The organism is Mesorhizobium sp. 10J20-29, from assembly GCF_054130485.1.
In genome coordinates, this window is sequence record NZ_CP199156.1 from 3,022,009 (window position 1) to 3,077,654 (window position 55,646).

55 protein-coding genes (1 of these 55 running past the window's edge) are annotated in these 55,646 nt (G+C 65.7%); 22 read left to right on the forward strand and 33 right to left on the reverse strand.

From position 1 onward, the window contains the following. From ACT2BZ_RS14435 to ACT2BZ_RS14485, 11 genes are all read left to right on the forward strand, one after another. Window positions 1-3, forward strand: partial view of a hypothetical protein gene (locus ACT2BZ_RS14435; RefSeq protein WP_457935829.1) — the final stretch only. The gene continues 426 nt to the left of window position 1, outside the view; the window shows 3 of its 429 coding nt (coding positions 427-429); the start codon falls outside the window, past its left edge; the stop codon is at window positions 1-3. A gap of 100 nt (window positions 4-103) precedes the next feature. Continuing rightward, window positions 104-1,246, forward strand: coding sequence for a c-type cytochrome biogenesis protein CcmI (gene ccmI, locus ACT2BZ_RS14440; RefSeq protein WP_457935830.1), 1,143 nt, complete (start codon window positions 104-106; stop codon window positions 1,244-1,246). Between the two features lie 7 nt (window positions 1,247-1,253). Beyond that, complete coding sequence (gene ccmE, locus ACT2BZ_RS14445) at window positions 1,254-1,694, forward strand: cytochrome c maturation protein CcmE (RefSeq protein ID WP_457935831.1); 441 nt, start codon at window positions 1,254-1,256, stop codon at window positions 1,692-1,694. An 18-nt stretch (window positions 1,695-1,712) separates the two neighbouring features. Beyond that, window positions 1,713-3,704, forward strand: coding sequence for a heme lyase CcmF/NrfE family subunit (locus ACT2BZ_RS14450; RefSeq protein WP_457935832.1), 1,992 nt, complete (start codon window positions 1,713-1,715; stop codon window positions 3,702-3,704). Next, window positions 3,701-4,171, forward strand: coding sequence for a cytochrome c-type biogenesis protein (locus ACT2BZ_RS14455; protein WP_457935833.1), 471 nt, complete (start codon window positions 3,701-3,703; stop codon window positions 4,169-4,171). The genes ACT2BZ_RS14450 and ACT2BZ_RS14455 overlap by 4 nt, the downstream gene beginning before the upstream one ends. Before the next feature lie 272 nt (window positions 4,172-4,443). Further along, complete coding sequence (locus tag ACT2BZ_RS14460; RefSeq protein ID WP_457935834.1) at window positions 4,444-4,707, forward strand: DUF1488 domain-containing protein; 264 nt, start codon at window positions 4,444-4,446, stop codon at window positions 4,705-4,707. A gap of 25 nt (window positions 4,708-4,732) precedes the next feature. Continuing rightward, window positions 4,733-4,960: a hypothetical protein gene (locus tag ACT2BZ_RS14465; protein WP_457935835.1), complete on the forward strand. Its 228-nt coding sequence runs from the start codon at window positions 4,733-4,735 to the stop codon at window positions 4,958-4,960. Window positions 4,961-5,089: 129 nt separating this feature from the next. After that, the gene (locus tag ACT2BZ_RS14470; RefSeq protein WP_457935836.1) at window positions 5,090-6,634 is read left to right on the forward strand and encodes a Do family serine endopeptidase; all 1,545 of its coding nucleotides are present in this window, start codon (window positions 5,090-5,092) and stop codon (window positions 6,632-6,634) included. Window positions 6,635-6,827: 193 nt separating this feature from the next. After that, window positions 6,828-7,502, forward strand: coding sequence for a response regulator transcription factor (locus ACT2BZ_RS14475; protein ID WP_457935837.1), 675 nt, complete (start codon window positions 6,828-6,830; stop codon window positions 7,500-7,502). Window positions 7,503-7,507: 5 nt separating this feature from the next. Further along, window positions 7,508-8,962 (forward strand): ATP-binding protein, encoded by a 1,455-nt coding sequence (locus ACT2BZ_RS14480; RefSeq protein WP_457935838.1) that lies wholly within the window; start codon window positions 7,508-7,510, stop codon window positions 8,960-8,962. A gap of 1 nt (window position 8,963) precedes the next feature. After that, on the forward strand, window positions 8,964-11,936 hold the full coding sequence (locus ACT2BZ_RS14485; protein ID WP_457935839.1) for a bifunctional [glutamine synthetase] adenylyltransferase/[glutamine synthetase]-adenylyl-L-tyrosine phosphorylase: 2,973 nt from the start codon (window positions 8,964-8,966) through the stop codon (window positions 11,934-11,936). A 3-nt stretch (window positions 11,937-11,939) separates the two neighbouring features. Here ACT2BZ_RS14485 and ACT2BZ_RS14490 read toward each other — a convergent pair whose 3' ends face one another. After that, window positions 11,940-14,267, reverse strand: coding sequence for a PAS domain-containing sensor histidine kinase (locus tag ACT2BZ_RS14490; RefSeq protein ID WP_457935840.1), 2,328 nt, complete (start codon window positions 14,265-14,267; stop codon window positions 11,940-11,942). Window positions 14,268-14,409: 142 nt separating this feature from the next. Then, entirely contained in the window at window positions 14,410-17,055 is a 2,646-nt protein-coding gene (gene pepN, locus ACT2BZ_RS14495) for an aminopeptidase N (protein ID WP_457935841.1), read from the reverse strand. Between the two features lie 162 nt (window positions 17,056-17,217). Between pepN and ACT2BZ_RS14500 the strand changes: the two genes are divergently transcribed. From ACT2BZ_RS14500 to ACT2BZ_RS14510, 3 genes are all read left to right on the forward strand, one after another. Then, window positions 17,218-19,524 carry a xanthine dehydrogenase family protein molybdopterin-binding subunit gene (locus ACT2BZ_RS14500; RefSeq protein ID WP_457935842.1) on the forward strand — a complete coding sequence of 769 codons (2,307 nt, stop codon included), beginning with the start codon at window positions 17,218-17,220 and terminating at the stop codon, window positions 19,522-19,524. Continuing rightward, a complete protein-coding gene (locus tag ACT2BZ_RS14505) occupies window positions 19,491-20,465 on the forward strand; it encodes a DMT family transporter (protein WP_457941326.1) in 975 nt (324 codons plus the stop codon). Before ACT2BZ_RS14500 ends, ACT2BZ_RS14505 begins: the two co-directional genes overlap by 34 nt. A gap of 121 nt (window positions 20,466-20,586) precedes the next feature. Then, window positions 20,587-20,733, forward strand: a complete 147-nt coding sequence (locus tag ACT2BZ_RS14510) for a hypothetical protein (RefSeq protein ID WP_457935843.1) — start codon at window positions 20,587-20,589, stop codon at window positions 20,731-20,733. Between the two features lie 50 nt (window positions 20,734-20,783). Here the strand turns inward: ACT2BZ_RS14510 and ACT2BZ_RS14515 are convergent, their stop codons facing one another. Together ACT2BZ_RS14515 and ACT2BZ_RS14520 are read right to left on the reverse strand one after the other, a co-directional pair. Next, window positions 20,784-21,638 (reverse strand): uracil-DNA glycosylase, encoded by an 855-nt coding sequence (locus ACT2BZ_RS14515; RefSeq protein ID WP_457935844.1) that lies wholly within the window; start codon window positions 21,636-21,638, stop codon window positions 20,784-20,786. A gap of 36 nt (window positions 21,639-21,674) precedes the next feature. Continuing rightward, window positions 21,675-22,331, reverse strand: a complete 657-nt coding sequence (locus ACT2BZ_RS14520; protein WP_457935845.1) for a hypothetical protein — start codon at window positions 22,329-22,331, stop codon at window positions 21,675-21,677. A gap of 216 nt (window positions 22,332-22,547) precedes the next feature. On the opposite strand from ACT2BZ_RS14520, the gene ACT2BZ_RS14525 reads away from it, so the two are divergent. Further along, window positions 22,548-24,227 carry an electron transfer flavoprotein-ubiquinone oxidoreductase gene (locus tag ACT2BZ_RS14525; RefSeq protein WP_457935846.1) on the forward strand — a complete coding sequence of 560 codons (1,680 nt, stop codon included), beginning with the start codon at window positions 22,548-22,550 and terminating at the stop codon, window positions 24,225-24,227. A 69-nt stretch (window positions 24,228-24,296) separates the two neighbouring features. Then, a complete protein-coding gene (locus ACT2BZ_RS14530) occupies window positions 24,297-24,905 on the forward strand; it encodes a DUF922 domain-containing protein (protein WP_457935847.1) in 609 nt (202 codons plus the stop codon). 21 nt (window positions 24,906-24,926) lie between these two features. On the opposite strand, the gene ACT2BZ_RS14535 is transcribed toward ACT2BZ_RS14530, so the two are convergent. The 4 genes from ACT2BZ_RS14535 to ACT2BZ_RS14550 form a co-directional block, all read right to left on the reverse strand. Then, window positions 24,927-25,919, reverse strand: coding sequence for an endonuclease/exonuclease/phosphatase family protein (locus ACT2BZ_RS14535; protein WP_457935848.1), 993 nt, complete (start codon window positions 25,917-25,919; stop codon window positions 24,927-24,929). 89 nt (window positions 25,920-26,008) lie between these two features. Continuing rightward, window positions 26,009-27,511 carry an AMP nucleosidase gene (locus ACT2BZ_RS14540; protein WP_457935849.1) on the reverse strand — a complete coding sequence of 501 codons (1,503 nt, stop codon included), beginning with the start codon at window positions 27,509-27,511 and terminating at the stop codon, window positions 26,009-26,011. A gap of 73 nt (window positions 27,512-27,584) precedes the next feature. Continuing rightward, complete coding sequence (locus ACT2BZ_RS14545) at window positions 27,585-27,767, reverse strand: hypothetical protein (RefSeq protein ID WP_457935850.1); 183 nt, start codon at window positions 27,765-27,767, stop codon at window positions 27,585-27,587. A 30-nt stretch (window positions 27,768-27,797) separates the two neighbouring features. Then, entirely contained in the window at window positions 27,798-27,968 is a 171-nt protein-coding gene (locus ACT2BZ_RS14550) for a hypothetical protein (RefSeq protein ID WP_457935851.1), read from the reverse strand. 171 nt (window positions 27,969-28,139) lie between these two features. Here ACT2BZ_RS14550 and ACT2BZ_RS14555 point away from each other — a divergent pair, with 171 nt between their 5' ends. Beyond that, a complete protein-coding gene (locus ACT2BZ_RS14555) occupies window positions 28,140-28,844 on the forward strand; it encodes a glutathione S-transferase family protein (RefSeq protein ID WP_457935852.1) in 705 nt (234 codons plus the stop codon). Window positions 28,845-28,911: 67 nt separating this feature from the next. On the opposite strand, the gene ACT2BZ_RS14560 is transcribed toward ACT2BZ_RS14555, so the two are convergent. Further along, a complete protein-coding gene (locus ACT2BZ_RS14560) occupies window positions 28,912-29,253 on the reverse strand; it encodes a DUF2147 domain-containing protein (protein ID WP_457935853.1) in 342 nt (113 codons plus the stop codon). Between the two features lie 422 nt (window positions 29,254-29,675). Between ACT2BZ_RS14560 and ACT2BZ_RS14565 the strand changes: the two genes are divergently transcribed. Further along, window positions 29,676-29,942, forward strand: a complete 267-nt coding sequence (locus ACT2BZ_RS14565) for a sel1 repeat family protein (protein ID WP_457935854.1) — start codon at window positions 29,676-29,678, stop codon at window positions 29,940-29,942. Window positions 29,943-30,128: 186 nt separating this feature from the next. On the opposite strand, the gene ACT2BZ_RS14570 is transcribed toward ACT2BZ_RS14565, so the two are convergent. From ACT2BZ_RS14570 to ACT2BZ_RS14635, 14 genes are all read right to left on the reverse strand, one after another. After that, entirely contained in the window at window positions 30,129-30,743 is a 615-nt protein-coding gene (locus ACT2BZ_RS14570) for a YitT family protein (protein ID WP_457935855.1), read from the reverse strand. 77 nt (window positions 30,744-30,820) lie between these two features. Further along, entirely contained in the window at window positions 30,821-32,806 is a 1,986-nt protein-coding gene (locus ACT2BZ_RS14575) for an ATP-binding protein (protein ID WP_457935856.1), read from the reverse strand. Window positions 32,807-32,912: 106 nt separating this feature from the next. Further along, window positions 32,913-33,437 (reverse strand): GNAT family acetyltransferase, encoded by a 525-nt coding sequence (locus ACT2BZ_RS14580; RefSeq protein WP_457935857.1) that lies wholly within the window; start codon window positions 33,435-33,437, stop codon window positions 32,913-32,915. 83 nt (window positions 33,438-33,520) lie between these two features. After that, the gene (locus ACT2BZ_RS14585; RefSeq protein ID WP_457935858.1) at window positions 33,521-34,147 is read right to left on the reverse strand and encodes a glutathione S-transferase family protein; all 627 of its coding nucleotides are present in this window, start codon (window positions 34,145-34,147) and stop codon (window positions 33,521-33,523) included. 101 nt (window positions 34,148-34,248) lie between these two features. Then, the gene (locus tag ACT2BZ_RS14590; protein WP_457935859.1) at window positions 34,249-35,460 is read right to left on the reverse strand and encodes an ABC transporter permease; all 1,212 of its coding nucleotides are present in this window, start codon (window positions 35,458-35,460) and stop codon (window positions 34,249-34,251) included. Between the two features lies 1 nt (window position 35,461). After that, complete coding sequence (locus ACT2BZ_RS14595) at window positions 35,462-36,172, reverse strand: ABC transporter ATP-binding protein (RefSeq protein WP_457935860.1); 711 nt, start codon at window positions 36,170-36,172, stop codon at window positions 35,462-35,464. Then, on the reverse strand, window positions 36,169-37,428 hold the full coding sequence (locus ACT2BZ_RS14600; protein ID WP_457935861.1) for an efflux RND transporter periplasmic adaptor subunit: 1,260 nt from the start codon (window positions 37,426-37,428) through the stop codon (window positions 36,169-36,171). Before ACT2BZ_RS14600 ends, ACT2BZ_RS14595 begins: the two co-directional genes overlap by 4 nt. A 119-nt stretch (window positions 37,429-37,547) precedes the next feature. Beyond that, entirely contained in the window at window positions 37,548-37,901 is a 354-nt protein-coding gene (locus tag ACT2BZ_RS14605) for a DUF2200 domain-containing protein (RefSeq protein ID WP_457935862.1), read from the reverse strand. Window positions 37,902-37,947: 46 nt separating this feature from the next. Beyond that, complete coding sequence (locus ACT2BZ_RS14610) at window positions 37,948-39,555, reverse strand: carboxyl transferase domain-containing protein (protein ID WP_457935863.1); 1,608 nt, start codon at window positions 39,553-39,555, stop codon at window positions 37,948-37,950. Window positions 39,556-39,559: 4 nt separating this feature from the next. Then, window positions 39,560-39,940 carry a type II toxin-antitoxin system VapC family toxin gene (locus ACT2BZ_RS14615; RefSeq protein WP_457935864.1) on the reverse strand — a complete coding sequence of 127 codons (381 nt, stop codon included), beginning with the start codon at window positions 39,938-39,940 and terminating at the stop codon, window positions 39,560-39,562. Further along, window positions 39,940-40,251 (reverse strand): AbrB/MazE/SpoVT family DNA-binding domain-containing protein, encoded by a 312-nt coding sequence (locus ACT2BZ_RS14620; protein WP_457935865.1) that lies wholly within the window; start codon window positions 40,249-40,251, stop codon window positions 39,940-39,942. The genes ACT2BZ_RS14615 and ACT2BZ_RS14620 overlap by 1 nt, the downstream gene beginning before the upstream one ends. Before the next feature lie 112 nt (window positions 40,252-40,363). After that, on the reverse strand, window positions 40,364-41,527 hold the full coding sequence (locus ACT2BZ_RS14625; RefSeq protein WP_457935866.1) for an isovaleryl-CoA dehydrogenase: 1,164 nt from the start codon (window positions 41,525-41,527) through the stop codon (window positions 40,364-40,366). Further along, the gene (locus tag ACT2BZ_RS14630; protein WP_457935867.1) at window positions 41,508-42,134 is read right to left on the reverse strand and encodes a TetR family transcriptional regulator; all 627 of its coding nucleotides are present in this window, start codon (window positions 42,132-42,134) and stop codon (window positions 41,508-41,510) included. Before ACT2BZ_RS14630 ends, ACT2BZ_RS14625 begins: the two co-directional genes overlap by 20 nt. Before the next feature lie 65 nt (window positions 42,135-42,199). Further along, window positions 42,200-43,204, reverse strand: a complete 1,005-nt coding sequence (locus tag ACT2BZ_RS14635) for an AI-2E family transporter (protein WP_457941327.1) — start codon at window positions 43,202-43,204, stop codon at window positions 42,200-42,202. Between the two features lie 150 nt (window positions 43,205-43,354). On the opposite strand from ACT2BZ_RS14635, the gene ACT2BZ_RS14640 reads away from it, so the two are divergent. Together ACT2BZ_RS14640 and ACT2BZ_RS14645 are read left to right on the forward strand one after the other, a co-directional pair. Next, entirely contained in the window at window positions 43,355-43,993 is a 639-nt protein-coding gene (locus tag ACT2BZ_RS14640) for a MarR family winged helix-turn-helix transcriptional regulator (RefSeq protein WP_457935868.1), read from the forward strand. Continuing rightward, window positions 43,927-44,349: a GNAT family N-acetyltransferase gene (locus tag ACT2BZ_RS14645; RefSeq protein ID WP_457935869.1), complete on the forward strand. Its 423-nt coding sequence runs from the start codon at window positions 43,927-43,929 to the stop codon at window positions 44,347-44,349. Before ACT2BZ_RS14640 ends, ACT2BZ_RS14645 begins: the two co-directional genes overlap by 67 nt. A gap of 6 nt (window positions 44,350-44,355) precedes the next feature. On the opposite strand, the gene ACT2BZ_RS14650 is transcribed toward ACT2BZ_RS14645, so the two are convergent. Together ACT2BZ_RS14650 and ACT2BZ_RS14655 are read right to left on the reverse strand one after the other, a co-directional pair. Then, window positions 44,356-45,468, reverse strand: coding sequence for a pyridoxal phosphate-dependent aminotransferase (locus ACT2BZ_RS14650; protein WP_457935871.1), 1,113 nt, complete (start codon window positions 45,466-45,468; stop codon window positions 44,356-44,358). A 173-nt stretch (window positions 45,469-45,641) separates the two neighbouring features. After that, window positions 45,642-46,040 (reverse strand): c-type cytochrome, encoded by a 399-nt coding sequence (locus ACT2BZ_RS14655; RefSeq protein ID WP_457935872.1) that lies wholly within the window; start codon window positions 46,038-46,040, stop codon window positions 45,642-45,644. Between the two features lie 227 nt (window positions 46,041-46,267). Between ACT2BZ_RS14655 and ACT2BZ_RS14660 the strand changes: the two genes are divergently transcribed. Further along, window positions 46,268-47,155, forward strand: coding sequence for a DUF2189 domain-containing protein (locus ACT2BZ_RS14660; protein WP_457935873.1), 888 nt, complete (start codon window positions 46,268-46,270; stop codon window positions 47,153-47,155). A 72-nt stretch (window positions 47,156-47,227) separates the two neighbouring features. On the opposite strand, the gene ACT2BZ_RS14665 is transcribed toward ACT2BZ_RS14660, so the two are convergent. The 8 genes from ACT2BZ_RS14665 to ACT2BZ_RS14700 all read right to left on the reverse strand — a co-directional run bounded on the left by ACT2BZ_RS14665 (window position 47,228) and on the right by ACT2BZ_RS14700 (window position 54,551). Beyond that, a complete protein-coding gene (locus tag ACT2BZ_RS14665; RefSeq protein ID WP_457935874.1) occupies window positions 47,228-47,614 on the reverse strand; it encodes a YkvA family protein in 387 nt (128 codons plus the stop codon). Window positions 47,615-47,657: 43 nt separating this feature from the next. Continuing rightward, the gene (locus tag ACT2BZ_RS14670; protein ID WP_457935875.1) at window positions 47,658-48,035 is read right to left on the reverse strand and encodes a cytochrome C oxidase subunit IV family protein; all 378 of its coding nucleotides are present in this window, start codon (window positions 48,033-48,035) and stop codon (window positions 47,658-47,660) included. A 9-nt stretch (window positions 48,036-48,044) separates the two neighbouring features. Then, complete coding sequence (locus ACT2BZ_RS14675) at window positions 48,045-48,758, reverse strand: heme-copper oxidase subunit III family protein (RefSeq protein ID WP_457935876.1); 714 nt, start codon at window positions 48,756-48,758, stop codon at window positions 48,045-48,047. 13 nt (window positions 48,759-48,771) lie between these two features. Then, complete coding sequence (locus ACT2BZ_RS14680) at window positions 48,772-49,479, reverse strand: cytochrome c oxidase subunit 3 (RefSeq protein WP_457935877.1); 708 nt, start codon at window positions 49,477-49,479, stop codon at window positions 48,772-48,774. Next, complete coding sequence (gene ctaD / locus ACT2BZ_RS14685; RefSeq protein WP_457935878.1) at window positions 49,476-51,251, reverse strand: cytochrome c oxidase subunit I; 1,776 nt, start codon at window positions 51,249-51,251, stop codon at window positions 49,476-49,478. The genes ACT2BZ_RS14680 and ctaD overlap by 4 nt, the downstream gene beginning before the upstream one ends. A 105-nt stretch (window positions 51,252-51,356) precedes the next feature. Then, window positions 51,357-52,172, reverse strand: coding sequence for a cytochrome c oxidase subunit II (gene coxB / locus ACT2BZ_RS14690; RefSeq protein ID WP_457935879.1), 816 nt, complete (start codon window positions 52,170-52,172; stop codon window positions 51,357-51,359). Window positions 52,173-52,461: 289 nt separating this feature from the next. Next, window positions 52,462-53,664 (reverse strand): UDP-galactopyranose mutase, encoded by a 1,203-nt coding sequence (glf, locus tag ACT2BZ_RS14695; protein ID WP_457935880.1) that lies wholly within the window; start codon window positions 53,662-53,664, stop codon window positions 52,462-52,464. Next, a complete protein-coding gene (locus ACT2BZ_RS14700) occupies window positions 53,661-54,551 on the reverse strand; it encodes a hypothetical protein (RefSeq protein ID WP_457935881.1) in 891 nt (296 codons plus the stop codon). The genes glf and ACT2BZ_RS14700 overlap by 4 nt, the downstream gene beginning before the upstream one ends. A gap of 111 nt (window positions 54,552-54,662) precedes the next feature. Between ACT2BZ_RS14700 and ACT2BZ_RS14705 the strand changes: the two genes are divergently transcribed. Then, window positions 54,663-55,637: a hypothetical protein gene (locus ACT2BZ_RS14705; protein WP_457935882.1), complete on the forward strand. Its 975-nt coding sequence runs from the start codon at window positions 54,663-54,665 to the stop codon at window positions 55,635-55,637. The last annotated feature ends 9 nt before the right edge of the window (window positions 55,638-55,646 follow it).

The window sequence follows — 55,646 nt, forward strand, 5'->3', positions numbered from 1 at the left end:
TGACCGGTGAGCCGCCGCGGGCCATGACAGGCAGCCGCCGGCCCGACAATCAGCCGCAGGTGCGAAACATTGGCAGTCGGCCCGTCGGGGGCTATTGAACGCCATGCTGTTCTGGTTCGTAGCTGCCTTGCTCACCGTGGGCGCCAGTCTTGCCGTCCTCCTGCCCCTCGCGCGCCGGGGGGATGACGAGCGGGCAGCTGAATCCAACGATCTCGAAGTCTATCGCGACCAGCTTGCCGAGCTCGACCGCGACGCCGCGCGCGGCCTGATCCAGCCTGCCGAGGCCGAACAGGCGCGCGCCGAGATCGCCCGGCGCATCCTGCAGGCCGACGGCCGCATTGCGGAAAGCGCACCGAAAGCGCCTGCCGGGCGCATGCTGCCGCGCATTGCCGCCACAGTGGCGATCCTCGCCGTGCCGCTGGTCAGCTGGGGCATCTATGCCGGCATCGGCTCGCCCGGCCTGCCGTCGCAGCCGCTGGCCGAGAGGCTGGCCAAGAACCCGGCCGATTCAACCGTTGACGAACTGGTCGCGCGCGCCGAGGCGCATCTTGCCGCCAACCCTTCCGACGGACGCGGCTGGGACGTGCTGGCGCCGATCTACCTGCGGCTTGGCCGCTACGGCGAGGCGGTCAACGCCTACCGCAACGCCATCCGCCTGGACGGCGCCTCGGCACTGCGCGAATCCGGCCTCGGCGAGGCGACAGCCGGCGCCGCCGGCGGGCTGGTGACGGAGGAGGCCCGCGCCGCCTTCGCCCGCGCGCTCGAACTCGAACCCGAACAGCCAAAGGCGCGCTACTACCTGGCGACCGCGCTGGCCCAGGAGGGCAGGACGGCCGAGGCCAAGGCGGCCTGGCAGGCCATGCTTGCTGCATTGCCGGCGGACTCGCCCTGGCACGCCGCGACCGCCCAGGCGATCGAGCAGGCAAACAGCGAACTTGCCGCGGCCGAGACGCCGCCGGCGCCGGGTCCGACCAGCGAACAGGTCGAGGCGGCGGCCGACATGTCGGAAGAAGACCGCAACGCCATGATCCAGACAATGGTGGCCGGCCTCGATGCAAGGCTGCGCGAAAATCCGCAGGATCCGGAAGGCTGGGCGCGGCTGCTGCGTTCCTATGTCATGCTGGGCGACAAGCAGGCCGCCAGCGATGCGCTGGCGCGCGGCCGCCAGGCGCTGGGCCAGGACAGCGACGCGGCGCGCAATCTCGTCGCATTGGCCGGGTCGCTCGGCCTGCCGGCAACGGAGTGACGTGAAGATGACGCGCAAGCAGAAGAGACTGTCGGTAATCGCGGGCGCCATGGCCTTTCTCGGCGCCGCCGTGGCGCTGACCTTCTACGCGCTCGGCCAGAAGGCGTCCTATTTCTACATGCCGGGCGATTTGCAGGCAGCGACGCTGCAGCCTGGCCAGCGCATCCGGCTCGGCGGTCTGGTCGAGGAGGGCACCATCGTGCGCGACCAGGGCACCGAGGTCGAGTTCTCGGTGACCGATGGCGACAGCTCGGTGAAGGTCCATTATTCCGGTATCCTGCCCGACCTCTTCCGCGAGAAGCAGGGTGTCATCACCGAAGGCACGTTCGGTCCGGACGGAAACTTCGTCGCCGACAGCGTGCTGGCCAAGCACGACGAGAACTACATGCCCAAGGAAGTCGCCGACAGCCTGAAGGAAAAGGGCGTCTGGCAGGAGACGACGCAATGACGGGAGGAAAGCGCCGCCATGGTTGAGATCGGGCACTTCGCGCTGGTCCTCGCCTTCGCGCTGGCGCTGGTTCAGTCGGTCTTGCCGCTGGCCGGCGCGCGCAGCGGCAACGCGCGCATGATGGCGACCGGCGGACCGGTGGCGATCACCGGCTTCGTGATGGTGGCGCTCGCCTTCGCCGTGCTGACGCTGTCCTATGCGCGCTCGGACTTCTCGGTCGTCAATGTCTGGGAGAACTCCCACTCGCTGAAGCCGATGCTCTACAAGATCACCGGAACCTGGGGCAACCACGAGGGCTCGATGCTGCTCTGGGTGCTCATCCTGACCTTCTTCGGCGCGCTGGTCGCTCTGTTCGGCGCCAACCTGCCCGCGACCCTGCGCGCCGGCGTGATCTCGGTGCAGGGCTGGATCGGCGCGGCCTTCCTGCTGTTCATCCTTGCCACCTCCAATCCCTTCACGCGCCTGACGCCGGCGCCGATCGAGGGCCGCGACCTCAACCCGGTGCTGCAGGATATCGGCCTCGCCATCCATCCGCCGCTGCTATACCTCGGCTATGTCGGCTTCTCGGTCTGCTTCTCCTTTGCCGTCGCGGCGCTGATCGACGGTCGCATCGACGCCGCCTGGGCGCGCTGGGTCAGGCCCTGGACGCTCGCCGCCTGGTCGTTCCTCACCGGCGGCATCGCCATGGGCTCCTACTGGGCCTATTACGAACTCGGTTGGGGCGGCTTCTGGTTCTGGGATCCGGTCGAGAACGCCTCCTTCATGCCTTGGCTTGCCGGCACGGCGCTGCTGCATTCGGCGATCGTCATGGAGAAGCGCTCGGCGCTGAAGATCTGGACGCTGCTGCTCGCCATCCTGACCTTCTCGCTGTCGCTGCTCGGCACCTTCCTCGTCCGCTCCGGCGTGCTGACATCGGTGCATGCCTTCGCCACCGACCCCAGCCGCGGCATCTTCATCCTGTGCATCCTGACAATCTTCATCGGCGGCTCGCTGGCGCTGTTTGCGTTGCGCGCGCCGACGCTGACCGCCGGCGGCATCTTTCACCCGGTGTCGCGCGAGGGCGCACTGGTGCTGAACAATCTCTTCCTGACGACGGCGACGGCCACCGTGCTCATCGGCACGCTCTACCCGCTCATCGTTGAGGCGCTGTCGGGCGACAAGATTTCCGTCGGCGCGCCCTTCTTCAACCTGACCTTCGGCCCGCTGATGGTGCCGCTGCTGGCGCTGGTGCCCTTCGGGCCGCTGCTCGCCTGGAAACGCGGCGACCTTCTGGCGGTCGGCCAACGCCTGATGGCGGCCTTTGCCGGCGCGCTGCTTGTCGTCCTGGTGACGGCTCTCTTCATCGACGGCGCCTCGGTGCTTGCGGCCCTCGGCGTCGGGCTTGCCGCCTGGCTGGTGTTCGGCGCTCTGACCGATCTGGCGCTCAAGGCCGGCGTCGGTTCGGTGCCGGCGGGCACGATGCTGCGCCGGCTCGCCGGCCTGCCGCTGTCGATGTTCGGCACAACCCTTGCCCATCTCGGCCTCGGCCTGACGACGCTCGGCGTGGTGGGCGTGCTTTCCTTCGAGAGCGAGAACATCCTGTCCATGCGCCCGGGCGACACGGCCGAGATAGCCGGTCGCGCCCTGCGCTTCGAATCGATCGATCCGGTGAAGGGGCCGAACTACACCGAGGACCGCGCCACATTCGCGCTGCTCGACGAGGCCGGCCAGCCCTATGCCAGCGTCGTCTCTGCCAAGCGCTTCTATCCGGTACGCCAGATGCCGACGACCGAAGCCGGCATCAGGACGATCGGCTTCAGCCAGCTCTATATCTCTATCGGCGACCAGACGACCGACGGCGCGCTTGTCGTGCGCATCTGGTGGAAGCCGATGGTGACGCTGATCTGGCTCGGCGCTCTGGTCATGATGGGCGGCGGCGCCGTCTCGCTGTTCGACCGCAGGCTGCGCGTCGGCGCCCCGGCGCGCCGGCGCAAGGCGGCAAGCGGCAGGCCCGGCGAGGCGGCGGCGTGAGGCGGCCGTTCTTCATCGCGCTCTGCGTCGCTCTGTTTTCGCTGTGGCAACCGGGCGCAGTCCTGGCCGTCCAGCCCGGCGAGGCGCTGTCGGATCCGGCGCTCGAGGCGAGGGCGCGCGCGCTGTCGACGGAGTTGCGCTGCATGGTCTGCCAGAACCAGTCGATCGACGTTTCCGACGCAGACCTGGCGCGCGACCTGCGCATGCTGGTGCGCGAGCGGCTCAGCGCCGGCGACAGCGATGCCGAGGTGCTCGACTACATCGTCTCGCGCTATGGCGAATTCGTGCTGCTGAAACCGCAGCTCAACATCCGCAACGCGCTGTTGTGGGGTACGCCGCTGATCCTGCTGCTTGTCGGAGGCGGCGTCATGCTTGCGGCCGGAAGGTCACGCAGGAAGGCCGAGCCCAAGGCCCTGAGCGCCGAGGAATCGGCGGCGCTGCACGAGATCCTGACACGCAGGCAGTGACGTCCCTGCCGTCATGGCGATGTATCCGCCGCAGCGGGGATTGATCCGACCGAGGCAGCGCTCGCGTCCCTCTGCTGTTCTGTCGACGATTCGGCTTCGCCAAAATACTTCATACGTCAAATATTTTATGTGCTATGATTGGGCATCTCCAAAAAAATGAGGTCCGATTGGCAGTATCTTACTTTCAGTTTTATATGAGGTTTTCGGTCGCCGCTTTTGTAGGCGTGTCGGTATATTCGATCTATAATTGGCAATAGTGGAAGATTGAGACGGTGAGTATTACGTTTCCCAATCCAAGTCGTAGCTATGATGACAGGAACGATTGGGTCCGGTTTGTCGGCCACGATGGCATGTTCCAGATATCATTCTCCATTGCCACGGCAGCGCTGTCGAAGAAGAACGCCAGGAAACTCAGCACCGAGGAGGATTTCCTCAGTGCCTTCGACGCGGAACGCAAGAGCATAGAGACCATTGCCAGCAAGGCCTATTCGCAGACTCGAAAGAGTTCCTACGCATTCACAGCCGACGACATCTGAACCCTACCTTGTCAGGAACCACCGAGTGACGACGCGCCGCAACACGCCAGCAATCCGGGCCTTTGCAATCGGCCAGCAGGTGCGATTCAAGACCTGGCTGAAAAGCCCCAGCGAAGAGCGGCAGGTTTTTGTCGTCCTGGCACATCTGCCGCCGGTCGAGGGCGCGGTCCAGTACAGGCTGCGGGCCGAGACTGAGGCGTTTGAACGCGTGGCGCGCGAGGACGCTCTGGCCGAGGTGCCGACGCAGGCCTAGGTCTCGATCCGGCCGGCGATCGCTAGATTACAAAGAATTCATCTACCGGAAATGGCACGGTAATGTCGCCGGCTCTATCTCCTTTGCGAGGATGACGGATTAGCGCATCCAAGCAAGAGGAATGATATTATGACGACCTCCCCAAGCCCCCTTAATCGTGGCCGCAACAGGCTTCTCGCCGCAGCGGCATCCATTGCAATTGCCGGCGCCATCGGTTTGGGCGCCGTGACCAGCGGCACCGCGCCCGTGCAGGCTGAGGCGGTTCGCGTCACCGCGCCCCAGGCTCCCGGCTTCGCCGACGTGGTCGAGAAGGTCTCTCCCGCGGTCATCAGCGTCCGCGTCAAGGCCAAGGTCCAGCCGGCCTCCGACGACGGCGGTTTCTTCCAGGCCCCCGGTTTCGACGACCTGCCCGACGATCACCCGATGAAGCGCTTCTTCAAGGAGTTCCGCGGCTTTGGCGACGGCCAGAAGGACCGCCAGCAGCGCCGCCGCGACCGCCGCGACAACGGCCCGAGGCCGGTCGCACAGGGTTCCGGCTTCTTCATCTCCGAGGACGGCTATCTGGTCACCAACAACCACGTCGTCGACGGCGGTGCGGAATTCACCGTGGTGATGGATGACGGACGCGAACTCGACGCCAAGCTCATTGGTACCGATCCGCGCACCGACTTGGCGGTCCTCAAGGTAGACGCCGACAGCTCGAGCAAGTTCACCTACGTCGACTTCGCTGACGATTCCAAGGTCCGCGTCGGCGACTGGGTCGTCGCCGTCGGCAACCCGTTCGGCCTCGGCGGCACCGTCACGGCCGGTATCGTCTCGGCCCGCGGCCGCGACATCGGCGCCGGCCCCTATGACGATTTCCTGCAGATCGACGCTGCGGTGAACCGCGGCAACTCCGGCGGCCCGGCTTTCAACCTCAACGGCGAGGTTGTCGGCATCAACACCGCGATCTTCTCGCCCTCGGGCGGCAATGTCGGCATCGCCTTTGCGATCCCCGCCTCGACGGCCAGGGAGATCGTGCAGGACCTGATCAAGGACGGCTCGGTGCAGCGTGGCTGGCTCGGCGTCGAGATTCAGCCGGTGACGCCGGAAATCGCCGACTCGCTTGGCATCAAGAAGGACACCGGCGTGCTGGTCTCCAATGCGCAGGACGACAGCCCGGCCAAGGCGGCTGGCCTGACCGCCGGCGACGTCATCACCGGTGTCGACGGCAAGGACGTCTCCTCGCCGAAGGAACTGGCCCGCATGATCGGCAATATCGCACCCGGCAAGTCGGTCGAGGTGACGGTCCTGCGCGACGGCAGCTCGAAGGACTTCACGGTCAAGCTCGGCGAATTGCCGGATGCCAAGCAGCAGGCTTCGGTCGCACCGGATGAAGCCCAGCCGCAGCAGTCCGACTCCGAGACGCTTGCCGATCTCGGCCTGACGGTCACCCCTGCCGATGACGGCAAGGGCCTGGTCGTCACCGATGTCGAGCCCGGCAGCGACGCCGCCGACCGCGGCCTGCAGGCCGGCGACGTCATTACCAGCGTCAACACCATGGACGTGTCGGGCGCTGGCGACGTCACTAAGGCCATCGACGAGGCAGCCAAGGCCGGCCGCAAGGCCGTGCTGGTGCAGATCACGCGCCAGGACGCCAGCCGCTTCGTGACGCTGCCCGTCGACAAGGGCTGATCGCTCTGCGGTTCCCGGGCATGAGGCTTCCTTGCTGAGCCTGCCCCGGAGGACCCGCAGCGGTTACGCGTAACCGAGTCATCCGTGGGCGGGTCCGGCGGCGGCAGGTTCCATCGCCTGCTGCCGCCATCGTCCACCAAAGGGTTCGCGATCGGCTACCGCTTCGCGGACCTTTTTCGCGTATAGAGGGCACATGAAGATTCTCGTTATCGAAGATGACCGCGAGGCTGCCGAGTATCTCGAGAAGGCCTTTGCAGAAGCCGGTCATACCGTGCATGTCGCCGGCGACGGCGAGACGGGCTTCGCACTCGCCGATTCCGGCGACTACGACACGATGGTGGTCGACCGCATGCTGCCGCGACGCGACGGGCTGTCGCTGATCGCCGCGCTGCGCTCGCGCGGCAACGCGACGCCGGTCCTGATCCTCTCGGCGCTCGGCGAGGTCGATGACCGCGTCACCGGCCTGCGCGCCGGCGGCGACGACTACCTTACCAAACCCTATGCCTTTTCCGAGCTGCTCGCCCGCGTCGAGGTGCTGAGCCGCCGTGCCAGTTCGCGCGAGGCCGAGACGGTCTACCGCGCTGGCGATCTGGAGCTCGACCGGCTGTCGCACACGGTGCGGCGTGCCGGCCGGGACATCACGCTGCAGCCGCGCGAATTCCGACTGCTGGAATACCTGATGCGCCATGCCGGTCAGGTGGTGACCCGCACCATGCTTCTCGAGAATGTCTGGGACTACCACTTCGACCCGCAGACCAACGTGATCGACGTCCATATCTCGCGGCTAAGGGGCAAGATCGAGAAGAACTTCGACAGTCCGATCCTTCACACGATCCGCGGCGCCGGCTATATGCTCAAGGCCGGATGACAAGCATGAGAAACGCCCTTCGCCTGCCCGCCATCATGCGGACGACGGCGGCGAGGCTGTCGGCGCTTTACTTTATCCTGTTCGCTCTCTGCGCGACGCTGCTCGTGGTCTACATGACCTCGCTGTCGGCGCGCATGCTGACAGCGCAGTCACAGGAAACCATCAACGAGGAGGTGCAGGGCCTCGACCGTGCCTACCGCCAGGGAGGCCTGCCGGTCCTGGTGCGGGTGATCGAACAGCGTTCGCGCCAGCCGGGCGCCAATCTCTACCTTATCGCAGACCCCAACGGCCGCATCCTGACCGGCAACGTCGAGAGCCTCGAGCCGGGGGTGCTGGAGACCGACGGCTGGACCGAGGTGCCCTTTTCCTACCAGCGCTACGGCGAAGGTGCCGACCGCCGCGGCGGCGACGCGCGCCCGGCGGAGGCGCCGCCGCTCAGCGAGACGCGCCACAACGCCATTGCGCTGGTCTCGCGCCTGCCCAACCAGATGATCGTGCTGGTCGGTCGCGACCTCGGCGAGCCGGAGCGCTTCAGGGGAGTGGTGCGTCGCGCCCTGATGTTCGCGCTCGGCATGATGGCGCTCGGCGGCCTCCTGATCTGGTATTTCGTCGGCCGGCGGGCGCTCAGGCGCATCGACAGCGTGTCGGAGGCCAGCCGCCGCATCATGGGCGGCGACCTGTCGGGCCGGTTGCCGATCACGGGCGCCGGCGACGAGTTCGACCGCCTGTCGGAAAACCTCAACACCATGCTGACCCGCATCGCCGGACTGAACGAGGGCCTGAAGCAGGTCTCGGACAACATCGCCCATGACCTCAAGACGCCGCTGACCAGGCTCCGCAACCGCGCCGAGGCAGCGCTGGCCGGCGATCCCGAAACAGCCGGCTACCGCGAAGCGCTGGAAGCGACGATCGCCGAGTCGGACCGACTGATAAAGACCTTCAACGCGATCCTGATGATCTCGCGGCTGGAGGCCGGCTATTCCACCGAGGCCTTCGTCAAGGTCGACCTTGCCGCGACCATCCGCGACGTGGTCGAGCTCTACGAGCCGGCTGCCGAGGAGCGCAACGTCATCCTCGAGGCGCCTGAGAGCGAATCCGCGGTGATCGACGGCAACCGCGAGCTGATCGGCCAGGCGCTGTCCAACATCGTCGACAACGCGATAAAATACTCCGCCGACGCCACCGGCCAGGCGAAAGTCAGCGTCGTCATCGAGCGTTCGGGCGGCGAGGTGCGGCTCAGCGTGTCCGACAATGGCCCCGGCATTCCCGACGAGGTCGACCGCAATCGCGCCACCGAGCGCTTCGTTCGGCTGGAGAAAAGCCGCTCGCAGCCGGGCTCCGGTCTTGGCCTCAGCCTTGCCAAGGCGATCATGAAATTTCATGGTGGTCGCATTGAACTCCTGCCGGGCAGTCCCGGGCTGACCGCGGTCATGGCCTTCCCCGCAGCCAAGGGCGGATAGAATGAACAGCAGACCGGCAACGCAAACCGGCGGGCCGGACCTGCGCCTGCAACCCCTCCTGTCCCTGTCACCGCTCGACCGGGATGCTGCCGCCGAAGAAATCGCCGAGATCGCGGCGTCGGCGGCCGAGGCGGAACTCCCGAGGCTTGCCGCCCTGCTTTCCGGCAAGGGCAAGCAGCGCGACTTTCTCGCCGCCGTCTTCGACCTGTCGCCCTTCCTGCGCGACTGCGTGCGCCGTCGGCCCGAGATCCTGGACGCACTCTTCGACAACACCGTCGCCGAACGGCTCGACGCCATCCTGTCGGAAATCGGCGCCGCCGCGCGCGCCGAAGACGCGTCCGAAAGCGGTGTGATGAAGGCCCTGCGACGCCTGAAGCTCGAGGCGCATTTCCTGATCGCGCTGGCCGAACTGGCCGGCGAGGCGGAGACGGAACTGACGGTGCGCCGCCTGAGCGATCTGGCCGACGCCTGCATCTGCGCCGCCATCGACTTCCTGCTCATCGACGCCGATGGCCAGGGCAAGCTGAAGCTTGTCGACCGACAGCAACCGGGCAGGGGATCGGGCTGGATCGTGCTCGGCATGGGCAAGCTCGGCGCCCACGAGCTCAACTTCTCTTCCGACATCGACCTCGTGGTCTTCTTCGACCCGGAGGCGCCGGCGGTCACCGATCCCATGGACGCCACCGATCTTTTCGCGCGGCTCACCCGGCGGCTGGTGCGCATGCTGCACGACCGCACCGAGCACGGCTACGTCTTCCGCACCGATCTTCGCCTGCGGCCCGATCCGGGCTCGACGCCGCTCGCCATACCGGTCGAGGCAGCGCTCAACTACTATGAAAGCCGCGGCCAGAACTGGGAACGCGCCGCCATGATCAAGGCGCGCCCGGTCGCCGGCGACATCAAGGCCGGCGACGCCTTCCTCAAGGAAATGCAGCCCTATGTCTGGCGCAAATATCTCGATTTCGCGGCGATCGCCGACGTCCATTCGATCAAGCGTCAGATCCACGCCCACAAGGGCCATGGCGAGATCGCCGTGCTCGGCCACAACATTAAGCTCGGCCGCGGTGGCATCCGCGAGATCGAGTTCTTCGTCCAGACCCAGCAACTGATTGCCGGCGGACGCTTTCCGGAACTGCGCCTGCGCGAAACCGTACCCATGCTCGGCCAGCTTGCAGCGCGCGGCTGGATCACCGGGGAGGTGCGCGACGAACTCGCCGCGCAATACTGGTTCCTGCGCCGCGTCGAGCATGCCGTGCAGATGGTGGCCGACGAGCAGACCCATGTCCTGCCCGACACCGACGAGGAGTTGCTGCGCATCGCCCGCATGCTGGCCTTTGCCGAAGCAGACGACTTCTCCGAGGCCTTCCGTGCTGCGCTGAATGCGGTGGAGAGCCACTACGCCGCGCTGTTCGAGACGGCGCCGGAACTGTCGTCGGGCATCGGCAACCTCGTCTTCACCGGCGACCTCGACGATCCTGACACGCTCAAGACACTGGCGCAGCTGGGTTTCGAGCGGACAAGCGACATCTGCCGCGTGATCCGCGGCTGGCATTTCGGGCGATACCGCGCGACGCAGTCGGCTGAAGCGCGCGAAAGGCTGACCGAGCTTACGCCGGCCCTGCTCGACGCTTTCGGCAAGACGCGGCGCGCCGACGAGGCTCTGATCCGGTTCGACGAGTTCCTTGCCGGTCTTCCGGCCGGTATCCAGCTCTTCTCGCTTCTGCAGAACAATCCGGCACTGCTGAAGCTCGTCGCCACCATCATGGGCGCCGCCCCCCGGCTCGCCGGCATCATCACGCGCCGTCCGCACGTCTTCGACGGGCTTCTCGATCCGGCGCTGCTCTCCGAGCTTCCCAATCGCGCCTATCTGTCGGCCCGGCTTGCCGCCTTTCTCGAAAATTCGGTTCTCTATGAGGACATCCTCGATCGGCTTCGTATCTTTGCGTCGGAACAGAAATTCCTGATCGGCGTACGCCTGCTCGCAGGCTCCATCGACCCGGCGCGCGCCAGCAAGGCGTTTTCCGACCTTGCCGACCTGACGATCGGCGCCGCACTGGAGGCGGTTCAGGCCGAGGTGGCCGAGCGCCACGGCGTGATTGCCGGCGGCCGCGCCGTCATCCTCGGCATGGGCAAGCTCGGCAGCCGCGAACTCACCGCCGGCTCGGACGTCGACCTGATCCTGCTCTACGACCACGACCCGGATGCCGAGGAGTCGGACGGGGACAAGCCGCTCTACCCGTCCCAGTACTACGCCCGGCTGACGCAGCGGCTGATAGCGGCGGTTTCGGCGCCAACCGCCGAAGGCGTTCTCTACGAGCTCGACCTCAGGCTGCGGCCCTCCGGCAACAAGGGCCCGGTCGCCACACACTTCGACGCATTCACGAAATACCAGCGCAGCGAGGCCTGGGTCTGGGAGCACATGGCGCTGACGCGCGCACGCGTCGTCGCCGGCGACCCTGAACTCGCCGAGGCGACGGAAGTCGAGGTCGAGGCCATTCTCGCCCTGCCGCGCGACCGTGCAAAGACGGTAGCCGAAGCCGTCAAGATGCGGGCCCTGATCGAGGAGGAGAAGCCGCCGCGCGACCTATGGGACATCAAGCTCGTCCCCGGCGGGCTTATCGACCTCGAGTTCATCGCGCAGGTGGCGGTGCTGACGCATCAGCTCGAAGGCGAGGGCAAGGCAACCGGCACCGCGACGGTGTTGTCGCGGCTGGCGCCGGGCTTCGCCGACGCGCAGATGAAGCAGGAACTCAGCGACGCCTTCGGGCTCTATCTGACGCTGACGCAGATCATCAGGCTCTGCCTGACCGGGCATTTCGAACGGGACGACATTCCTCCCGGCCTGTCTGATCTGCTGCTGACGGCCACCGACCTGCCGGATATCGGCGTGCTGGAAGCGCATCTGACGGAGACGGCGGACCGGGTTCGCGGCCATTTCGAGCGGCTGCTGGGCGGCAAGGCCGAAAGGGCCTGATCCTCAGGCCGCCTCTGCCTGCGCCTCGCGCTGGCGGATCGGGATGCGCACGGAGACGATGGTGCCCGTGCCTTCGGTCGAGCGGATCTTCAGCGCGCCGCCATGCAATTCGGCGAGCGACCGAGAGATCGCCAGCCCGAGCCCCGAGCCGGTGTGGTTCTTCGAGAACTGGTTCTGCACCTGCTCGAAGGGGCGCCCGAGCTTTCCAAGCGCATTCTTCGGGATGCCGCAGCCATTGTCCTCGATGCTCAGCATCATGGCGCCCGCAACCTTGCGCGCGCGCACCGTTATGTGGCCGCCCTGGCCGGTGAACTTGATCGCGTTGGACAGGAGATTGATGGCGATCTGCTTGATGGCGCGCCGGTCGGCGAAGAGCCGCATGGACTCGCCGATCTTCGTCTCGACCGAGATGTTCTTCTCCGCTGCCTGCAGCGAGATGACGCGCACCGTCTCATGGATGAGCGGACACAGGTCGATTTCCTCGCGGTCCATCGAGAACTGGCCGGCCTCGATCTTAGACATGTCGAGGATGTCGTTGATGACGCCGAGCAGGTAATTGCCGCTCGACTGGATGTCGTGGACATATTCCTCGTAGCGGTCCGAGCCGAGCGGTCCGAACAGCGCCGATTCCATGACCTCCGAGAAGCCGATGATGGCGTTGAGCGGCGTGCGCAGCTCGTGCGACATGTTGGCGAGGAATTCCGACTTCGCGCGGTTGGCCGCCTCTGCGCGTTCGGTCTCGCGCATGCATTTGCGGTTGAGTTCGACGAGCTCTGCCGCGCGCTCCTGCTCGGCGCGACGCGCCAGGCTGAGATCGTGGATGGTCGCCATGAGCCGCCGCTCGCTGTCGACGAGCTTCTCCTGGTGCTGCTTGATCTGCGTGATGTCGGAGCCGACCGAGACGATGCCGCCGTCGCGCGTCGTCAGTTCGTTGACCTGCAGCCACCGGCCATCGCCGAGCTGGCGTTCGTAGGTTGCCGCGTTCGGCCCGCTGGAATTGGCAAGCCGCCGCTCGGCCGCGAAGGGCAGCGTCTTCTGCTCGAGCGTGTCGCGCGGCGTGCCCGGCACCACGTCGCGGTCCGACAGGCCGTGATACTGCTGGTACTTGGTGTTGCACATCACCAGTCGCTGCGCGGAGTCCCACAGCACGAAGGATTCGTTGATGTTCTCGATGGCGGTGCGCAGCCTGAGGTCGGCGGTCTCGGATCGTTGCGCCAGGTGGCGCTGCTCCGTGACGTCGACGGCAATGCCAATCAGCTGGATTTCCGGCGCCTCCGGGTCGATGACCTGTGCCCTGGCGCGCATCCACACCCACTGGCCGCTGGCGTGGCGCATGCGGAACACCTGGTCGATGTGGTCGATTTCGCGCGATACGATCCGGTTGGCGAGCTCGAACAGGTCGCCGTCGTCCTCGTGGATGATCTCGGACACCTCGCCGAAGGACAGCATGCTGTCGCAGGGCCGGTAGCCGAGCATGTCGTACATCGAGCGCGACCAGTACATCTTGCCGCGCACCATGTCCCAGTCCCACAGGCCGCAGCGGCCGCGCACCAGGGCGAGGTCGATGCGCTGGTGCGCCTCGAGATAGATGCGGTCGGCTGCCTGCGCCCGCGCAGCCTGGCTGAAATAGGCATAGAGGATGATCAGCAGCACGCCCGCCGTCAGCACGAACAGCGTGACGTTCATCGACACCGTGCGCCGCCATTCGGCGAAAACAGCGGCCTGCGGGATCATCACCAGCGAGGCGCCGGATCGCTGCTCGGTCACGTCGACGGCGGCGAACCATTTCTCGCCGTCCAGGCTCACTTCCATGGCGCCGGCCCGGTCGCCGAACAGGAAGAGGGGCTGGCCGCCGGTGACGATCCGGTCGATATTGCTGCCCTCGAGATGGCGGCCCGGGGCGTTTGCCGCGATCACCTTGTAGTCGCCGTCGGTGATCGCCAGCACATGGCTGCGGCTGATCGAACCGAGCAGGTTCGCCTCGCGCAGCAGGTCACGCGCATATGGCTGCGGGCCGACAGCATCAGCCTGCGGCAGCATCAGCGCGTTGGTCAGTTCGCCGGCTGCCAGCGTCAGGATCGCCTTGGCATCATGCTCGACATCGTCGCGCAGCGTCATCAGCGACAGGAAGCGCACCGAGGCGACGACGATCAGGAAGATCAGGATCAGGATCGGGATCGAGCGCTTGAGCATGGGTTCGGCGGCGAGCAGGCGCAGGTAGGCCGGCGCGGCAATGATGCGCGCATTGCCTGCAACGACACTTTCCCGGCGGTCCCCGCGCCGGGCAAATGTCATCTCATCGGGCGCGTTCAACGCGTCCGCTCCGGCCATTAGCCGTCCCCCTTGAATTCCCTATTGACGACCCGGCAACGCCGCACGACCCGAATCGTCCATAAGGAATCAAAGGTGATTCGCCTTGTCCAGTGGCAGGCGACAAAAAGATTAAGAATTTCGATAAATCGACGCGAAAAGCCTAGTTCAGCGTCCGCTCGACGATATCGCGCAGGTCGGCCGACAGGCTTTCGGCGCCGGCAATCGACAGCAGCGCCTCGCGCGCCCTGGCCTGGCGGTTGGGTTCGAGCGAGCGCCACGACCTCAGCGCCGTCGCCAGCCGAGCCGCCAGTTGCGGGTTGCCGCGCTCGATCTCGAGCACGATACCGGCGAAATAGGCATAGCCCGCGCCGTCGACGCGGTTGAAGCCGGTCTGGTTGGCGCTGGCGAAGGTGCCGATGAGCGCGCGCACCCGGTTGGGGTTGGTCAGCGAGAAGCCGGGATGGCCGGTCAACCTGCGCACCGTGTCGAGCGTGCCGGCACCCGGCACCGTGGCCTGGATCTGCAGCCACTTGTCGAGCACCAGCGCGTCGCCGCGATACTTCTTCTCGAAGTCTGCCAGCGCCTGTTCGGCCTGTTGCGTCCCCGGATGGCGGTGCGCCAGCACGGTGAGGGCCGCAACGCGGTCCGTCATGTTGCTGGCCGTCTTGAAGTGCCGCACGGCCCGCTCCAGTCCCTCCGGCTGGACAGCGAGATAGTCGAGAAGCGTGTTCCGCAGGGCCCGGCGTCCGGCGCTCGCCGCATCGGGGCTGAAGGCACCCTTCCAGTCGAGGCTGGCATAGAGGTCTCCGAAGGCCTCGCCATTCGCCCCGGCGATGGCGTCGACCAGCGCATTGCGGCTTGCCAGAATGGCTTCGGGATCGATGTTCTTGCCGATCTCGCGCGCCACGTCGGCCTCGCCGGGAAGTGCCAGTGTCAGCGCGCGGTAGGCGTGCTCCAGCGTGTCGTCGGCGGCGATCACACCGGCAAGTTCCACAAGCTGCCTTGTAAAGCTGGGCTGTCTCCCGCCAAGCACCTTGCGGTAGGCGCCGATCAGCGCCTCGGTCAGAAGCGTGTTGTAGGCCTGCCAGCGTGAGAACGGGTCGCTGTCGTGCCGGGCGAGGAAAAGCTGGTCTTCGCGCCGTTGTTCTACCGACAGCGTGACTGGTGCGGAGAAGCCGCGGTTGAGCGACAGGACCGGCCGCTCCGGGACGCCGGAAAACGTCACCACGTGGCGCCGTTTTCGGACATGGATGACGCCGCCTTCCACAACCGCGCCGTCGACTGCCGCGGGCTGGATGTCCTCGCCGTCGCGGCCGACCAGGCCGAAGGCGAGGGGAATGTGCATCAGGCGCTTGCGGCTCTCAGACGGCGTCGGCGGCACCGACTGCTCGATCTCGACGGTGAAGGTCTTTGCGGCGGCGTCGTGGCTCGTCGTCACTGCGAGGTTGGGCGTGCCGGCCTGGTGGTACCAGAGCGCGAACTGCGACAGGTCGCGGCCCGAGGCGTCCTCGAACACTTTCAGGAAATCCTCGACCGTCGCGGCCTCGCCGTCATGGCGTTCGAAGTAGAGATCCATGCCGCGCCGGAAATCGTCACGCCCGAGGATGGTGCGGATCATGCGCACGACCTCGGAGCCCTTTTCGTAGACGGTCGTCGTGTAGAAATTGTTGATCTCGCGGTAGCGGCGCGGCCGCACCGGATGCGCCAGCGGCCCTTGGTCCTCGGGGAACTGGTGGGCGCGCAGCGTGCGCACCTCGGCGATGCGCTTGACGGCGCGCGAGCGCTGGTCGGCCGAGAACTCGTGGTCGCGAAAGACGGTCAGGCCTTCCTTGAGGCAGAGCTGGAACCAGTCGCGGCAAGTGATTCTGTTGCCGGTCCAATTGTGGAAGTACTCATGCGCGATGATCGCCTCGATATTGGCGAAGTCCGCGTCGGTCGCCGTCTCGTCATTGGCCAGCACATACTTGTCGTTGAAGATGTTGAGACCCTTGTTCTCCATCGCGCCCATGTTGAAGTCGGACACGGCGACGACGTTGAAGACGTCGAGGTCGTATTCGCGCCCGAACACCTCTTCGTCCCAGCGCATGGAGCGCTTCAGCGCGTCCATGGCGTAGCCGGCCAGATGCTCCTTGCCGTGCTCGACATAGATGCCGAGCCGTACCGTGCGGCCTGACCCGGTGACGAAGCTGTCATGGATCGAGCCGAGGTCGCCGGCCACCAGCGCGAAGAGATAGGACGGCTTCGGGAAGGGATCGTGCCAGACCGCGAAGTGGCGGCCATCCGCGAGCTTGCCCTCTTCGACGAGGTTGCCGTTCGACAGGAGCAGCGGCGCCTCCGACGCAGCAGCCTCGATACGAACCGTATAGACCGACAGGACGTCCGGCCGATCGAGGAAATAGGTGATGCGGCGAAAGCCCTCGGCCTCGCATTGCGTGCAGTAGACGCCGGAAGTGCGGAAAAGGCCCATCAGCGCGAGGTTGGCCGAGGGATCGATCTCGGTCTCGATCGACAGTTCGAACGCGGCGGCGCGCGGCGGCGCCGGGATGATCAGCTGGTCGGGTGTCGCCTGGTAGTCGCTGTTGCCAAGCTCGACCCCGTCAATGGCGACGCGCAGGAGCTTGAGGCCGTCGCCGTCGAGGATCAGCGGCCGGCCCGGCTCGACGCCCTGGCGCCTGGTCACGGCGAGGCTGGAAGCTACATGGGTCCGTTGCGGCGACAGCCGGAACGTCAGGTCGGTGCGCGCAATCAGGTAGTCGCTCGGGTGGTAGTCTTCCAGGCGAAATACCTGGCCTGTGTCGGTACGCATGCACGGACTTCCTGTCGAAATGCCGGATATCGGCCGCCTGCCATTGCCGCAGGCGTGCACGATATGTGAAAGGAGGTGCTGTACACGAAACGGCCCCTCGACAAAACCGGGACAGGGCTTATTTCAGACAGGCATTTCACTTCGAACCAAAGAGGCAGCCCCATGACCGTCGCAACTCCGAAATTCGGCATGGGCGCGTCGGTCCTGCGTCTCGAGGACCAGGCCTTCATCACCGGCCAGGGACGCTATACGGACGACATCGCGCCGGAGGGCCTGCTGCACGGCTACGTGCTGCGCTCGCCGGTCGCAAAGGCCAGCTTCAAGATCGGTTCGCTGGATGACGCCAGGGCCGCGCCCGGCGTGCACCTTGTGCTTGCCGGCGAGGACGTCGCCGCTCTCGGCGCGCTCAAGTCGGGCGTCATGCAGCGCCAGCCGGATGGTTCGCGCGCCCCCACCCGCGACATTCCGATCCTCTGCCGCGAGCGGGTCAACCACGTCGGCGACGCCGTCGCCTTCATCGTCGCCGAATCGCGCGAACTGGCGCAGGACGCCTCCGAACTGATCGAAGTGGATTACGACAGCGAGGAGGCTGCCTCTGCCACCGCGACCGCTCTCGATCCCGGGACGCCGCTTGTCTGGCCCGAGCTTGGCAGCAACCGCGCCTTCACCTACCGCTTCGGCGACCGCGAGAAATCCGACGCCGCCTTTGCCGGGGCCGACAGGGTCACGCGTATCGAGTTCCACAACAACCGGCTGGTCTGCAACTACATGGAGCCGCGCTCGGCCATCGCCGAGTGGCGTGCCGACGAGGACCGCTTCGTGCTGACCACCGGCTCGCAGGGCGTGCATTCCATGCAGACCGTGCTGGCGGCGATGTTCAAGATCGACAAGCAGAAGCTGCGCGTCGTGACGCCGGACGTCGGCGGCGGCTTCGGCACCAAGGGCTTCGTCTACCGCGAGCACGCGCTGGTCATGGAGGCCGCGCGGCTGCTCGACAGGCCCGTCAAATGGGCGAGCGACCGCACAGAGCATTTCCTGACCGACGCGCACGGCCGCGACAATGTCGTGGCGGCGGAAATGGCGATGGACAAGGACGGCCGCTTCCTGTCGCTCAAGGTCGACATGAAGGCCAATCTGGGCGCCTACATCTCGCAATACGGCCCCTTCATCCCCTATGTCGGCGCCACCATGTCGACTGGCGTCTACGACATCCAGGCGCTCGATGTCGAAATCGCCGGCGTCTACACCAACACGACGCCCGTCGACGCCTATCGCGGCGCCGGCCGGCCCGAGGCGGCTCTGCTGCTGGAAAAGCTGGTCGACGCCTGCGCCCGCGACATCGGCATCGGCCGTGAGGAAATCCGCCGCCGCAATTTCATCAAGCCCGAGCAGTTCCCCTACCGCACCCAGACCAACAGGCTCTACGACGTCGGTGAGTTCGACGGCCACATGACGCTGGCTCTCGAGCGCTCCGACTGGAACGGCTTCGAGGCGCGGCTGGCCGCTGCGAAGGCCGAGGGAAAGATCCGCGGCATCGGCATGGCGACCTATATCGAGGCCTGCGCCTTCCCCGGCTCGGAGCCTGCCCATGTCGAGTTGAACGGCGACGGCACGGTGACGCTGAAGATCGGCACCCAGACCAACGGCCAAGGCCACGCGACGGCCTACGCCCAGTTCATCGCAGAGAAGCTCAACATCGGCATTGACCGCATCAACATGCTGCAGGGCGACACCGACGACCTGCCGTCGGGCGGCGGCACCGGCGGCTCGCGCTCGATCCCGCTCGGCGGTGTCTCCGCGTCGCGGGCGGGTGAGGCGCTCGCCGAAAAGATCCGCAAGATCGCTGCCGACGAACTCGAGGCCTCGGCCGCCGACATCGAGCTCGAAGACAGCTCGGCGCGCATCGTCGGCACTGACCGGACGATGACCTTCTCCGACATCGCCAAGGCGGCCAAGCAGCCCGACGATCTCAAGGGCTTTGGCGAATTCGTGCAGGAGGAGGCAACCTATCCGAACGGCACCCATGTCTGCGAGGTCGAGATCGACCCCGAGACTGGCCTGACGAAGATCGTTCGCTACACCATCGTCGACGATTTCGGCGTCACGGTGAACCCGATCCTGCTCGCCGGCCAGATGCATGGCGGCGTGGTCCAGGGCATCGGCCAGGCGCTGGTCGAGGACACCGTCTATGGCGAGGATGGCCAGCTCCTGACGGCCAGCTTCATGGACTACGCCATGCCGCGCGCCGACGACGTGCCCTTCTTCAGCTTCGAGACGCGCAACGTGCCCTCGACCACCAACGCCATGGGCATCAAGGGCGCGGGCGAGGCCGGCACGATCGGCGCCGGGCCTGCCGTGCTCAATGCGGTGACGGATGCGCTCTACAGGGAATACGGCATCGGCCATATAGAGATGCCGGCAACGCCCGCCCGCATCTGGTCTGCGATCCAGGCAGCCGGCCGGAAGTGACGCCGGGCGGCCATCACGTCTCCAACCCGCTGGTCGGCATTGGCCTGAAGATCGTTTCAGTCGCCTTCTTCGTCGGCATGCAGACCTGCATCAAGGCTTCGGGGCAATTGCCGGCCGGGCAGATCGTCTTCTTTCGCTCCTTCTTCGCGATCATCCCGATCATCGCCTATCTCGCCTACAGGCGCGAACTGCGGACGGCGATGCACACAGCCCGGCCGCTCGGCCAGATCTTTCGCGGGCTGGTCGGCGTCTCGTCCATGGGGCTCGGCTTCTTCGCGCTGACGCGGCTGCCGCTGCCAGAGGCCGTCACGCTCGGTTACGCGCAGCCGCTGCTCGTGGTGGTGTTCAGCGCGCTTTTCCTCGGCGAGGTGATCCGCGTCTACCGCTGGAGCGCCGTCTGCGTCGGCCTCGTCGGCATTGCCGTCATTTCCTGGCCGACCCTGACGCTTTTCCGCTCGGGCGGCGCCCTCGGCAACGAGGAATTCGTCGGCATGATCGCCGTTCTCGCCGCTGCCGCCATTGCGGCCGTCGCAGTGCTCCTGGTGCGCGACCTCGTGCGCACCGAGAGGGCGACGACCATCGTGCTCTGGTTCTCGTTGACGGCGAGCTGCATGGCGTTGCTGTCGATTCCCTTCGGCTGGCAGGCCGTGTCGACGCAGCAGGTGCTGCTGCTGATCCTGTCCGGCATCTTCGGTGGCCTTGGCCAGATCCTGATGACAACGGCTTACCGTCATGCCGAAGCTTCGACGGTAGCGCCCTTCGAATACACCTCGATGCTGCTCGCCATCGCCATCGGCTATCTCGCCTTCGGCAATATCCCGACGCTCTATACGCTGGTCGGCGGCACCATCGTCATCGGTGCCGGCATCTTCATCGTCTGGCGCGAGCGCCAGCTCGGCATCGAGCGCAAGGCGGCGATCAGGGTGACGCCGCCCGAATAGCTGTCGGCGGACCTCGACCGGTACTCAACCAGTGAGGGTATTAAGTTAATGATGTTACTTCAGGTTGATCGTCTGACTGCAGTGTGAGACCATTCTGCAGGGATGGTTGCGGGAGAATCAAATGAAGTCGTTTCTGGCGTCGCTTGCCATCTTCACTCTTGTGCTGACCGGCGTTGCCGGAGCCCACGGAGGTGGCTGCCGCAAGAGTTCGCCGCCAGGCCAGTGCTGCCACATGGACAACAGCAAGGGTCGGGTCCACTGCCACTGACGCTTTCCGACCGGAAGTAACGTCGGCATCTTGCTGTCCGTTTCGGCAGTTCAGGAAAGCGACCGGAGCTTCGCCTTCACCTCGAGAAAATCCCGCCAGGCGAGTTTCTTGTGGGCCGGGTTCCTGAGCAGGTAGGCCGGGTGAAGAGTCGGCATGGTGGGGATCGCCACCTGCGCGGCCGTGGTGTGGACGCTCCACTTGCCGCGCAGCCGCAAAATTCCCTCTGATGTCCTGAGCAGCAGCTTGGCCGAGGGCCCGCCGAGGGTCACCAGCACCTTGGGATTGGCGAGCTCGATCTGCCGCTCGATGAAGGGCCGGCAGATTTCCGTCTCCTGCGGCGTTGGCGTGCGGTTGCCTGGCGGCCGCCAGGGAATGACGTTGGCGATATAGGCCGATTGCCGGTCGAGCCCGATGGCCGCGAGGATGCGATCGAGCAACTGACCCGAGCGTCCGACGAAGGGCAGCCCCTCGAGATCCTCGTCGCGGCCCGGCGCTTCACCCACCAGCATGACGTCGGCCTCGGGATTGCCGTCGGAGAAGACCAGGTTCTTGGCGGTTGTCTTGAGATTGCAGCCGTCGAAATCGGCAAGCTGCTGGCGAAGCTCCTCGAGCGTTCGCGCCTCGCTGGCCCGCTGGCGCGCCAGCGCGATCTGCGTCTCGTCGGGCACGGCAGCGGTCGCTGCGGGCCGTGGCGGTGCCGCCATGGCCGGCTGGCGCTGCGTCGCGCTTCTGTCCTCGGCCACTGGAGGCGCAACCGCGGCTGCCGCGGCCTGCTGTGCGGCGCGCTCGGCTTCGGCGAAGCGGTCGGGGGCTTCCTCGACCAGCGCATCGTCGACGCCGGCCTCGGCATAGAAGGCAAGCAGCTCGCGCAGGCCGGGAGCGCTATCGTCGGGTTCGAGAGTCATGCCGGACAGTCTACCGCAAATGGCGCTTTTGCAAGGTCACGAAGACGGAATGCGCGGGTCCTGCGCCAGAAAAAACTCCCAGCGCGGCGTGAAGTCGGTGATCATGAAGCGGAAGGTCCCACTTTCCAGGTGATCGATCTTGCCGTTCCTGAACAGCAGCCTGTCGTAGGGCTCGAAGTCGCGGCTGTATTCCCGGAAATTGGGCGACGAGATGTTCTCGCTCTCGGTGCGCCGCTGGTCGAAGGACAGGCCGTCGCCGAAGATGCTTGCCTCGTGCAGGCGTTCCTGCAGTTCGAACTCGAACTCGATCCACGGCAGCTTGCTGTTGTTGAGCATCTCGATCTGCACATGCAGGAAGCCGCTCGCATAGAGGCCGCTCTGGTCGAAGGGACGGATCGGCTTGATCGTGCGGATGACCATGGTCACCGGCGTCGCCGAGTTCAACTCCTGGTGGATCACGATCGGATCTTCCCGCGTACCGACGCCCGACGCGCCGGTGATGCGAAAGCCGCCGAGTTCGTCGGAAAAGCTGTAGGCGCCGGTCTCCCAGCGCCCTGCCGCATCCTGCGCCCTTGCCGCGCCCGGAACGGCAAGGCTGAGCGCGGTTGCTGCCCAGAAGGCAGCGCAGACCGTCGCGCGGCGACGGCCAGTCGGGAAAATTGCCTTGTTGCGGAAGGTCTCAGCATGCCGCATTGCACCAGTATGGACGACAAGCGCCGTTCCGAACAAACAAATAAACGTTCGCTGGCGCAGCCTCGCCGGGCAGGGCCGCTTCAGCAACAGCGCGTCAGCCTTTCAGATCGTATCGATTGAATGAAAATGCGGGCAGTTTCGCGCCGCGTCCGGATGCGCTAAGGAGCCACTGAGCCAGCGAAGCGCCAGACAGGCAGAGCCAGTGCGGAGAAGTTGATGAGTGAGATTGAACGCGAGAGCATGGAATTCGACGTTGTCGTGGTAGGCGCCGGGCCGGCCGGCCTGGCCGCCGCGATCCGGCTGAAACAGGTCAATCCCGAGCTCTCCGTCGTGGTGCTTGAAAAGGGCGCCGAGGTAGGCGCGCATATCCTGTCGGGTGCCGTCGTCGATCCGGTCGGCATCGACCGCCTGCTTCCCGGCTGGCGCGACGAGGCGGACCATCCCTTCAAGACACCGGTGACAGACGATCATTTCCTGCTGCTCGGGCAGAAGAGCTCGCTGCGCATCCCCAATTTCCTGATGCCGCCGCTGATGAACAACCACGGCAACTTCACCGTCTCGCTCGGCAATGTCTGCCGCTGGCTGGCCGGCAAGGCCGAGGCGCTGGGCGTCGAGGTCTATCCGGGCTTTGCCGCGCGCGAGGTTCTCTACAATGACGAGGGTGCCGCCATCGGCGTCGTCACCGGCGACATGGGCGTGCAGCGCGACGGCACGCCGGGGCCGGGCTTTGCCCCGGGCATGGCGCTGCTCGGCAAGTACGTCCTGATCGGCGAGGGCGCGCGCGGTTCGCTGGCCAAGCAGCTGATTTCAAAGTTCAACCTCTCGGAGGGCCGCGAGCCCGGAAAATACGGCATCGGCCTCAAGGAGCTCTGGCAGGTCAAGCCGGAGAACCACAAGCCGGGCCTCGTGCAGCATTCCTTCGGCTGGCCGCTCGACATGCAGACAGGCGGCGGCTCCTTCCTCTACCATCTGGAGGACAACCAGGTGGCGGTCGGCTTCGTCATCCACCTCAACTACAAGAACCCCTGGCTGTCGCCCTTCGACGAGTTCCAGCGCTTCAAGACGCATCCGGCGATCCGCGGCACGTTCGACGGTGCCAAGCGCATTTCCTACGGCGCGCGCGCCATCACCGAGGGCGGCTACCAGTCGGTGCCGAAGCTCTGCTTCCCGGGTGGCGCGCTGATCGGCTGCTCGGCCGGCTTCGTCAACGTGCCGCGCATCAAGGGTTCGCACAACGCGGTGCTGTCGGGCATGCTGGCGGCAGAACATGTTGCCGACGCAATTGCGGGCGGCCGTGCCAATGATGAGCTGGCAAGCTACGAGGCGGCGTGGCGCGACACCGACATCGGCAAGGACCTCAAGAAGGTGCGCAACGTGAAGCCGCTCTGGTCGCGCTTCGGCACCATCATCGGCGTCGGCCTCGGCGGCCTCGACATGTGGCTGAACACGCTGTTCGGCGTCTCGCCCTTCGGCACGATGAAACACGGCAAGGCCGACTTCCAGTCGCTCGAACCCGCCTCGCAGCATGAGAGGATCGTCTATCCCAAGGCCGACGGCGTGCTGACTTTCGACAAGCTGTCCTCTGTCTTCCTGTCGAACACCAACCACGAGGAAGACCAGCCGGTTCACCTGCAGGTCGCCGACATGGAGCTTCAGAAGCGCTCCGAGCACGACGTCTTCGGCGGGCCCTCCACGCGCTATTGCCCGGCGGCGGTCTACGAGTGGGTGGATGCCGACGGCAACGCCGCGGCCGACCCGTCGGCCAAGGATGTGACCTTCGTCATCAACGCCCAGAACTGCGTCCACTGCAAGACCTGCGACATCAAGGATCCCAACCAGAACATCAACTGGGTGCCGCCGCAGGGCGGCGAAGGGCCGGTCTATCCGAACATGTGACGGCGGGGCCAAACCGCGATTGATCCTGTCGCCGCGATGTGCTGTCCTAGCGCATCCGGAGACATCCCGATGCGGCTTTTCGCATGGACCTTGGCAGCTCTGCTTGCCGTCTGCGTCGGGGTCCCCGGCCAGGCGTCGGCATCCGTCACGGTCAAGGAAAAGACCGTCCACTACCGGATCAGCGGGGTTACCGGCGTCGCGCTGCTCAAGGCCATGGACCGCCGCGGCCCCAAGCATGGCTTCCGGACGCGCGCCATCGCGCAGACCAGCTACTCCCCAGCCTGGACCATCGAGTGGAGGGAGACGGCCAAGGACTGCCGCGTCGAGCGCGTCTCGGGCGTGGTCTCGGTCACCTACACCTTTCCTCAGGCTGCCGATACGCTCTCGCCGGGGATGAACCGGCGCTGGCGGACGTTTCTGGCCGGCGTGACGAAGCACGAGCGGATGCATGGCAAGATCGCTACCCAGATGGCCAGGGCGGTGGAAAAGTCCATCTCACGCCTGAAGATCAGCAATGACCCCGGCTGCCGCAAGGCGCGCCGCGAGACCAAGCGCCGGATGGCCGAGATCTATGCCGACTACGAGCGGAAGCAGTACCGTTTCGACGCCCTGGAGCATCGCGAAGGCGGCAAGGTCGAGCGGCTGATTGATGCGCTGGTCCTGGCACCCGGCGTCTGACACCGCCGGTCGGTCAGAAGGTCAGGTGCCGCCCGGCGCCAGCGCTGCGGTGATCGACTGGGCGGGATCCACCGGCTTGCGCCTTGGCGGATCGAGCGAGAACTCGACCAGCACGGGCAGGTGGTCGGATCCCACAGGCTCCAACCTCCGGGCCGAGTGCACGCGCACGTTGCCCTTGGCGAACACCTGGTCGATCGGCAACCCGGTGAAGCGCAGGAATTCCGGCAACAGGCGGTAGTGCCACGTGGCGCCGATCGGACCGACCTGCCGCAGCCCGCCGGCTTCCGCGATCTGCTGGGCCGCGGCACTCCAGGGCGTTGCGTTGAGGTCGCCGGCAAGCAGCACCGACTCCGGCAGGCCGGCGAGGTCGGCGGTCATCCCGGCGACCTGCTCCGCCTGGTCGAAGGGCCATGGCCAGTGCAGGTGCATGGCGGCGATGTCGAGCGGCCGGCCGCCGAAGTCGATTGTTGCGGTGGCGAAGGTGCCGCCGTCGATGCAGCGACCCTCGGCGCCTTGCGCGAAGGGCCGGAGCGACAGGATCGTCACCCCGCCGGCATAATTGTCCATCGTGCAGACCAGCCTGTAGGGATAGGCGGCCTCCAGCAGCGCGATCTTCTTTGCCCACATGGCGGAGACCTCGTTGAGGGTCACCACGTCGGGCCGCTCCCGCGCGATCAGCGACAGCACCTTTTCCGGCTCGCGATTGTCGAAGCGCAGGTTGATCTGCAGCAGCCGGTAGACCGGCTCGTCGCCGTCGCGCGGCGCGAACGCCGCATGCACCGGACGCAGCCCCGGCAGGAAGGCGGCGCCGGTTACCGTCGTGATGGCGGCCAGGCCGAAGGCAATCGCCATCAGCGCCTCGCGCCGGAAGGCGCCGAGAAGAAGCGGCACCGCGCAGGCAACCAGCAATATGGCGAGATGAATCCTGAAATGGGCGAAGGAATCGAAAGCCGGATGCAGCCGGCCGAAAAAACCGGCGACCAGCGGCAGCGAAATGAGCACGACGAGCGCCAAGGCGGTCGCTCCGAGAACAGGCCTACGATCCATGGCGCTGTTTAGCGGCAGGAATGCGGTTCATTCAAGACACCACGACTTTCCGGCACCTACTGGAAGGCAGTCTCCGAAAAGCTCCTGAGCTTGCGCGAATGCAGCCTTTCGGTCGGCATCTCGGCGAGCTTCTCCATCGCGCGGATGCCGATGGTCAGGTGCTGTGCGACCTGCCGCTTGTAGAATTCGGTCGCCATGCCCGGCAGCTTGAGCTCGCCATGCAGTGGCTTGTCGGAGACGCAGAGCAGCGTGCCGTAGGGCACCCGGAAGCGGAAGCCGTTGGCCGCGATCGTCGCCGATTCCATGTCGAGCGCGATGGCGCGCGACTGCGACAGGCGCTGCACCGGCCCGCGCTGGTCGCGCAGTTCCCAGTTGCGGTTGTCGATGGTGGCGACGGTTCCGGTGCGCATGATCCGCTTTAGGTCGTAGCCGGCGAGCCCGGTCACCTCGGCGACCGCCTCCTGCAGCGCCACCTGGATCTCGGCGAGCGGCGGGATGGGCACCCAGACCGGCAGGTCGTCGTCCAGCACGTGGTCCTCGCGCACATAGGCATGCGCCAGCACGTAGTCGCCGAGCGCCTGGGTGTTGCGCAGGCCCGCGCAGTGGCCGAGCATCAGCCAGGCATGCGGCCTCAGCACCGCGACATGGTCGGTGATCGTCTTGGCGTTGGACGGGCCGACGCCGATATTGACCATGGTGATGCCGCCATGGTTCGGCTTGGTCAGGTGGTAGGTCGGCATCTGCGGCAGCCGCGACGGCACCGGACAGTCTGCCGGCTTTTCCTCGCCCGCCGGCGTGACGACGTTGCCGGGCTCGATGAAGGAGGAGTAGCCGGCGCCGCCCTTCGACATCAGTTCGCGGGCATAGAGGCAGAACTCGTCGATGTAGAACTGGTAGTTGGTGAACAGCACGAAGTTCTGGAAATGCTGCGGGCTGGTGGCGGTGTAGTGCGACAGCCGGTGCAGCGAATAGTCGATGCGCTGTGCCGTGAAGGGTGCCAGCGGCCGGTCCTCGCCGGGAACCGCCTCGAAGGTGCCGTTGGCGATATGATCGTCCGTCCCGTCGAGATCTGGCACGTCGAACAGGTCGCGGATCGGCCGCTTGATCCGCTCGGCGATCGAGCCGTCGACATGGGTGCCTTCCAGGAAGGCGAAATGCAGCGGGATCGGCGTACGGGACTCGGCCACCGTGACGGGCACGCCGTGGTTGCGCATGATCAGCTTGAGCTGTTCGAGCAGGTAGCTCTCGAAAAGGGCGGGCTGGGTGATCGTCGTCGAGAAGGTGCCGGGCGTCGGCATGTGGCCATAGGCCTGTCGCGAGTCGACCTGGCTGTAGGACGACGTCGTGACGCCGACTTCAGGATAGAAGGCGCGGTACCGCTTGGCCGGGTCGGCGCCGTCGCCGAGCGCTTCGAAGCAGTCGCGCAGGAACTGGGTGTTGCGGGCGTAGAGCTGCTTCAGCGCCTCGACAGCCGACTCGGCGTCGGTGAAGCTTTGCCGCTTGTAGGGCTCGGGCGAGACGACCGATTCGATGGGTTCAGGGTAGATTCGCTTTTCCATGGCCCCTTATAAGGAAGAGCGTGCCCGAACGGGAGGGGCAGAACGGCCAAAAGCGCCGTCCACGCGCGGGGGCTCAGGAACGCTGCAGGCTGACCATCAGCACCAGGCCGGCGCCGCGGTTCTTCATGGTCGGCGCTTCGATCGTTGTCGTGTCGGCTGCCCGAACGCCATGAATGGCCATTACCGGCGTGGCGACGACCAGCGTCACCAGCAGTGCGCGGCGGATCAGTTTCAGGCTGTCATTCATGCGGTTCATTTTCTTGCTCTTTCCTTGGGCGCTGGGCGCCTATTCCTCGTATGCGTACTTGCAGGCGTTGATGCCGTCGGTGAGGCAGGGCACCACCTCGGCGAAGCGGCGGGGATGCTGCGTCCTGCTGACCTCGGCGACGAGAACTGCGAAGAACATCCCGAACAGGGTGGTCAACAGACAGACGATGGTGAACCGGCGCGCTAGCATGCTTGTCTCCCTCAATGCGGGGACAATGCCCGAGCGCGACTGAACCGCCTCTGAGACAGCCGTTCATCTTCGGTTCAATTTTATTGACAGCACCGCGCGGCCGCTCCGCTTGCGCTTTGGTCGCGGGGGCTTATCTGCAGGGTTCAATCATCGAAGCGGAGAATTGACGCAATGACGACCCAGACCAAGCCGATCGAACTCTACTACTGGCCGACGCCGAATGGCTGGAAGATCACGATCATGCTGGAGGAGCTGGGCGTTCCCTACGAGATCAAATACATCAACATCGGCGCGGGCGAGCAGTTCGAGCCGTCATTCCTGAAGATCGCGCCGAACAACCGCATGCCGGCGATCGTCGATCCCGAGGGCCCGGACGGCCAGCCGATCTCGATCTTCGAGTCCGGCGCCATCCTGCAGTATCTCGGCCGCAAGTTCGCAAGGTTCTCTCCGGCCGACGAGCGCCAGCGGGTCGAGGTCGAACAGTGGCTGTTCTGGCAGGTCGGCGGCCTCGGGCCCATGGCCGGCCAGGCACATCACTTCCGGCAATATGCGCCCGAGAAAATCCCCTATGGCATCGACCGCTACACCAACGAGGTCAATCGGCTCTACGGCGTCATGAACAAGCGCCTGGCCGATCGCGACTTCCTGGCTGGCGACTATTCGATCGCCGACATGGCCGCCATCGGCTGGGTCAAGCCCTACAAGAACCAGGGCCAGGAGCTTGAGGACTTTCCCCATCTCAAGCGCTGGTTCGAGACGCTGACGGCAAGGCCCGCCGTGCAGCGCGGCCTCGAGGTCGGCCAGGAGCACCGGCGCAACCTCGCCGATGACAAGGAAGCCCAGAAGGTCCTTTTCGGCCAGCGCGCGCGCGGCTGAGCGCCGGACCTTCGTCTCCAGAACGATCCGGGCGGCGGCTTCGCGCCGCCCGGATCGGATTATCGGATTAGAGCTTCGACCAGGTCTGCGACTTGCAGAAGATCGCGGCCACGCAGCCCTTCATCTTCAGCGAGTTGCCGGAAAGCTGGCCTGACCCGCTATAGGTCTTGTCGTCGGCAGGGTCCGTGATCGAGCCCTTGTAGCTGTTTGCGCCGTTGGCCGTCATCTTGCCGATCTGCTTTCCGGCGTGCTTTCCGGTCTTCAGCTTGATGCAGAACTGGCCGCCGCAGGGCGCGATTCCGGCCGTCTCGCCGGATGCCGTCTTCCAGTTGCCTTCGATCGGGTCGGCAAGCGCTGCTCCCGTCACCATCAATGCGGCCGCCAAGACAATCGTGAACCTGCCGAACATCCCGTTTCCTCCCTGGGTTGTCTGAACGCGCACCGGCGCGCGGATGTCACGCTATGACAAACCGGATCGCAGCGGAAGCGGTGCCGCAGCGGCAGTCGGCATATGATTCTTGGCGACCCCCAATCGTCCGAAATCGCCCGTCGGACCCCCCAAATAAAATCGTCGAGTCGTTTGCGTGGTTATCAAAGCCTTGCCGGGAAAGGCCGGCATTTTCATCAGTTTTTCGGCGATTCCGCGTCATGCCGGGCTTCGCATCCTTAATGATTTCCGACATTTACCTCTTGTTTGAACTTTATTCGCAGCAAATTAAGCACGCCATTTAACGACGGATTCAAGCCTCGCCGCCATGCTTCGAAGCATCGGAAGGGCAGCCCCGGGGACAACACGGGAAGCCGCTCTCGGAGCTGACAGGGGACTGAAAAATGGCACGTTTTGAAATACTTGAGCAGGGCGTCGGCGTCATGGGGGCAAGTGCCCAGGCTGACATTCTCTTCGAACTGGGCCTGATGTATGCCACCGGCCGCGATTGCGAGGTCGATGTGATTGCCGCCCACAAATGGTTCAACATCGCGGCGATCAAGGGTTCGGCCCGCGCTGCCGAACTGCGCTCGGAACTCTCGGTCTCGATGAGCAAGTCCGACATTGCGCAGGCCCTTCGCGAAGCCCGCGAATGGATGACCATGCACTGAATTTTTGCTCCTCCAGGCAAAATAGGGCCAAGCCGCAGCAAGACGGCAGGCTCCAAGACAAGAGCGCGATCGATCGCGCCGGGTACAGGTGAAGGCGATGTTCGGGCGTGGGGACGCCTGGGACGGACTGTCGAAAAGCCGCGACCGGTTGGCACAAACCGGCGCGGTTTTTCCGTTTTGGGGCAATCAGCTCATGCCGAGATAGCGGCCCGGGCGGTGGTTGATCGCCAGGATCAGGTTGATCACCAGCGCGCCGAGGATCGACAGGGCAACCTTGTCGAGAGGCAGGGTGAAGAAGGCTGCGACCAGGATCAGGAAATCGACGATCAGCTGGAAATAGCCAGCGCGAATGATGTTCCTGTCCTGCAGGTAGACCGACAGGATGTTGAGGCCGCCGAGGCCCGCGCGATGCCTGAACAGGATCAGCAGGCCGATGCCGACCAGCCCGCCGCCGGCCACCGCCGCGTAGACCGGTTCGACATGCGCGACGGAAATCCACGTCGGCGTCAGCCGCGAGAACAGCGACACCAGCGCCACGGCAGCGAAGGTGCGCAGCGTGAAGGGCCAGCCCATGCGACTGATGGCGAGCGCGTAGAAGGGCAGGTTGACGATGAAGAAGATCGTCCCGAAGCCGTAGCCCGTCGCGTAGTGGGCGAGCAGCGAGACGCCGGCCACGCCGCCGACCGTCAGCGTCGCCTGGGCGTAGAGCGTGAGCCCCAGCGCCGTCAGCAGCGTGCCGAGCAGCAGCGCCAGCATGTCCTCGTAGAGCTTGTGGCGTTGCGGGAGCTGAACGTCTGTCATGTCGGGTTTCTGCAGCAGAGGTAGGGGGCTTATAGTGCGGTAGGGCAGGCCGGCGCGGCCGGCAATCGGCTATGCGGTCAGTCCGTTTCGACGAACCGCACAAGCACCGTGCCGTCGGTGATCTGAGCGCCTTCGGTGGCGATCTCGGCGATCACGCCGTCATGCGGTGCGGCGATCGTGTGCTCCATCTTCATCGCCTCCAGCACCAGCAGCGCCTGACCCTTGATGACGCTGTCTCCGGCCGCCGCACGCACTAGCTTGACCAGTCCCGGCATCGGCGCGCGCAGGCTTGCCGGGCCCGCCTCCGCCTCGGCGGCGCGTTCGAAGGGGTCGTCGACGGCGAAGCTGAAGGCTGCGCCGTCCGAAAACACCGTGACATGACCGGGCCAGCTTGCCGCGCGCGGCGGGCGCACGCCGCCCGCGCGGGGCTGGCCCTCGTGGTCTTCGCCGGGCCGGATCGTCACCGTCGTGCCGTCGGCAGCAATCCGGAAGCCGCCCTTCGCGTCGGCAGCCACCAGCGCCTCGATCTCGCGCTCGCCCCGCCGCAGCACGACACGGCGCGCCATCGGGTGGAAATGCGCATAGCCGGCAAGGCTCGACCACGGATCGGCGGAACCCCCCGCCTCGCCGGCACCGCTTGCCGCGAGCGCTGCCCGCGCGACCGTTTCGGCGGTCGGCTCCGCGCTGGCGGTCAGTGCTTCCTGCCGGCGTCCAATCAGCCCGGTATCGACTTCGCCGGCGGCAAACTCGGCGTCGCGCGCCAGCGCCACGAGGAAGGCGGCATTGGTCACCGACCCGGCGATCTCGGTCGCCTCCAGCGCACCGGCCAGCCCGGCAAGCGCGCTCGCCCGGTCCGGACCGTGCACCACCAGCTTGGCGATCATCGGGTCGTAGAAGGGCGAGATGGCATCGCCGGCCCGCACCCCTGTCTCGACGCGCAGCAGGCAGCCGGGAAGCACTTCCGAGGGAAAATCGAGATGGTGCAGCGTGCCGATGGCCGGCAGGAAGTTGCGCGACGGGTCCTCGGCATAGAGCCGGGCCTCGAAGGCATGGCCGCAGAGTTCGATCTCGGCCTGCGTTTTCGGCAGGTTTTCGCCCGCCGCCACGCGCAACTGCCATTCGACGAGGTCGACGCCGGTCACCATCTCGGTCACCGGATGCTCGACCTGCAGGCGGGTATTCATCTCCATGAACCAGAAGCGGTCCGGTTTCAGGCCCTCACTGGCATCCGCGATGAATTCGATCGTGCCGGCGCCCGAATAGCCGATCGCCTTGGCGGCCTTTACCGCCGCGTCCGTCATCGCCTTGCGCATGGCCGCCGTCATGCCGGGGGCAGGGGCCTCCTCGATAACCTTCTGGTGGCGGCGCTGCGCCGAGCAGTCGCGCTCGAACAGATGCACCGCGCCGCCATGATTGTCGCCGAACACCTGCACTTCGATGTGGCGCGGCTTCTCGACATATTTCTCGACCAGCACCGCGTCGTCGCCGAAGGCGGCCTTGGCCTCGCGCCGCGCGCCCGACAGCGCCTCGGCGAAATCGTCGGGACTGTCGACGCGCCGCATGCCCTTGCCGCCGCCACCGGCGCGCGCCTTGATAAGCACCGGATAGCCGATCTCGCGCGCCTTGCCGGCGAGCAGCACCAGCCCTTGGTCCTCGCCGTGATAGCCGGGCACCACCGGCACGCCGGCCTTCTCCATCAGCCGCTTGGCGGCGTCCTTCAGCCCCATGGCGCGGATCGACGCCGCCGACGGGCCGATGAAGACCAGACCGGCCAGGGTCACCTGGTCGACGAAGTCGGGATTTTCCGACAGGAAGCCGTAGCCGGGATGGATCGCCTCGGCGCCGCTCGCCTCGGCCGCGGCGATGATCGCCTCGCCACGCAGGTAGCTCTCGCCGACCGGCGCCGGCCCGATCCGCACGGCCTCGTCGGCCATCTGGACATGCAGCGCGCCGGCATCCGCGTCGGAGTAGACGGCCACCGTGGCGACGCCCAGCCTGCGCGCCGTGCGGATGACGCGGCAGGCGATTTCGCCGCGGTTGGCGATCAGGATCTTGGAAAACATGCTTCCTCCGGCAGGAAAGGCGGCCAAGGGGTCATCTCCGCCGCCTTATAGACCGGTTGTCGGACCCGCGTCACCAGAGCCGGACCGGCAATGCGGGCAATACCGCCTATTTCTTGCGCACCGAACTCGTCTTCGCCTTGCTCCGCGCCGGCACGTCTTCGGTCTGCGGATCGGGGCCCTCGTCCATCTCGACCTCGACGCTGAGGCGCTGGTAGACGCCGAGGCCGACCACCAGCGCGACGCCCGACAGCAGGAGAAAGGTCGGATAGATCATGTTGCTGACGTCGTCCTTGCTCGCGGCGAACACGGCGACCAGCGATTCGAGGAAAACCGCGATGGCGATGGTCGACATGAACTTGGTCATGCTCCGCCGCGCCTCGCCGGCCTTGCGCATCTCGCGGCCGCGTATGGCCTCCTCCTCCAGCAGGTACTTGCCGACGTCGAAGACGGCGATGGCGATGACCGTGTAGCCGACGGCCTCGAGCAGCGCCCCGCCGACCGCCGATTCCGGTATCCAGAAGGCGTGTCCGACCTGGAAGGCGGCATAGACGATGAGCGCGCCGGCCAGCAGCATCAGCGCCGTGCTGGCGATGCCGAAGGCGATGCGGGCGATCAGGTCGAACAGTTGCATGGCGCTCCCCTTTCCGGACCTTTGCCGGCATTGCGCAATCTAGCGCCCGGCGCGCGCGAGGCAACCGCTGGAGGGCGCTCGGCCTATGCCGGCGGGATGAAGGGCTGGCTGATCTCCTTGAACACCGGCATCGCCTCCAGCCGCTCGCAATGCGCCAAGAGCGCGGGATAGTCCTGCATCGCCACGAGATCAGGCAGCGATTCGGTGACATGGCGGATGGCGCAGGCCACGGCGATGTCGGCATGGCCGAAATCCTCGCCGAACCAGTAGGTAATCTGCCGCTCGGCGCGGTCTTCCTCGAGCACCGACAGCGCGCCGGCAATCTGCGACTTGCAGCGCTCGACCCAGATCGGCGAGACATGTTCGTGCAGCCGGTATTCGTAGAACAGGCTGACGGGCTTGTCGGCCAGCCCGGTGGCGAGGCCCGAGACTTTCAGCGCGCGGTGCCGGTCGGGTTCCTCCGCCGGCCAGAGCGATTTCTTGCCCGGCGCCTGCCTGTCGAGATGGTCGAGCATCAGGTTGCAGTCGACAAGCACGTCCTCGTCGTCGAGCACCAGAACCGGCACCCGCATCAGAGGATTGTACGGGCGGATCTTGTCCTTGTCGGAGAACACCGACCACGGCCGGTGGTCGAAGGCGTGCCCGTAGAGGCGGAGTGCAATGCCGACCCGGCGCACGAAGGAGGAATCATACTGGCCGATGAGAATCATGGATCACCCCGCAAGACAGCATGGCTGACATGTTTGTCGAGCGACCGGAAGAATGCAACGTAGCGGCTGCTGACAGCCTTGCGTCAGCAGTGACGCGATCCCTACTGGTGGCGCAGCGCGTCTATCGGGTTCAGCCGGGCGGCGCGGCGTGCGGGGAAATAGCCGAACACCACCCCGACCATCGCCGAGAAGCCGAAGGCCAAGAGCACGATCAGCGGGTTGGGCGAGAACGGCACCCGCAGCAGGTTGGCGCCCAATGCCCCAAGCGCGAGGCCGAGCATGATGCCGATCAGCCCGCCGAGCAGCGACAGCACGATCGCCTCGACGAGGAACTGCATGAGCACTTGGCGCTCCTGCGCGCCGACTGCGAGGCGGATGCCGATCTCGCGCGTGCGCTCGGTCACCGAGACCAGCATGATGTTCATGATGCCGATGCCGCCGACCAGCAGGCTGACGGCCGCCACGGCCGACAGCAGCCCGGTCAGCACGCCGGTGATGCCGGTCAGCACGGAAGCGATCTGCTTCATGTCGAAGACGTTGAAATCATCTTCCTCGCCGGCCGAGATTCGCCGACGCTCGCGCATCAGGCGTTCGATCTCGCCCTTGGCCTTGACTGTCGACACGCCGTCGCGGACCGCCACGAAGATGATCGATACGTCGGTATTGCCGGCGATGCGCCGCTGGAAGGCCTTGATCGGCAGCAGCACGAAATCGTCCTGGTCGGTGCCGAAGCTCGAGACGCCCTGTTCGTCGATGACGCCGATCACGCGGCAGGATATCGTCTTCAGCCGCAGGTCCTGGCCAAGCGGGTTGCCGCTGCCGAACAGCTCGCGCCGCACGGTCTGGCCGAGCAGGCAGACAGCCGCGCCGGTGCGCAACTCGCTTTCGTAGAAGGGCCGGCCGAGTTTCACCGGCATGTCGCGCGCCTCCAGATAGCTGCTGTCGGTGCCGGTCACGCTGGTCGAATGGTTTTCGTTGCCGAGGATCGCGGTCATCGTCCGCGTATTGGCCGGCGCCGCCGCGCGCACGCCCGCGACCTGCGCCTGGATCGCCTCGACATCCTTCATGTCGAAGGCGGCGGCGGTGCCGCCGGAGGTCTGCGGGCCCTGCTGGGGCTGGCCGGGGCGCACCATCAGAAGGTTGGTGCCGAGCCTGGCAACGTCCTTGGTGACCTGCGCCGTCGAGCCCTCGCCGACCGTTACCATGGCGATCACCGCGGCGACGCCGATGACGATGCCAAGAACGGTGAGGAAAGAGCGCAGCGCATTGCGGAAAATCGCCTGCAGCGCGAGTTTGATCGTTTCCCACAGCATGTCAGGCTGCCCGCTGCTGCGTGACGTCGCTGTCGATGCGGCCGTCGACGAAGTGCACCAGGCGGTCGGCATAGTCGGCCATGTCGGCCTCGTGCGTCACCATCACGATGGTCATGCCATCGTCGCGGTTGAAGCGGGTCAGCAACTCCATGATCTCGCGGCTGCGCGCCGTATCGAGATTTCCGGTCGGCTCGTCGGCCATGATGACGGCCGGTCGCCCGACGATGGCGCGCGCGATCGCCACGCGCTGCTGCTGTCCGCCGGAGAGCTGAGACGGATCGTGGTGTTCGCGGCCTTCCAGCCCGACTTTGGCCAGCGCCTCCATGGCCTGCGCCCGGCGCTCGGCGGCACCGATGCCCTTGTAGATCAGCGGCAGTTCGACGTTCTCGAGCGCCGATGTGCGGGCCAGCAGGTTGTAGCCCTGGAAGACGAAGCCGATGTAGTTGCGCCGAAGCAGCGCCCGCTGGTCGAGCGACAGCGCCCCGACATCGACCCCCATGAAGCGGTAATGTCCGTCCGACGGAGCATCGAGGCAGCCGAGCACGTTCATCGCCGTCGACTTGCCCGACCCGCTCGGCCCCATGATCGCGACGAATTCCTTCTCCGCGATGGCAAGGTCGACGCCGTCGAGCGCGCGCACCTCGGCGTCGCCGGTGCCATAGACCTTGGTAATCGCTTCGAGCCACATCAGGGGCGGGGCCTCCGGTGTCATGTCCCGTCCGTCTGGTCGGTGATCGCCGCGTCGCCGGGCGCGACATCGCCCTCCACGATGGCCGTTTTCAGCCCGTCGGTGGCGCCGGTTCGCACCGGCACCGCGACCGCCGTGCCGTCGCGCAGGACCCAGAGCGTGCGCGAGCCGTCAGCGGCGGCCTCGTTCGACGCCTCGGCGGGGCCGCCGGGTCGGCGCGGCATGATCAGGCCGAGCAGCCCGCCGCCGCTGCTTTTCTGCTCCACCTCGACCGGCGGCGCGAAGCGCAGCGCCGCGTTGGACACCAGCAAGGCATCGGGTATCTGCTCTACGGTGATGTTGGCCGTCGCGGTCAGGCCCGGGCGCAGCAGTCCGGCGGAATTGTCGATGCTGAGGATCGCCTGGTAGGTGACCACGCCGTCGACCGTCTGCGGGGCATAGCGCAGTTCGGCGATCTCGGCCGGGAAGGTCCGGCCCTGGTAGGCCTCGACGGTAAAGCTCGCCTTCTGGCCGACGCTCACCGTGCCGACATCCGCCTCGTCGATGTCGACGCGCAGTTCCATCTGCGCCAGATTCTCGGCGATGGTGAACAGCACCGGCGCCTGCAGCGACGAGGCCACGATCTGGCCGACATCGACGTTGCGGGTCAGCACCACGCCGTGGATCGGCGAGCAGATGCAGGCCTTGGTGAGGTTGGTTTCCTCCATCCTGAGATCGGCTTCGGCCACCTTGACGTCGGCGCGCGCCAGCGCCACGCCGGCCTCGGCGCGGGCCTGGCCCGCGGCCGCCGCCTGCAGCGACTGGACCGACACGACCTTGCGCATCGCCAGCTCCTTGATGCGGTCGTACTGCTCCTTGGTCTCGGCAACCGTGGCCTCCGCCTCCGCAACGCGGGCGAGCTTGGAGTCGAGTGCCGCGCGGCTCCGCGCCAGCGAGGCCTCGAGCTTGTCGGTATCGAGCTGCGCCAGCACCTGGCCGACCGTCACCGTGTCGTTGTGGTCGACATTGACGGCGCGAACGGTTCCCGACAGTTCGCTCGAAATCTCGACGAGGTTGGTCGGTTCGACCGTACCCGTTGCCGTGACGGTGACTGTCAGGTCGCCGCGCTCGATCTCGGCGGTCAGGTAGGTCTGCGCGTCGCCCTGCGAGGACTGCGCGATCCAGTACCAACCGGCAAGCCCGAGCAGGACGATGGCCAGTCCAGCCAGCAGCATGCGCCGGGTGCGTCCCTGCGTCTTGCCGACGCCGATTACCTTCTTGATGTCCGGCCGGTCCGCCACGCGTCGTCTCCACAGCTTCGATCTGTGGACCTAGTTCGCGACGCCCGGCGGCACCTTGATACACGTCAATGCAGGGTCATTGCCGGCAGGCCGCTCTCCGGAGGCAAACGCGCTCCAACTCAGTCGCTGCGCAGGATTTTTTCCATTTTCTTGCCACGCGCCAGTTCGTCGACAAGCTTGTCGAGGTAGCGGATTTCGCGCATCGTCGGCTCTTCCACCTCCTCCACGCGAACGCCGCAGACCAGGCCCTTGATCGATGCGCGCGCGGGGTTCGGACGGGGAGCCTCGGTGAAGAATGTCTCGAAGTCGGTCTCGTCCGCCAGGATTCTCTCGAGACCGTCGACGTCATAGCCGGTCAGCCAGTGGATGATCTCGTCGACCTCGGCCTTTGTACGACCCTTCCTTTCGGCCTTCGCCACGTAGAGCGGGTACACGCTGGCAAAACTGGTCGTGTAGATGCGGTGCTTTGTCATGGGCCCTCCCATTCACGCCAGCCATCCTCGGCGGCGCTGCCGGTCGCTACATCCTGAACACGCCGAATTTCGTGTCGGGGATCGGCGCATTGAGCGCGGCCGAGAGCGACAGCGCCAGCACCTCGCGTGCCTTCGCCGGGTCGATGATGCCGTCGTCCCAAAGCCTTGCCGACGAATAGAGCGGGTGGCCCTCGCGTTCGTATTTTTCGAGGATGGGCGCGCGGAAGGCGGCTTCCTCCTCGTCGCTCCACGCGCCGCCCTTGCGCTCGATGCCCTCGCGCTTGACCATCGCCAGAACGGTCGCCGCCTGTTCGCCGCCCATCACCGAGATGCGGGCGTTCGGCCACATCCACAGGAAGCGCGGCGAGTAGGCGCGCCCGCACATGCCGTAATTGCCGGCGCCGAACGAGCCGCCGATGATCATCGTCACCTTCGGCACGGCGGCGGTCGCCACCGCCGTCACCAGCTTGGCACCGTCGCGTGCAATGCCGCCCGCCTCGTACTTCTTGCCGACCATGAAGCCGGTGATGTTCTGCAAGAACACCAGCGGGATCTTGCGCTGGCAGCACAGCTCGATGAAGTGCGCGCCCTTCAGCGCGCTCTCAGAAAACAGCACGCCATTGTTGGCAATGATGCCGACCGGCATGCCGTGCAGATGCGCGAAGCCGGTGACCAGCGTCGTGCCGTAGTTCTGCTTGAACTCGTCGAACTCGGAGCCGTCGACAATGCGGGCGATGATCTCGCGCACGTCGTAGGGCTGGCGCGTGTCGCCCGGCACGATGCCGTAGATCTCCTCCGCTGCATGAAGCGGCGGAATCACATTCTGTAAGACAGCGCTTACCGGCTTGTTCCGATTCAGGTTTTTGACGATGCGCCGCACGATCGCCAGCGCGTGTTCGTCGTCCTCGGCGAGGTGGTCGGCAACGCCCGACAGCCGCGTGTGGACGTCCGCGCCGCCGAGTTCCTCGGCGGTCACGTCCTCGCCGGTCGCTGCCTTGACCAGCGGCGGGCCACCTAGAAAGATCGTCGCCTGGTTCCTCACCATGATGGATTCGTCGGCCATCGCCGGCACGTAGGCGCCGCCCGCCGTGCACGAACCCATGACGCAGGCGATCTGCGGAATTCCGGCCGCCGACATCGTCGCCTGGTTGAAGAAGATGCGGCCGAAATGATCGCGATCCGGAAACACCTCGTCCTGGTTGGGCAGGTTGGCGCCACCTGAATCGACGAGATAGATGCAGGGCAGGTTGTTCTGCAGCGCGATCTCCTGCGCGCGCAGATGCTTCTTCACCGTCATCGGGTAATAGGTGCCGCCCTTCACCGTGGCGTCGTTGACGACGATCATCACCTCGCGGCCCTCGACGCGGCCGACCCCCGCGATCATGCCGGCCGACGCGATGTCGCCGCCGTAGAGATCCCAAGCGGCGAACTGGCCGATCTCGAGGAACGGCGAGCCCGCGTCGATAAGCTGCGCCAGCCGCTGCCGCGGCAAGAGCTTGCCGCGCGACTGGTGCCGCGCGCGCGCTTCCTCGGAACCGCCTTGCTCGACGGTGGCGGCCTTGTCCGCAATGTCGGCGACCAGTGCGCGCATCTTCTCGGCATTGGCGCGGAAAGCGTCGGAAGCAGGCGAGATGGAGGAGGTGAGGGCGGGCATGGGATTACCTGATCTGTTCGACGGCACAGCCGGGACTGACCCGCGACCAAGCCTTGTCAGAGGTGAGCGCGGTGGCGTCGTGCCGGATGGCAGCGCCGAGGCAGGCACGGTCGGCAAGCGACAGGCCGGCCGCGGCGGTGAGCGGACGCAAGTCCATGGCTAGGTCCGCAAGATCCGTATCGAACGCGATCATCCGGATGCCGAGAAGGCCGATCACTTCGCGCGCGGCGGCAGGCGTCATCCCGGCATCGACCAGCTTGCTGCCGACCTCGACGGCATTGACGACACACAGACCTGAATTGGCGAGCCGCTCGCTGACGAAGTCGGCGCCCGGCTCACGGTTCAGCACGGCGAGGACGGCGGATGCATCAAGCATGTAGCGCATCAGTCCCGTTCTTCCCTGGCGGCCTCGGCGCGGCGGTCTGCAATGAGTTCGTCCACCAGCGATATGCCTTTCGGAACGACGCGCCGGACCATGTCCTGCGCCCGGCGCACTGCGACCTTCTGGGACATGAGGCTTAGCTCGCCGTCAACGACGCGTGCAATCAGCGTGTCTCCGGGTTTCACGCCGAGCGCCGCCCGCATTTCAGCCGGTATCACCACACGGCCGCCGTCCCCGATGCGAAGCTGCGCCCGCGCGACGTCGCTGGGTGGATCGAAGGGGGCTGGATCTTCGGACAGTCCGGACTTGGCCATTGGGAATTCCTCACGCTCGTCCAGTATGCCATACTATGCAAACTACGCCAACATTGTGTAGTTTGCCATGGTGCCAATGCCTTGCCACAGAAGGGCAAGTCTGGCTGAAATGTTACACCCCTTCCGCCATGATCTCCCGCCCGATCAGCCACCGCCTGATCTCGCTCGTCCCCGCGCCGATCTCGTAGAGTTTCGCGTCGCGCAGCAGGCGACCCGTCGCGTAGTCGTTCACGTAGCCGTTGCCGCCGAGCAGCTGGATCGCGTCGAGTGCCATCAGGGTCGCCTTTTCTGCCGCGAACAGGATGCAGCCTGCCGCATCCTTGCGCGTGCCCGGGCCGCGGTCGCAGGCCGCCGCCACGGCATAGACATAGGCGCGCGCCGCGCTCATCGTCGAATACATGTCGGCGAGCTTGCCCTGCACCAGCTGGAACTCGCCGATCGCCTGGCCGAACTGCTTGCGCTCATGCACATAGGGCACCGCGACGTCGAGGCAGGCGGCCATGATGCCGAGCGGCCCCCCGGCCAAAACGGTGCGCTCATAGTCAAGCCCCGACATCAGCACCTCGACGCCGCGCCCTTCCTCGTGCAGCACGTTTTCGAAAGGCACCTCGACATTCTCGAACACCAGCTCGCCGGTGTTGGAGCCGCGCATGCCGAGCTTGTCGAGTTTCTGGGCCACCGAAAAGCCCTTCATCGTCTTCTCGACGATGAAGGCGGTGATGCCGCGCGAGCGCGCGTCCGGGTCGGTCTTGGCGTAGACCACCATCGTGTCGGCGTCCGGCCCGTTGGTGATCCACATCTTGGAGCCATTCAGCACATAGCGGTCGTTGCGCTTCTCGGCGCGCAGCCGCAGCGACACGACGTCCGAGCCGGAGCCCGGCTCCGACATGGCAAGCGCGCCGACATGCTCGCCCGAACACAGCGGCGGCAGATATTTCTGCTTCTGCGCCGGTGTCGCCCAGCGGTTGATCTGGTTGACGCAGAGATTGGAATGCGCGCCGTAGGACAGCCCGACCGAGGCCGAGGCGCGCGAAATCTCCTCCATCGCCACGACATGGCCGAGATAACCCATGCCGGAGCCGCCGAAATTCGGGTCGGCGGTGATGCCGAGCAGGCCGAGCTCGCCTATTTCCTTCCACAGCGGGGCAGGGAACTCGTTGGAGCGGTCGATTTCCGCCGCCTGCGGAGCAATCCGCTCCTGTGCGAAGCGGCGCACCATCTCGCGCAGCGCGTCGATCTCCTCGCCCTGTCCGAAATCAAGCGTGTTCAGGTACATTCACCGTCTCCCGGGCTGCTGCGCCGACGAGGCGCAATGTCATGGCCAGATAGCTCTTCGTCACCTCGTCGACCGACAGCCTCTCGTCGGGCCGGAACCAGACGATCACGCCGGTGATCATCTGGATGATCGCCATCGCGGTCAGGCCGACATCCTCCATGACGAAGCTGCCGTCTTCCGCGCCCTCGCGCAGGATCTGGCGCAGTTCCTTCTCGTAGCGCGCGCGCAGGCGCAGCATGTGGCTGAGCCGCTCATGCGACAGGCTGCGTAGTTCCATGTTTGAGACGTGCGTGGAATGCCGCCGCGCCACGTGGAAGCGGATGTGGTTGTCGACGAAGGCGGCAAGGCACACCGCCGGGTCCGCGTTGCGGGGGCGCGCGGCGTCCCAGGCGGCGATCAGCGTTTCCATGTGCTCGTTGAGCAGCGTGAACAGCAGGTCCTGCTTGGTCGGGAAATAGCGATAGAGGGCTGCTGCCTGCACCCCCACCTCGGCGGCAAGCTGGCGCATCGACATGGCCTCGTAGCCATGGCGCGCCATCAGGCTGACCGCCGCCTCGCGGATCGCCGCCTCCGTTCTTTCGCCGTCCGAACCTGCCGTGCGTGCCATGCTGCTCCTCGACTTCGAGCAGAATAAAACAAACGTTCAATTCATTCAAGCGGCAAGGATAATCCTTAGTTCGGGGCTGACTTGCCCGCGTCTTGCGCCTCGCCCTTTCCGCCCAGGTAGTCGCCGACATAGATCTCGCGCACCAGCGTCAGCCCCAGGGCTGCGAGAGGCGTCGCAAGCGCCAGGCCGGCGAGGCCGAACAGCACGCCGAACAGCACCTGCATGGCGATCACCAGCGCCGGTGGCAGCGCAACCTTCTTCTGCTGGATCACCGGCGTGATGACGTAGCTCTCGAGCGTCTGCACGACGAGATAGACAACCCCGACAAGGAGCATCGCCGTCGGCCCTTGCGCGAAGGCAAGCAGCAGTGCCGGCACCGCTGCGATCACCGGACCGATATTGGGAATGAAGGCGAGCAGGGCGGCGATCAACCCGAGCAGGAAGGCGAGCGGAATGCCGATAGCCCAGAGGCCCGCCGCCGTCAGCACGCCGACGATTGCCATCGAGATCAGCTTGGCGGCGAGCCAGTCGGAAAGCGTCGCAGCCGCCTTGTCGAGCACTTCCTTGCCGCGCGGCCGGAGCGGCGGCGCAAGCAACGCCAGCAAGCCCCGGCGGTAGATGCCCGGGTCAAGCGCCCCGTAAAGCCCGATGAACAGGATGATCACCATGTTGCCGAGCGCGCCGAAGGTCGATGTCACGGCCATCGTCGCGGCATCGCTGCCGCCGGCCGACCACAGGCCGCGCGGGGTTGCGCGTTGGAGCAGCGCTTCGCCCCAGGCATAGCTCTCGACCCAGTCGCGCAGGCCCTTTGCTGCAGACGGGATCTGGTCGAAGAGTTCGTTCGTCTGCGTCATCACGGCCGGTGCGAAGGCGGCAAAGGCACCGGCCAGCGCGAGGATCAGCACAGCCAGGAAGATCGCCACGCCCGCATGGTAGGGCAGGCCGCTCCGCGTCGCGATCCAGCCGCCGCCCGAGCGCAGGAACACGGCAACCAGCACGCCGGCAAAGATCAGCAACAGCACCTGCGGCGCGACAAGCACGCCCACTGCGAGCACCGCGCCGATGACCATCAAGGATACTGACTGCTTGCTTCCCCTCATGCGGGGCGAACGGCCCACCCCTCGTTTCGTTCCGGGCGGGCGGCAGGCAGGCGGGAAGGGTGGCTTGCAAAAGTAATGGACTCAGTCCACTAATTCCCTTGCCCAGCGATGGAGGCAGCCATGGAGCGCTCGGAACTGGTCGGGTTGATCCGCAACTTCAACCGCTTCTATACGCGCACCGTCGGCCTGCTCGAGGAGACGCTGTCGCAGAGCGCCTTCACGCTGACCGAGGCGCGCGTCATTTTCGAGATCGGCCACCGCGCCCATGGCGGCTTCGCGCCAGACGTTGCCGGCGAGCGCGGCTTCCTGGCACGCACATTCCAGATCAATGTCGGGGCGGTGGCCTCCGACATCGCCCGCGACCTGCGCCTCGATCCGGCCTATCTGACCCGCATCCTGAAGAAGTTCGCGGCGGCGAACCTTGTCGAGATGAGCGCCGACCCAGCCGACGGACGCCGCCGCATGCTGTCGCTGACGAGGCAGGGCAGGGCGGCCCTTGCCGGCCTGCAGGCAGCCGCAGACCGCGACATCGGCCGGCTGGTCGAGCCGTTGCCCGACGCCAGCCTGCCCGACCTTGCCGGCGCGTTGCGCAAGGTCACGTCGCTTCTGGCACAGGAGGTTCCGGATAAGCGCGGGCCGTCCTGCGCCCGCACCGGGCGGGCGATATCGGCTGGGTCGTGCAGCGCCAGGCATTGCTCTACACGCGTGAGTTCGGCTGGACGATGGAGTTCGAGGCGCTGGTCGCCGAGATCGGCGTAAAGTTTCTCCGCAACTTCCTCGAAGGGCGCGACTATTGCTGGATTGCCGAACTGGACGGCGAACCAATCGGCGCCATCTTTCTGGTGCACGACGAGTCGGACCCGGATTGCGCCCGGCTGCGCATGCTGCATGTCGAGGCCTCGGCGCGGGGTCGGGGCGTCGGCAGCATGCTGGTCGAAGCCTGCATCGACAAGGCGCGCGCCTTCGGCTACCGCCGCCTGGAGCTGTGGACCAACGACATCCTGCACGAGGCGCGCCGCATCTACGAACGCGCCGGCTTCCGGCTCTTGGCCGAGGAGCCGCACCACAGCTTCGGCAAGGACCTCGTCGGCCAGACCTGGGAATTGCAGCTTTGAGGAAGCCTAGCCGCCGCGCGCGGCCCTGATGGCGCCGGGCAGTTCCGCGGCGAAGATGTCGAGTTCCTCGTCGCGCCCCACGCTGACGCGGATGCAGCGGTTGAGTACCGGCACCATCGGCTTGCGGATGAACACGTCGCGCTCCAGAAGGTGCTCCATGATCTTCAGCGCGAAATCACCGTCGCTGCCGCAGTCGATGGTGACGAAGTTGGTCGCCGAGCGGATCGGCGCCAGCCCATTGTCGCGCGCGATGGCCGAGATGCGCTCGCGCCCGGCCGCGACCCTGGCGCGAATCTGGTCCAGGTAGTCCTGGTCTGCAAGCGCGGCCTCACCCGCCACCAGCGCTATGCTGTTGACCCCGTAGTGGTTGCGGATCTTCTCGAAGTCGGCGATCACCTCTCCCTCGCCGATGGCGTAGCCGCAGCGTATGCCGGCGAGACCGTAGGCCTTCGAGAAGGTGCGCATCCTCACCACGTTCGGGCGCGACACGTCGAGCGGCGGCAGTGCAGAATCCGGTCCCGTCTCGCAATAGGCCTCGTCGAGCACCAGCATCGTCGTCTCGGGCAGCGCCTCGATGAAGCGGGAGATTTCGCCTGCCTCCCACCAGGTGCCCATCGGGTTGTCCGGATTGGACAGATAGACGAGAGGCGCCTTCTCGCGGATGGCAGCCGCAAGCAGCCCGTCGAGGCTCTCCCGGTCGTTCTCGTAGGGCACCGTCACCAGCCGCCCGCCGAAGCCGGCGACGTGGAAGTTGAAGGTCGGGTAGGCGCCAAGCGAGGTGATGACCGCGTCGCCCGGCGCGACGAACATGCGCACCACGAGGTTCAGCAGCCCGTCGATGCCTTCGCCGACCACCACGTTCTGCCGGCCGACGCCGTAATGCGCCGCCAGCGCCCCCTTCAGTTCGAAATTGTCCGGGTCGCCATACATCCACATGTCGCGCGCCGCGGCCTGCATGGCGGCGATCACCGACGGCGCCGGCCCGAAACTGCTTTCATTGGCGCCGATGCGGGCGCGGAACGGCCGGCCGCGGGTGCGCTCCTGCGCCTCCGGCCCGACGAAGGGCACGGTCGGCGGCAGCGAATGGACAAGCGGTGTCAGGTGCGGGCGCGCGGGCATCGGTCATGCTCCTTGGCGATACGATCGCGCCTGCCCATGGCAGGCGCGATCCGCCGTCCGCAATAGCCGATGCGCAGGAATTCGCAATCCGTCAGCCGCGACGACATGTGCCAGCATGCCCCGCTCCGCCTTGAGACAGAAGGGGCGTCAGCCGGACCTGCATCTGTTGCAGGTCAGGGCTTCGGGTCGGCCTTCAGGTAGGCGATGACATTGGCGAGGTCGTCATCCGACTTCAGGCCGGGAAATGCCATCTTGCCCTTGGGCACCACGTCCTTCGGATTGCGGAGATACGCGGTCAGGTTCTCGTCGTCCCACACCAGTCCGCCCGCGCCGAGTTCCTTGATGTTGGCCGAATACTTGGGAAGGAAGCTCTCCAGCGTTCCCGCCGTGCGGCCGTGGACGTTCATCAGCGATGGGCCGATCTTGTCCTTGTCGGTCTCCGCATCGTGGCAGGCCCTGCACTTGTTGAACACCTTCTTGCCGGCGGCAGCGTCGCCGTCGGCCTGCGCCGGCATTGCGCCGAAGAGGCTGGCCGCCAGCACGGCCGTACCGAAAAGGGTGGTGGTCTTCATGCGTCGTTTCCTCCCATGAATACGTGCCCAGCGTAGCGAAACTTCCAGTCCATAGCCAGCGGCATGCCCGACCCGGGAACCCCGCAGCGACGAAATACCTGTGACAATCCGCCGCATTGGGGTATGGTGATGACGGTGCAGGTCGCGGTAGTGCGTGACCCGTCACGCTTGACGCCCGCACCGCGAAACCGCGACCGAATCCGGACCTGGTCTAGGAGGAATGGTCAATGGCAGGCTTTCACGTCATCGCAGGCGCCAGTGAAACGCTGGAGCACATCAGTGTCCGCAAGATAACGCTTTCCGATCTCATCGACGCGCTCAGGCGCGGCGTCGACGATTTCATGGTCAAGCCGTCGCATGTCGTCTTCCTGGCCCTGATCTACCCGGTCATCGGCGTGATCCTCGCCGCATGGACATCCGGCAGCAATGCGCTGCCGCTGCTGTTTCCGCTGGTCTCGGGCTTCGCGCTTATCGGCCCCTTCGCCGCCATCGGGCTTTACGAGATCAGCCGCCGCCGCGAGGCCGGGCTCGACACTGCCTGGTCGCACGCTTTCGAGGTGCGGGATTCGCCCGCCTTGCCGTCGATTGCGGCGGTCGGCTTCATGCTGGTCGTCATCTTCGTCGCCTGGCTGATGGTGGCGCAGGCCTTCTACGTCGCGATGTTCGGGCCGCAGGTGCCGACGTCCGTCTCCGGCTTCGTCGGCGAAATCCTCGCCACCGAGCGCGGCTGGATGCTGATCATTCTCGGCCACGCGATCGGCTTCGTCTTCGCGGCGGTCGTGCTGTGCACCACGGTGGTCGCCTTCCCGCTGCTGCTCGATCGCGACGTGGGCGCCTACGAAGCTATCCACGCCTCGTTCCGGGCGGTAATCGCCAACCCGATCCCGATGGCGGCCTGGGGCCTCATCGTTGCGGCGCTGCTGATCGCCGGTTCCCTGCCTCTCTTTGCAGGCCTTGCCGTGGTGCTGCCGATCCTCGGCCACTCGACCTGGCACCTCTATCGCAAGGTGGTCGAGCCGGCACCCGCGGCCAAGCTGGCGCGCGCCAAGCCGTCTGCGTCGAAAGCGTCGAAGGCCAAGCCACGCAAGAAGGGCGGATTGAGCGCGGCGTCGTAAGCTTCTCGTCGATCGAAGGGCCGGCGGAAGACCCGCCGGCCTTTTTTCAGGGCAAGCGCAACAGGAAAAACTTCAGCCCGCCGCGCGTGGCCAGAACAGCCATGCCAGCCAGCAGGCTAGCGCCAGCCAGGTGGCGACAATCGAAGCGGCAGCGATCCGGCTGACCGGCCGTGCGACACGCTGCGCCGCCTCCCGGCGCAATTCCTCCATCAGGGATAGCGGGATCAGTCTCAGCGCCAGCCATATGCCAAGCGGCACGATGACGATGTCGTCGAGATAGCCGAGCACCGGAATGAAATCGGGAATCAGATCGATCGGGCTGAGCGCATAGGCCGCCACCATGCCGGCGACGGCCTTGGCAGCCCAGGGCACGCGGGGATCGCGCGCGGCAAGCCATAGCGCCACCACGTCCCGCTTCAGCCTGCGCGCCCAGTCCTTTGCCCATGCGAGCAGGTTCACGCTGGACGCGCGCCCATCGTTCGCTTCGGCTGCCTGCGCCCGGTCAGGGGCCGGCCCCGAAGAAGGTCATGCGCGTCATCAGCGTGTGGTCGGATTCGAATGCCATGATCAGCGCGAACACCAGCACCGCTATTGGCGGCAGGATGATCGCATAGGCCAGCGCCAGCCGTTCCCAGACCATGTGCATGAATACGGCGACGATCAGCCCGGCCTTCAGCATCATGAAGATCAGGATCAGGCTCCAGCGCAGATAGCCCTGCAGGCCGACATAATCGATGATGTAGGAGCAGGCGCTGAGCACGAACAGCCAGAACCAGACCACCAGATAGACCTTCAGCGGGTGCTGCTGGTGTTCCTCCGAACGCGTGGCCGGCTGTGCGGCGTGTGCAGCGCCGTGTCCGTCAACTGTTGCTTCGGTCATGCCTTGTCCTCACCAGAGATAGAAGAACGCGAAGATGAACACCCAAACGAGGTCGACGAAGTGCCAGTAGAGGCCCATCACCTCGACGCTGTCGTAGTCGCCCCGGCGGCTGGTAAAGAACCCGCGTCGCCCGACATCGTAGTCGCCGCGCCAGACCTTGCGTGCCACGATCAGCAGGAAGATCACGCCGATCGAGACATGCGTGCCGTGGAAGCCGGTGATCATGAAGAAGCTGGCGCCGAACTGGTCGGCCCCGAATGGGTTGCCCCAGGGCCGCACACCTTCGGAGATCAGCTTGGACCATTCGAAGGCCTGCATGCCGACGAAGGTTGCGCCGAGCACCGCGGTCAGCAGCAGGAAGGCAACCGCCTTGCGGCGCTCGCGCCGGTAGCCGTAGTTGACCGCCAGCACCATGGTTCCGCTGCTCGAAATCAGCACGAAGGTCATGATGGCGATCAGCAACAGCGGCACGCTGACTGATCCGACATGCAGGGAAAACACTTCGCTGGTGTTGGGCCACGGCACGCGCGTCGACATGCGCGCCGTCATGTAGGACAGCAGGAAGCAGCCGAAGATGAAGGTGTCCGACAGGAGAAAGATCCACATCATGGCCTTTCCCCAGGAGACGTTCTTGAAGGCGCGCTGGTCCGACGCCCAGTCGGCCGCTACACCGCGCAGGCCCGGCGGCCGCGGCGCTGCATGATGGAGTGTCGTCTCGGCCATCCGCTTGGTCCTTTCAGGTCAGCAATTGGCGGCAAACGCCGATGAAACGTTCGGCCCACCCGGCCAGTACCAGGAACAGCGCCAGCCAGACGATCAGTAGGAAATGCCAGTACATGGCGCAAAGCTCGACGCTGAGCGTCAGTTTCGCCCGCGCCGGGTCCGGCCCCCAGGCGCGCGACGTTGTGCGGGCGAGCCCCGCCAGCCCGCCCAGGATGTGCAGGCCATGCATGCCGGTGATCAGGTAGAAGAAGGCGTTGGCCGGGTTGGCGGTCAGGAAATGGCCATTCGCCTCAAGTTCCCGCCAGACCACGACCTGGCCGATCAGGAAGGCAATCGCCGTCAGCCCGGCGGTCGCCAGCCCCAGCCGCACCAGCTCGGTCTGGCCGTTGCGCGCCGCGATCAGGGCGCAATGCAGCGCCACGCTCGACAGGAGCAGGATGCCGGTGTTGATCCACAGCAGGGGCGGCACCGGCGGCGCGCTCCAGTCGGCATATTCCATGCGCATCGAGTAGGCGCTGGTGAACAGCGCGAACAGGCAGCCGACCACCGCCAGGAAGACGCCGAGACCGACCTTGGCCATCGGCATCGATCCGGACTCGGTGCCCGGGAAGGCGGCGACCGAGCCGGCCTCCAGCCAGGGTTTCGACATCAAGCGCTGCTGCGACAGCCACCAGCCGGCTATGCCGAACACCACCATCAGCACGACCACGATGACGGTCATGCGTGGCCTCCCGGGGACCCGTATTCACCCGGGTCGTTCTGGGCGATGAAGTCCTCCTTGGCGCCGGGCACGCTGTAGTCATAGGCCCAGCGGTAGACGATCGGCAGCTGCTTGCCGAAATTGCCGTGCTGCGGCGGCGTGTGCTCGGTCTGCCATTCGAGCGTGGTAGCCCGCCACGGATTGGGCCCGGCCTCCTTGCCGTGCCGGATGCTCCACATCAGGTTGAACAGGAAGACCAACTGCGCGAAGCCGACGATGAACGCCATGATCGAGATGAAGGCGTTCAGCTGGTGGGCCGATTCCGTCATCAGCGCCATGTCGCCGAGCTCCGAATAGCGCCGCGGCACGCCCATCAGCCCGACATAGTGCATCGGGAAGAAGATCAGGTAGGCGCCGACGAAGGTCACCCAGAAGTGGAACTGGCCGAGCGCCTGGTTCAGCATCCGTCCGGTGATCTTCGGGTACCAGTGATAGATCGCGCCGAAAATGACTGTGATCGGCGCCACGCCCATCACCATGTGGAAATGCGCCACCACGAACATCGTGTCCGACAGCGGCACGTCAACCACCACATTGCCGAGGAACAGGCCGGTCAGCCCGCCATTGACGAAGGTGACGATGAAGGCCAGCGCAAACAGCATCGGGATGGTCAGGTGGATGTCGCCGCGCCACAGCGTCAGCACCCAGTTGTAGACCTTGATGGCGGTCGGCACCGCGATGATCAGCGTCGTGGTGGCGAAGAAGAAGCCGAAATACGGGTCCATGCCGCTGACATACATGTGGTGCGCCCACACGATGAAGGACAGCGCGCCGATGCCGACGATCGCCCAGACCATCATCCGGTAGCCGAAGATGTTCTTGCGCGCATGGGTGGAGATCAGGTCGGAGACGATGCCGAAGGCCGGCAGCGCGACGATGTAGACCTCCGGGTGCCCGAAGAACCAGAACAGGTGCTGGAAGAGGATCGGGCTGCCGCCATTGGTCTGCAGCTGCTGGCCGAGTTCGACCACCGCGGGCATGAAGAAGCTGGTGCCGAGCAGCCGGTCGAACAGCATCATGATGCAGGCGACGAGCAGCGCCGGGAAGGCCAGCAGCGCCATCACGGTTGCGGTGAAGATGCCCCAGACGGTCAGCGGCAGCCGCATCAGCGTCATGCCGCGGGTGCGCGCCTGCAGCACCGTGACCACATAGTTCAGTCCGCCCATGGTGAAGCCGATCACGAACAGGATAAGCGACACCAGCATCAGGATGATCCCTGACTGCTGGCCACCGGGCGTACCCGACATGATCGCCTGCGGCGGGTAGAGCGTCCAGCCGGCGCCGGTCGGGCCGCCCGGTGCGAAGAAGCTTGCCACCAGTACCAGCACCGCCAGCAGGTAGATCCAGTAGGACAGCATGTTGGCATAGGGGAAGACCATGTCCCGAGCGCCAACCATCAATGGAATCAGGTAGTTGCCGAAGCCGCCGAGGAACAGCGCGGTCAGCAGGTACACCACCATGATCATGCCGTGCATGGTGATGAACTGGTAATAGGCCTCGGGCGTGATGAAATCGAACGTGCCGGGAAAGCCGAGCTGCAGGCGCATCAGCCAGGACAGCACCAGCGCCACCATGCCGATGGCGATCGCGGTTCCGGAATACTGGATGGCGATGACCTTGGCGTCCTGCGAGAAGACATACTTCGTCCACCAGCCGTGCGGATGGTAGAGATCCATCTCGGGAACTTCGGCTGGCGGAATCCCGTCAATGGCGCCGGGTGTGACATCGACCATGTGAACGCCTCCCTCTGCGTCGCCGGCGACCGTCGATATTCGGGCCGCATGCGGCGTATTCCGTTCGTATCCTCCCGCCGCTGCCCGGTGCGGGCAGCGGGCACCCTAATCCGCCAGGCTTGTCTGCTCCGGCGCCGTCAATTGCGCGAATGTCTGCTGCTCGCCGAGCCAGGCGACATAGTCTTCCTCGGTGTCGACCATCACCCCGCCGCGCATGTAGGCGTGGCCCTGGCCGCACAGTTCCGCGCACAGCACCTGGAAGGTGCCCGTCCGCGTCGGCGTGAACCAGAAATAGGTCACCGAGCCGGGGATCATGTCCATCTTGGCGCGGAATTCAGGCACGTAGAAATCATGCAGCACGTCGATCGACCGCAAGAGCATCTTCACCGGCTTGCCGACCGGCAGATGCAGATCCGCCGCCTCGACCACGACGTCGTCCTGGCCGTTGGGGTCGTCGGGGATCAGCCCGAGCGGATTGTCCGCCGACACCAGCCGCGTCTCCGACTTGCCGAGCTTGCCGTCGGCGCCCGGCAGGCGGAAGCTCCACTGCCACTGCTGGCCGACCACCTCGACCTCGGTGGCGTCGTCCGGCACCTGCACGAACTGGTTCCAGACAAAAAGGCCGGGTACCAGCATGGCTGCCACACCAATGGCCGTGATGACGGTCAGCCAGGTCTCGAGCTTGCGGTTTTCCGGTTCGTAGTCCGCCCTCTGGCCGTCCTTGTGCCGGAAGCGGAACACGCAATAGGCCATGAACAGCACGACGGCCGCAAACACGGCGCCGGTGATCCAGAATGTAACGATCAGCGTTTGGTCTATGTAGCCCCAGTTCGACGCAATGGGCGTCCACCACCAGGGACTGTAGAGGTGAAACAGGATCGACCCCGCCACCACCAGAACGAGTACAAGCGCTATGGCCATGCCCCGGTTCCTCCCTCGTACCCCGACCGTGCTTGACCGTCGGATTACCTTGCAACCATAGCCCGAATCGGGGGTGAAATTCTAGTGCCGGACCCTGGGGAAGGTCGGGCCGGGCGCGGAGCGTTGCGCAGCAAGGGTTTTGCCGGCGAAGCGCCCGGAAATTGCTGCGCTGCACCGTGCGGTTGCAGGCAATTGCGGTCGTGCTGGTTTGCTCGCCAGACCCGCTTTTGGAGGGCCTCTGAGCCCCTGACGGGTGCAGCAGGATGCGGTAGCGACACGACTTCCAGCCTCAGCCCTTGCGGCGCGATACGCTGTCCAACTGCCCGCCGAAATAGGGCTCGAACACGGTCTCGAAGGCCTTCAGCGCCGCGCCGATTGCCTGGTGCATGTCGAGGTAGCGATAGGTGCCGAGCCGCCCGCCGAAATGCACGTTCGGCTCATCCGTGCTGCGTTCGAGATAGCGCCGGTAGAGCTGCTGGTCGCTGCCCGTGTCGATCGGGTAGTAGGGCTCGTCGCCGCGCCCCGCGAATCGGGAGTATTCGTGTCCGATCAATGTCTTGGGTATGGTGTGCGGGCGTTCCGGGTTGAAGTGCCGGAACTCCATGATGCGCGTGTAGGGCACCTCTTCGTCGGCATAGTTCATGATCGCCGCGCCCTGGTAGTCCGGCGTCTCCTTCACCTCGAGTTCGATGTCGATGGTGCGCCAGCCGAGATCGCCTTCGGCAAAGTCGAAATAGCGGTCGATCGGCCCGGTATAGACCACCGGGACATCCTTCGGAATGCGCTCCTTCAGGTCGAAGAAGTCGATGCCGAGCCTGGTCTCGATCAGTGGATGCGCAAGCATCCGCTCGAAGATCGCCGTGTAGCCGTCGAGCGGCTGGCCCTGGAATCGGTCGGTGAAATAGCCGTCCTCGAAGGTGAAGCGCACCGGCAGCCGGGCGATGATCTGCGGCGGCAGTTCGCGTGGATCGGTCTGCCACTGCTTGGCGCTGTATCCCCGGATCAGCGCCTCGTAGAGCGGTCGGCCGATCAGCGAGATCGCCTTTTCCTCCAGGTTGGCCGGCTGCCCGTCGCCGAGTCCGGCGGACTGTTCGGCAATCAGCGCGCGCGCCTCGTCCGGGCTGAATTTCCGTCCGAAGAACTGGCAGATCGTCGCCAGGTTGATCGGCACCGGATAGACCTTGTCGCGGTAGGTCGTGAAGCCGCGATGCCGGTAGTTGCTGAAGCCGCTGAAGCGGCCGAGATAGGCCCAGACCTCCTCGTTCGAGGTATGGAAGAGATGCGGACCGTAGCGATGGATTTCGACGCCCGTCGCCGGATCGGTCTCGGAATAGGCATTGCCGCCGATGTGGTTGCGCCGGTCTATCAGCAGCACGCGCCGCCCCAGCTTGGCCGCGATACGTTCGGCAAGCGTGGCGCCATAGAACCCGGCGCCGACGATCACCACGGCGGCTTCATTCAGCAACGCGTCGTCGAGGGTGTCCTGCGTCATGCCTTGTCCAGAATGATCTGCGACAGTTCGGCCGGCTTCGACCACTGCCTGCGTACCAGCCTGCGCAGCGCCTTGATGAGGCGATCCTTCTGTCGCATTTGCGACTGCGCCATCAGGTAGTCGAGCGCCATGCGAATGCCGATGGCTCCCGGCCAGCGCCATTCCCGGCCGTTCATGTCGATCGCGCCATAGCAGGTCGGAAAGAGCGTACCGAGCCCGTAGCGCTGCTGCAGATCCTGCAGTTCGGCTTGTTGCGAGCGACCGAACCTCTCCATCGCCGAGGCCAGAACGATGCCCACCGGCCGTGTATGACGCATCACAAGCATGTCGAATATCGCCGCCTTCCGGAAATTGTCCGGCTCGAGCCGGGTCCATAGCGAATCCAGCCCGAACCCGCTCATTGAGTTGGCGAAGAGCGGCAGGATGATCCTCAGCGTGTCGGCGTGGATGCAGGGCGCCATGATTTCGATTGTGTCGCTCCAGCGCAGCCGGAAGCTGCGGCAGTTCAGCATCGAAAGATGCGAATAGTAGCTGTCGAGCGTCAGCGAAGGCTGGGCGATGCTTAGCTTGTGCTCGCACGTCAGGTCGAACATAGCCTCGATTGTCTGACGGTCCGCCTCGATGTCGTCGTCGGGGCACCAGAAATAGTCGTAGCGCTCCAGCAATTCGGGCCGCTCAGCCAGCACCGCGTGGATGCCGTCCCACTTGCCACCCTTGAAATCGACCCTGTTTTCGCGGGGCAGGCGATAGGCGTCGGGATCGTCGCCGAAGTAGCTGACGATGAGGTCGAAGCGGCAGGCCGGATGGTCGGCGCCCCAGCCCCTGTGCAGCGAGGAATCGCCAGCTCTTACGATAACCAGGTTCCGATGCGGGGAGTCAGCCGGCATTGACGAGCGCTCGCCTTTTCATCGCGGTGGGTGCGCTGGTTGGCCAAGGCCCGACCAGAAGTTCCATTTCCGCAACGCCGCCAATGATTGTCGATCCTTGGGAGTCGGTATATGCACGCCGACCAGATGCATGACCCTTCCGAAATTGGCAACCCCGCCAAACTGATCGTTGTCACGCCGGCCGGCCGCGAGCGCTACCTCCGACTGCTGGCCCACTATGTGCTGGGCGAGCCGGTGGTCCACGAGTGGCACCTCTGGGACAATTGTCGCAACGAGCATGACCGCCGCTACCTGCACGAGCTCGCAGCTTCCGACCCTCGCTGCAAGATCAAGCAGCTTGACAGCGCCGATGGCGGCTTCAACGTCATCGGTGAGTTCTTCCGATTCTGCGACGACCCCGAGGCCTTCTACCTGCGCCTCGACGACGATGTGGTCTATCTCGAGCCCGGTTTCCTGGCGCGCTTTCTCCAGCGGGCCTTGGCGCAGCGCGGCGCGGCATTGTGGTTTGCACCGCTCGTCATCAACAACGCGCTCTGCAACACGCTGATCAAGCACCTGTCGCAGGTAAGGGTGGAAGGGCCTGTGACCGCCCAGGCCATGTGCCCGTCGGCCTGGGCCCATGCGAGCTTCCCCGCGGCAATGCATCCGGTGCTGATCGAGGCGGCGCAAAGCGGCCGGCTGGCGCAGTTCAGGGTGCCGGACAGGGAGGTGCGGCTTGCCCGCCTTTCCATCAACGCGATCGGTTTCTTCGGGTCGGAGATCGTCGATCTGGGCGATCTCTTCCACGCCATGGGCGGCGAGGAGGAAGAATGGCTTTCGGCTTCGCTGCCGACGATACTCGACCGCCCGGGCAGGATCTTCGGCGATCTCATCGCCGCGCATTTCAGCTTCTATCCGCAGGAACGGGATCTGCTGAAGACGGATATTCTCGACCGATACTACGCGCTCGCCGGGCTGCCCGCTCCACAGTACGAAAAGCCGGTCGACAGGGTTAGGCTGAAGGACCGCCTGCGGCCCTGGCGCAGGAAGAAAAAGCCGGAACTGCCGCACTACTCGATCTCGCTGGCGGACGGGCCGGGCGCCTGATCCCTAGGC

Coding starts and splice junctions, on each gene's coding strand:
- ccmI (WP_457935830.1), top strand. CDS start 104: ATGCTGTTCTGGTTCGTAGCTGCCTTGCTCACCGTGGGCGCCAGTCTT.
- ccmE (WP_457935831.1), top strand. CDS start 1,254: ATGACGCGCAAGCAGAAGAGACTGTCGGTAATCGCGGGCGCCATGGCC.
- ACT2BZ_RS14450 (WP_457935832.1), top strand. CDS start 1,713: ATGGTTGAGATCGGGCACTTCGCGCTGGTCCTCGCCTTCGCGCTGGCG.
- ACT2BZ_RS14470 (WP_457935836.1), top strand. CDS start 5,090: ATGACGACCTCCCCAAGCCCCCTTAATCGTGGCCGCAACAGGCTTCTC.
- ACT2BZ_RS14475 (WP_457935837.1), top strand. CDS start 6,828: ATGAAGATTCTCGTTATCGAAGATGACCGCGAGGCTGCCGAGTATCTC.
- ACT2BZ_RS14480 (WP_457935838.1), top strand. CDS start 7,508: ATGAGAAACGCCCTTCGCCTGCCCGCCATCATGCGGACGACGGCGGCG.
- ACT2BZ_RS14485 (WP_457935839.1), top strand. CDS start 8,964: ATGAACAGCAGACCGGCAACGCAAACCGGCGGGCCGGACCTGCGCCTG.
- ACT2BZ_RS14490 (WP_457935840.1), bottom strand. CDS start 14,267: ATGGCCGGAGCGGACGCGTTGAACGCGCCCGATGAGATGACATTTGCC.
- pepN (WP_457935841.1), bottom strand. CDS start 17,055: ATGCGTACCGACACAGGCCAGGTATTTCGCCTGGAAGACTACCACCCG.
- ACT2BZ_RS14500 (WP_457935842.1), top strand. CDS start 17,218: ATGACCGTCGCAACTCCGAAATTCGGCATGGGCGCGTCGGTCCTGCGT.
- ACT2BZ_RS14510 (WP_457935843.1), top strand. CDS start 20,587: ATGAAGTCGTTTCTGGCGTCGCTTGCCATCTTCACTCTTGTGCTGACC.
- ACT2BZ_RS14515 (WP_457935844.1), bottom strand. CDS start 21,638: ATGACTCTCGAACCCGACGATAGCGCTCCCGGCCTGCGCGAGCTGCTT.
- ACT2BZ_RS14520 (WP_457935845.1), bottom strand. CDS start 22,331: ATGCGGCATGCTGAGACCTTCCGCAACAAGGCAATTTTCCCGACTGGC.
- ACT2BZ_RS14525 (WP_457935846.1), top strand. CDS start 22,548: ATGAGTGAGATTGAACGCGAGAGCATGGAATTCGACGTTGTCGTGGTA.
- ACT2BZ_RS14530 (WP_457935847.1), top strand. CDS start 24,297: ATGCGGCTTTTCGCATGGACCTTGGCAGCTCTGCTTGCCGTCTGCGTC.
- ACT2BZ_RS14540 (WP_457935849.1), bottom strand. CDS start 27,511: ATGGAAAAGCGAATCTACCCTGAACCCATCGAATCGGTCGTCTCGCCC.
- ACT2BZ_RS14545 (WP_457935850.1), bottom strand. CDS start 27,767: ATGAACCGCATGAATGACAGCCTGAAACTGATCCGCCGCGCACTGCTG.
- ACT2BZ_RS14550 (WP_457935851.1), bottom strand. CDS start 27,968: ATGCTAGCGCGCCGGTTCACCATCGTCTGTCTGTTGACCACCCTGTTC.
- ACT2BZ_RS14555 (WP_457935852.1), top strand. CDS start 28,140: ATGACGACCCAGACCAAGCCGATCGAACTCTACTACTGGCCGACGCCG.
- ACT2BZ_RS14560 (WP_457935853.1), bottom strand. CDS start 29,253: ATGTTCGGCAGGTTCACGATTGTCTTGGCGGCCGCATTGATGGTGACG.
- ACT2BZ_RS14565 (WP_457935854.1), top strand. CDS start 29,676: ATGGCACGTTTTGAAATACTTGAGCAGGGCGTCGGCGTCATGGGGGCA.
- ACT2BZ_RS14570 (WP_457935855.1), bottom strand. CDS start 30,743: ATGACAGACGTTCAGCTCCCGCAACGCCACAAGCTCTACGAGGACATG.
- ACT2BZ_RS14575 (WP_457935856.1), bottom strand. CDS start 32,806: ATGTTTTCCAAGATCCTGATCGCCAACCGCGGCGAAATCGCCTGCCGC.
- ACT2BZ_RS14580 (WP_457935857.1), bottom strand. CDS start 33,437: ATGCAACTGTTCGACCTGATCGCCCGCATCGCCTTCGGCATCGCCAGC.
- ACT2BZ_RS14585 (WP_457935858.1), bottom strand. CDS start 34,147: ATGATTCTCATCGGCCAGTATGATTCCTCCTTCGTGCGCCGGGTCGGC.
- ACT2BZ_RS14590 (WP_457935859.1), bottom strand. CDS start 35,460: ATGCTGTGGGAAACGATCAAACTCGCGCTGCAGGCGATTTTCCGCAAT.
- ACT2BZ_RS14595 (WP_457935860.1), bottom strand. CDS start 36,172: ATGACACCGGAGGCCCCGCCCCTGATGTGGCTCGAAGCGATTACCAAG.
- ACT2BZ_RS14605 (WP_457935862.1), bottom strand. CDS start 37,901: ATGACAAAGCACCGCATCTACACGACCAGTTTTGCCAGCGTGTACCCG.
- ACT2BZ_RS14610 (WP_457935863.1), bottom strand. CDS start 39,555: ATGCCCGCCCTCACCTCCTCCATCTCGCCTGCTTCCGACGCTTTCCGC.
- ACT2BZ_RS14615 (WP_457935864.1), bottom strand. CDS start 39,940: ATGCGCTACATGCTTGATGCATCCGCCGTCCTCGCCGTGCTGAACCGT.
- ACT2BZ_RS14620 (WP_457935865.1), bottom strand. CDS start 40,251: ATGGCCAAGTCCGGACTGTCCGAAGATCCAGCCCCCTTCGATCCACCC.
- ACT2BZ_RS14625 (WP_457935866.1), bottom strand. CDS start 41,527: ATGTACCTGAACACGCTTGATTTCGGACAGGGCGAGGAGATCGACGCG.
- ACT2BZ_RS14630 (WP_457935867.1), bottom strand. CDS start 42,134: ATGGCACGCACGGCAGGTTCGGACGGCGAAAGAACGGAGGCGGCGATC.
- ACT2BZ_RS14635 (WP_457941327.1), bottom strand. CDS start 43,204: ATGGTCATCGGCGCGGTGCTCGCAGTGGGCGTGCTTGTCGCGCCGCAG.
- ACT2BZ_RS14640 (WP_457935868.1), top strand. CDS start 43,355: ATGGAGCGCTCGGAACTGGTCGGGTTGATCCGCAACTTCAACCGCTTC.
- ACT2BZ_RS14650 (WP_457935871.1), bottom strand. CDS start 45,468: ATGCCCGCGCGCCCGCACCTGACACCGCTTGTCCATTCGCTGCCGCCG.
- ACT2BZ_RS14655 (WP_457935872.1), bottom strand. CDS start 46,040: ATGAAGACCACCACCCTTTTCGGTACGGCCGTGCTGGCGGCCAGCCTC.
- ACT2BZ_RS14660 (WP_457935873.1), top strand. CDS start 46,268: ATGGCAGGCTTTCACGTCATCGCAGGCGCCAGTGAAACGCTGGAGCAC.
- ACT2BZ_RS14670 (WP_457935875.1), bottom strand. CDS start 48,035: ATGACCGAAGCAACAGTTGACGGACACGGCGCTGCACACGCCGCACAG.
- ACT2BZ_RS14675 (WP_457935876.1), bottom strand. CDS start 48,758: ATGGCCGAGACGACACTCCATCATGCAGCGCCGCGGCCGCCGGGCCTG.
- ACT2BZ_RS14680 (WP_457935877.1), bottom strand. CDS start 49,479: ATGACCGTCATCGTGGTCGTGCTGATGGTGGTGTTCGGCATAGCCGGC.
- ctaD (WP_457935878.1), bottom strand. CDS start 51,251: ATGGTCGATGTCACACCCGGCGCCATTGACGGGATTCCGCCAGCCGAA.
- coxB (WP_457935879.1), bottom strand. CDS start 52,172: ATGGCCATAGCGCTTGTACTCGTTCTGGTGGTGGCGGGGTCGATCCTG.
- glf (WP_457935880.1), bottom strand. CDS start 53,664: ATGACGCAGGACACCCTCGACGACGCGTTGCTGAATGAAGCCGCCGTG.
- ACT2BZ_RS14700 (WP_457935881.1), bottom strand. CDS start 54,551: ATGCCGGCTGACTCCCCGCATCGGAACCTGGTTATCGTAAGAGCTGGC.
- ACT2BZ_RS14705 (WP_457935882.1), top strand. CDS start 54,663: ATGCACGCCGACCAGATGCATGACCCTTCCGAAATTGGCAACCCCGCC.